Origin of the sequence: Stenotrophomonas sepilia (assembly GCF_003244875.1) — a bacterium.
GTDB classification, from domain to species: Bacteria; Pseudomonadota; Gammaproteobacteria; order Xanthomonadales; family Xanthomonadaceae; genus Stenotrophomonas; species Stenotrophomonas sepilia.
This window is the reverse complement of record NZ_LXXZ01000048.1, coordinates 1-56,762: the sequence shown is the minus strand read 5'-3', so window position 1 is coordinate 56,762 and position 56,762 is coordinate 1. Positions and strand designations below refer to the sequence as shown.

The window sequence follows — 56,762 nt, the reverse complement described above, 5'->3', positions numbered from 1 at the left end:
CTGCGCGGGAATCATCAGGACCAGCGTGAGGAGGCAATCGGTGGTGTATCTGCGGGCGGCGATGCTGCTGCTGGTCCTCCTGTGCTGCGCGTTGCCCGCTGCGGCACAGCCGGTGCCTCCGAGCCCGCGGCAGGTGACGGTGTTCGATGGCCTGCCGTCCAATACCGTCAACCGCATGGCCGAGGACCGTTACGGCTACCTGTGGATCGCCACCAACGATGGCCTGGCCCGCTATGACGGCCGCACCTACCGCGTGTGGCGTTCCGAGGATGGACTGCGTGACAACCGCATCTGGACGGTGCTGGTCGATGCCCGCAACCAGTTGTGGATAGGCACCGAGAACGCCGGCCTGGTGCGCATGTCGGCCGACCGCCGCCAGCTGCACTTCTACGACCGCAGCAGCCAGCCGTTGATGGGTACCAACACGGTCTGGAGCCTGGCCAGCACGCCTGATGGCTCGATCTGGTTCGGTACCCACGAAGGCGGCCTGTACCGCCTGGACAGCCAGGATCGCCTGCAGCGCTTCCTGCCCGAGCCGAACAATCCGCGCAGCCTGCCTTCGTCGTCGGTGCCCTACCTGGCCACGCTGGCCGATGGCAGCCTGTGGATCGGCACCAAGCATGGCGTGGCGCGCTGGACCGGGACCGACTTCGAGCGTGTCGGTACGGACATCATCCCCAGCCTGCTGATCAACGGGCTGACCGCCGAACCGGATGGCAGCCTGTGGATCAGCACGATGGCCGGCGCCACCGTGCGCCGCCCGGATGGCCGCTTCGAAGCCCCCCCGTGGAAGCTGCCGCCGGGCGAGCAGGTGCTGGGCATGATGCTGCGCGACGAGCAGGGCGGGCACTGGCTGGATACACGCACCGGGCTGGGGCGTGCGGTCGATGGCCAGTACCAGACCGTGCCGCTGTACAGCGTGATCGCGCGCGGTCCGGTACGGCCGAACTGGACCGGTGCCTACGAGGACCGCGAAGGTGGCATCTGGTTGGCCAGCACCAATGCCGGGCTGTGGCACCTGCTGCCACGCTGGTGGCAGTTCTCGGTGCTGTCGCGCCTGGAGGACGACCCCAGCTCGCTGCGCAATGCGCTCGTGCTGGGTACCAGCCCCTCCAGCAACGGCGGCGTCTGGACGGTGGGCAGCCATGGCGCGCTGGACCGCTTCGATCCGAAGACCGGCAGGATCGAGCAGCATCGCACCTGGGTCAACGGCATGCACTGGTTGACCTCGGTGCGTGAGGACCGGCGTGGGCAGGTCTGGATTGGATCAACCGATGCGCTGGTGCGCTACGACCCGCAGCGGCGCGAACTGCGTCGTTGGGGCCGTGATGCCGGTGCAGATGCGGCGATGGAAGGGGTCGTCGAAGCGATGATGACCTGCGACGGCGACAGCCTCTGGTTGATGCTGCCCGCAGGCCTGCAGCAGCGCGACCTCGACGGCCACGTGCGGCGCCAGCTGGACAATGGCCAGCGCGGCCTGCAGCAGGGCCAGCTCAACCTTGATGTGGAATGCGGGCCGCAGGACCACATCTGGCTGGCCAGCAGCCGTGGCCTGCTGCAGTGGCTGCCGGAAAGCGAGCGCTTCCAGCCGGTGCCGGGTGCGCCGGCAACGGCGATCCATGCGTTGCATGTGGGCCGTGACGGCCAGGTCTGGTTGTCCGAGGATGGTCGCCTGTCCCGTTACCGCTGGAGCCAGGGACGCCTGGAACGGCAGGCGGTGGTCGGTGCCGAACAGGGCTATCCGGCGATCTCCGCCTCCGGCCTGGTGGTGGATGCGCAGGGCGTGGCTTGGGCGACCAGCGCACGCGGCCTGGTACGCGTCAGTGCCGATGGGCAGAGCGTGCGCCTGTACGGCGTGCATGATGGGCTGCCCAGCCAGGAATTCCGCGAGCACACCTTGATCGCAGCGGCCGATGGCCACCTGGTGGCCGGAACGGCAGCGGGCGCGGTGGTGTTCGACCCGGAGCAGGTACGGCCTTCGGTCCGTCGCGCCCCGCTGGTGATCGAGCGGGTGGAAGTGCGCCGCAACGAGCAGGTGCTGGACATGACCCACGATGCGCCGTTGCAGATCGCCGATGGCGACCGCGACCTGCGCATCGTCGCGCGATTGCTGTCCTTCGCCGACTCGGCGTCCAATACGTACCGCTACCGCCTGGCCGGCTACGACCCCGATTGGGTCGAAGTCGGCCCGGCCGGCGAGCGCCTGTTCTCGCGCCTGGCGCCGGGCAGCTACCGGCTGGAAGTGCAGGCACGCTCGGCCGACCATGTGTGGTCGCGGGTGCAGAGCCTGGAATTCCGCGTGCAGCCGCCGTGGTGGCGCAGCCTGTCCGGCCTGCTGGTGCTGGCGTCGGTCGGGTTGCTGCTGACCAGCTGGTTCGCCTGGTTGTACCGACGCCGCCTGCAGCGGCGCCATGCCTACCAGCTGGCGCTGCACAAGCAGGAGCTTGCCGAGCAGGCCTCGGCGGCCAAGACCCGCTTCCTGGCCAACCTTGGCCATGAGATCCGCACGCCGATGACCGGCGTGCTGGGCATGAGCGAGCTGCTGCTGGCCTCGCCACTGGACCCGCAGCAGCGTGGCTACACGCAGTCGATCCGGCATGCGGGCGAGCACCTGCTGCACCTGGTCAACGATGCGCTGGACCTGGCGCGAATCGAGTCCGGGCGCCTGGAACTGCAGTCGCAGTCGTTTGCGTTGAATGGCCTGTTGCAGGATCTGGCGGCGCTGATGGGCCCGCTGGCTGCACAGAAGGGCCTGCGCTTCGTCCTCGACAATCAGCTGCCGCCGGGCCTGCAGGCGACCGGTGATGCCATGCGCGTGCGGCAGATCCTGCTCAACCTGCTGTCGAACGCAGTGAAATTCACCAGCCGCGGCACTATCACCCTGCACGCACGTTGCGATGGCGAGCTGCGCGCGCTGCACTTCGAGGTGCGCGATACCGGCCCAGGCATCAGCCAGGAACAGCAGCAGCGCCTGTTCCGTCGCTTCGAGCAGGCCGATGGTGCCCGTACCGCCGCGCAGTACGGTGGCAGTGGCCTCGGCCTGGCGATCTGCCGCGAGCTGGCGCATGCGATGCAGGGGCGGATCCAGGTGGAGAGCCAGCTGGGCCGGGGCACCTGTTTCGGCGTGACCTTGCCGTTGCCGCTGGTGGTGAACTGCGATGTCGAGGCATCGGCCGAGGCGAACCGCGACGAAGCGGCGAACATGCCGCCGCTGCGGGTGCTGCTGGTCGAGGACGATGCCACCGTGGCCGACGTGGTGCGTGGCCTGTTGAGCGCACGCGGCCACGAGGTGGTGCATGCCGGCCATGCGCTGGCGGCGCTGCGCGAGGTCAGTGCCGGCGATTTCGACGTCGGCCTGCTGGATCTGGACCTGCCGGGCCTGAGCGGTTTCGAACTGGCCCAGCACCTGCGCAACCAGGGCTACATGCTGCCGTTGCTGGCGGTGACCGCACGCATCGATCCGGACCTGCAGCAGCAGGTGGAAGCAGCCGGCATCGGCGGCTTCCTGCGCAAGCCGGTGACTGGTGAGCTGTTGGTGGAAGCGATCGCCAGGGTCACGGGTAGGTAGGTTCTGCAGGGCCTGTGGACCCACCCCGCCTTCGACAGAATTCTGCGAGCTGTTGAAATGGCGTGGGGTCAGATCGATTTCGATATCTGACAGATGTGTCGACCAAGGTCGACACCTACCAAGAGCCGCCGGAATCCGTCAGAGGTGGGGCGGTGTCGCAGTGCGGGGTGTCAGCCGCATGGATGCGGCTGCCAAGCCTACAGGGACGTACTTGCGGCGTCCCCGCACTGCGACACCGCCCCGCCAACCCACGGAATGCCGCTTTGGCTGTTGCTGTTGCCGGCCAGCAGCCGGCACTACCGCGGGTGCAGGGCCGCAGGCCCTGCCGAACCACCCTCACTCCGCGACGTGCTCGACCTGCCGCGGTTCGGGCTTGGTGTCAGGCAGCTGCCAGAAGATCATCGTCGAGGTCAGGGTGATGGCGCCCACGCACAGGAATGTGGCATGCAGCGCGGCGGTCGCGCTGTTGCTGTCCAGGTGATTGCCGAACGCGGCCAGCAGGCTGCCGGCCGCCGCGGCGCCGAAACCGGCGGCCAGCATCATCACCATCGACAGCAGGCTGTTGCCGGAACTGGCGAATTCGCGGTCAAGGTCGCGCAGCGTCACGGTGTTCATCACGGTGAACTGCAGTGAATTGACCGCGCCGAAGAATGCAAGCTGCACCAGGCGCCAGGCCAGGTGCTGGCCGGGTGTCATCAGGATGAAGCTGGCCATTGCCAGCCCCACCAGCACGGTGTTGGTCATCAGCACGCGGCGGTAGCCGTAACGTTCGACCAGCTTCACTGCCAGTTTCTTTGAGACCATGCCGGCGGCCGCCACCGGTACCATCATCAGGCCGGCGTTCATCGGGCCCAGACCGAGGCCGACCTGCAGCAGCAGCGGGATCAGCATCGGCATGGCGCTGCTGCCGATGCGCGAGAACAGGTTGCCGAGGATTCCGATGCGGTAGCTGGGTACGCGGAACAGGGCCAGCGAGAACAAGGGCGCGGTGGAATTGGCTGCATGCAGCCAGTAGCCCACCAGCGCAGCCAGGCCCGCGACCGTCATCAGCATCACCAGCGCGTGCGGGGTGCCGAGTCCGGAGATGCCGTCCAATGCCAGCGACAGCACCACCATCGCAAAGGCCAGCATGATGTAGCCGCGCAGGTCGAAACGGGTGCGATGGCTGGCGTAGTGGTCGGGCATGATCTTCATCGCGGCGATGAAACCGATCACGCCGATCGGCAGGTTGATCAGGAACACCCAGTGCCATGAGGCGATCTCGACCAGCCAGCCGCCCAGCGTCGGGCCGATCAGCGGGCCGACCAGCGCGGGGATGGCGATGAAGCTCATCGCGCGCAGGAAATCCTCGCGCGGCACCGAGCGCATCACCGCCAGCCGGCCGACCGGCAGCAGCATCGCACCGCCGATGCCCTGCAGCACGCGCGCGCCAACCAGCTGGTGCAGGTGCTGGGCCAACGCGCAGGCCAGCGAGCCGAGGGTGAACAGAATGATCGCCACCAGGAAGGTGCGCCGGGTGCCATAGCGGTCGGCGATCCAGCCCGAGGCGGGAATGAACGTGGCGACCGCCAGCGCATAGCTGAACACCACCGACTGCATCTGCAGCGGGCTCTCGCCCAGGCTGGCCGCCATCGCCGGCAACGCCGTGTTGACGATGGTCGAGTCCAGCATCTGCATGAAAATCGCCAGGGACACCAGCCACAGCAGGGGACGCTGGCGGTTGTAGGTCGATGGCGATGTGGACATGGGGTGCGGCCGGTGCAACGTGGGGGCGGCCATGATCGCGCACTGCGGGTCACGGCGCGATCAACATCGCGCCGTGATGGCATGCGGAATGCTCAGCGTTGGCTGTGCGCGTGCACCGCGTCGACCAGGACCTGCACGTGCGCCGGGTCCATGTCCGGCGACATGCCGTGGCCGAGGTTGAACACATGGCCTTCGCGCGAGCCGCCGTTGCCGGCGGCATAGATGTCGAGCACGCGCGCTGCGGCCGTGGCGATCGCATCCGGCGAGGCGTACAGCGTGGTCGGGTCGAGGTTGCCCTGCAGGGCGACGCGACCACCGGTGCGGCGCATTGCTTCGTCCAGGTCCAGCGTCCAGTCCAGGCCAAGTGCATCGGCGCCTGTCTGCGACAGTGCTTCCAGGTGCAGGCCGGTACCCTTGCCGAACAGGATCAGCGGCGTGCGCTCGCTGCCTTCGCCGCGATCCAGGCCCTGTGCAATCCGCTGCAGGTAACGCAGCGAGAACTCGCGGTACATCGCCGGGGACAGCACGCCACCCCAGGTGTCGAACACCTGCAGCGCCTGCGCACCGGCCGCGCGTTGCGCACCGAGGTAGGCGATCACCGCTTCGGTGGTGACCTCCAGCAGGCGGTGCAGCGCCTGCGGATGGTTCAGCGCCATCGCCTTGATGCGTGCGAAATCCTTGCTGCCGCCGCCTTCCACCATGTAGCAGGCCAGCGTCCAGGGGCTGCCGGAGAAGCCGATCAGCGGCACCTGGCCGTCCAGCTCGCGGCGGATCAGGCGTACCGCATCCATCACGTAGCCCAGGTCCTGCTCCATGTCCGGCACCGCCAGCTTGGCGATGGCCGCTTCATCACGTACCGGGTGGCGGAACTTCGGGCCTTCGCCTTCGACGAAGTACAGCTCCAGGCCCATCGCATCGGGAATGGTGAGGATGTCCGAGAACAGGATGGCTGCGTCCAGCGGGAAGCGGCGCAGCGGCTGCAGGGTGACTTCGCAGGCGATCTCCGGGGTCTTGGCCATGGCCAGGAAGCTACCGGCCTTGGTCCGGGTCGCGCGGTATTCCGGCAGGTAGCGGCCGGCCTGGCGCATCAGCCAGACGGGGGTGCAGTCCACCGGTTCGCGGCGCAGGGCGCGCAGCAGGCGATCGTTGCGGAGAGGGCTGGTCACGATGGGCATTCCTTGGACGGGAGGAGCAGCGGCGTCAGTCGCCGTGCGAAAGGATCTGGAAGCCGCGATGCAGTTCGGCATCGCGGGCCTTCTCGAAGGCGTGGCGGGCGTCGTCGGCCTGCAGGAACAGCTCGCGCCGCAGCTGCGAGCGGCTGCCGACGCGGTCGCTCTCGCGCAGCAGCTCCCAACCGCCGAACAGGTCCGGCTGCAGGCTCAGGCGCAGGAAACGCGGTGCCTGCGCACCGGCGTCGGGATGTTGCAGGTAGACGTGCATGGCGCCGATTGTAGCGGGGCAGGGGTGACCCCTGCCGCAACGTGGCAGTGCCGGCCGCTGGCCGGCAACTTCATGCGTGGACAAGCCGGCCAGCGGCCGGCTCTACCTGGCTGACAGCACCTTCAGCACCGCCGCCTCATCCACGTCCGGCACCACTTCGGCGCGGCCCATGCCGCGCCACAGCACCAGGCGCAGGCGGCCGGCCACATTCTTCTTGTCCAGGCGCATGCGGCCGAGCAGGGCCTGCGGGTCCAGCCCGGCCGGGATCGCCACCGGCAGGCCGAGGCGTTCCAACAGTGCCTGCAGGCGAGCGCGGTCGGCGTCGTCGGCCAGGCCCAGGTCGGTGGACAGCTTTGCCGCCAGCACCATACCGACCGCCACGGCTTCGCCATGGTTCAGCGCATCGCGGCCCGGAGCCGAGTAGCCCTGCTCGGTCTCGATGGCATGGCCGAAGGTGTGGCCGAGATTGAGCAGGGCACGCTCGCCCTTCTCGAACGGATCGCGCTCGACGATGGCGGCCTTGTGCCGGCAGCTGCGCGCGATGGCTTCGGCCAGCGTGGTATCCTCGCCGGCCAGCAGCGCATCGGCATGCTGCTGCAGCCATTCGAAGAACACCGCATCGCCCAGCGCGCCGTACTTCACCACTTCGGCCAGGCCCGCGCGCAGTTCGCGCGGCGGCAGGGTAGCCAGCACGCGGGTATCAGCGATCACCGCACGCGGTGGATGGAACGCGCCGACCAGGTTCTTGCCGGCAGGGATGTCGACCGCGGTCTTGCCGCCCACCGACGAATCGACCATCGCCAACAGGGTGGTCGGCAGCTGCACGCAGTCCACGCCGCGCATCCAGCAGGCGGCGGCAAAACCGGCGAGATCACCGACCACGCCGCCGCCGAGGGCGAACACGCAGGCGTCGCGGGTGGCGCCGAGCGCGGCCAGCGCTTCGATGGCACGGCCGAATTCGGCCAGGGTCTTGGACGCTTCGCCGGCGGCCAGCACGTGCTCGCCGACGATCAGGTCGGGGCGTGCGGCGAGCAGCGTCTGCTTCACCGGCGCCAGATAGCGCGGGGCGACTTCGCTGTCGCTGAGCAGCAGCACATGGCGGCCGCGCACGTGTGAAACCAGTGCAGCGCCATCGGCCAGGGCACCGGCGCCGACGGTAATGGAGTACGGGCGATCGCCGCCAACGGCGACCTGCAGCAGGGCGGGGGAAGTCATGCGGTCATGTCCTGGCGCTGCCATTGCGTGGCCAGCTTGACTACCAGTTGGGCAGTCGCGTCGGCAGCGGTATACGGGTCGGTATCGAGGGTGAGGTCGGCCAGTTCTCGGTACAGCGGGTCGCGCTGTGCGGCCAGATCATGCAGTACCTGCTCGCGGTCCGGGCGCTGCAGCAGCGGCCTGCCCTTGTCGCGGGCCAGGCGCTCCAGCTGCGCGGCCACGCCGACCCGCAGGTAGACCACGAAGCCGCGCCGGGCAATCAATGCGCGGTTGCCGGGGTCCAGCACCGCGCCGCCGCCGGTGGAGACCAATTGGCCGCGGCCTTCCAGCACGCGGGCCAGGGCCTGCCGCTCATGGCTGCGGAAGCCGGCTTCGCCGGTGTGCTCGAAAATGGTCGGGATGCTGGCGCCGGCGGCATCGACGATGGCCTGGTCGACGTCCACGAAGTCCAGCGTGAAGCGCTCGGCCAGGCGGCGGCCGATGCAGGTTTTGCCGGCGCCCATCGGGCCGATCAGGATCAGGTTCGGAGCAGGATTCATGCCCTGTGATGCTAACACCTCCGTGCCCTGGCCTTTACGTCCTTCACGTCAGGGTAGGTGTTCCTGCGGGGTCTCCCGCGCCAGCCGGAGTACAGGCCATGACGGTCGCCAAGGTCATCGAAATCACCGCCTCCTCGCCGAAAAGCGTGGAGGACGCCGTGCGCAGTGGGCTGAAGAAGGTCTCCGAGACGGTCAAGGGCATCCAGGGCGCCTGGGTGAACGAGACCAAGGTGGTCACCAATGGCAGCGGCGAGATCACCGAGTGGCGGGTCAACCTGCGGGTGACCTTCCTGGTGGAATAGGCGCGCTCAGCGCACGTCTTGCACCTGGCGCTGGCCATCCAGTACCACCACGTGGTCGGCGAGGGCGGGCAGGGTGTGCAGTGCCTGTCGACTGACCCGCTCGTAGTACTGCACGAAGCGCTCCAGCTGTGGCCGGCTCATGCCGTGCCGGCCCGGCTGCGCGGCCTGCAGGTTCTGTTCCTGCTGCCAGCGCCAGCGCGGTACCACCGAGAAATCCGGCGGCTGAAGGAACCATAGCCGGTCGCAGCGCTGCCACAGCGCCGGGTAGTCGCGGGCCAGCGCCTGGTTGCACCAGCGCCGCCAGCGGCCATCGGCGTCGGCCTCGCGTTCCAGTGCGTTCAACGGGCTGTCCAGCGCGTCGTCATCCTGCGCGGGCGTGCCCAGGAACCAGCCTTCGAACACCAGCAGGTCCAGCGGTTGTTGCAGGCGCGGCCATTGCGCTTCTGGCAGGCGTTCGTCGGCCAGCTTGTCGAAACGCGGCATCGCGAAGGGCTGGCGTGCGGCCACCGCATCCAGCACTGCGTGGGCCAGCGGCAGGTCATGGGTGGCCGGCGGGCCCCGGGTGATCAGCAGTGGATGCACCTGGCGGGCAAGCCGTTGGCGCTGTGCGCGGGTCAGGTAGACATCATCGATTGACAGCGTGGCCGCGTTCAGGCCGCGCGCCTGGGCGCGGGCCACGACCTGCGCGGCCAGCGTCGATTTGCCGCTCCCCTGCAGGCCGCTGATCGCCAATACTGGAACCGCTGCGCCACTGCCCAGTGCGTCGTCCAGCACCTGTTCGGCCAATGTTTCGGGGAATCCTTTCACCTGGGGCATATACGCAGCAGCGACCATGCAGCCACAATAGCCCAATCCGTGTGAGAAGAACGCAATCATGAGCGACCTGTACGCCGAAGCCCTGTCCACGTTTGCCAGCCTGTTCGAAGAGGCCAGGCAGAGCCGCGAGGTCGAGCCGAACGCCATGACCGTGGCGACCGCCGATACGCACGGCCGTCCCTCGGCGCGCACCGTGCTGCTGAAGGCGTTCGATGAGCGTGGCTTCGTGTTCTACACCCACCTGGGCAGCCACAAGGGCCGGGAGCTGCAGGCCAATCCGCAGGCTGCACTGCTGTTCCTGTGGCGCAGCCTGCGCGAGGCCGGCATCCAGGTGCGCATCGAAGGTCGTGTCGAGCAGGTGGCCGATGCAGAGGCCGATGCCTATTTCGCCAGCCGCCCGCGCATGAGCCAGATCGGTGCCTGGGCCTCGCAGCAGTCGAAGACGCTGGCCACGCGCGAGGAGTTCGACGCGCGCGTGGCCGAGGTCGAAGCCCGCTTCGAGGGCCAGGACGTTCCGCGCCCGGACGGCTGGAGCGGCCTGCGCGTGGTGCCTGACCGCATCGAGTTCTGGTACGGCGCGCAGTTCCGCCTGCACGAGCGCTGGTGCTATGAAGCCGGTGCTGAAGGGCGCTGGAGCAAGCGACTGCTGTACCCGTAAGGCTGACTGATGCAACGCCTGCCGCTGTACCGCGTGGTGGTGTTCGTGCCGTCGGCAGCACTGGACGCAGTGAAGCAGGGCATCCTTGCGGTGGATGCCCTGGCGGCGGGTGACTACGAGCACGGCATGTGGTGGTCGGCGCCGGGGTTCGAGCAGTTCCGCCCGCGGGTGGGTGCATCGCCCGTCCAGGGGCAGGAGGGGCGCACGGAAGTGGTTGACAGCGTGCGCCTGGAGTTCTGCCTGCCTCGGGATCCGCAGCGGTTGCAGCGCATCTTCGAGCAGGGCATCGTGCCGCATCATCCGTGGCGGGTGCCGGTGGTGCAGGTGGAGGAAGTCGAGCTGCTGCTGACGGGTGGGCAGCCGTTGTAGAGCCGAGCCCATGCTCGGCTGATGTTTCCGCACGCGCAGCCGAGCATGGGCCCGGCTCTACAGCCCCTCCGCGCGCAGCCAGCGCCACAGCGTGGTGCGGGATACCCCTAACGCCTGTGCCATGCCCTCACGGTCATTGCGGTGATCCTGCAACAGCGTTTCCAACTGCGCGCGCGGCGGACGCTTGCCGTTGCTTTCCAGCGGCAACATGGTGGCGCTTTCTTTCACCAGTTCGGGCGCGAGCTGCAGCAGACGCGCTGCATCGATCAATCCTTCCCCAGGCTGCCAGTGGATGCGTAGTCGATCCACCAGATTGCGCAGTTCGCGCACGTTTCCCGGCCACTCGGCCGCGCTCAGTACCGCCAGTGCCTCCGCATCCAATGGCGCGTCGATGCCACGCAGCTTGCGGAAGAAGTGCTGTGCCAGCAGCGGGATGTCACTGCGCCGCGCACGCAGCGGGGGCAGGGCGATGCGTAGTGCGGCCAGCCGGTAATACAGGTCGCGACGGAAGCTGCCGGTCGCCGCGCGCTGCTCCAGCGACTGCAGGGTGGCGGCCACCACGCGCAGGTCGACTGCGGTCGGTTCGGTAGCGCCGACACGCAGCACCTCGCGTTCTTCCAGCACGCGCAGCAGGCGGGTCTGCAACGGCAGCGGCAGTTCGCCGATTTCATCCAGGAACAACGTACCGCCATCGGCGGCCTCGACCAGGCCGACGCGACCACCGCGCCGTGCACCCGTGAAGGCGCCATCGCTGTAGCCGAACAGTTCCGCTTCCAGCAGTGATTCGCTGATGGCGCCGCAGTTCAGCGCCACGAAGCGTCCGCGACGGCCACTGGCTGCGTGCAGCTGCCGCGCCACCAGCTCCTTGCCGGTGCCGGTTTCGCCGGTCACCAGTACGGTGCTGTCATGCGGTGCATAGAGCGCGATCTGTGCGCGCACCTGGGCCATCGCTTGGCTGTCGCCGAGCAGTTCATGCGCATCGGCACGCGCTGCCGGGCGCCGGCGCGGGGCGGCGTGGTTGCCGCCGGAGCGGGCCAGGGCCTGGGTCAGCTCCAGCGCATGTTCGAACGCCTGCCGCACCGAGTCAGCCGAATAGAGCAGCACGCCGGGCAGGCCGGCCTGCTCGGCATGGTCGATGGCCATGCCGGTGCCGACGATGACCTCGATGCCGTTGGCGCGCAGGTCGGCGATGCAGTCGCGCGCATCCTCGCGGGTGACGAAGCGGCGGTGCTCGATATCCAGGCCGAAACTCTGCTGGAAGTTGCTGAACGCCGGTACGTCGCTGGCGTGGGTGACCAGGCCGATGCGGCTGGCGATGCGGCGGGCACGGGCCAACGCTTCCATCAGGTCGAAGCCATTGGCCTGGATCGGCACCAGTGGCAGCTCCAGCCGACCGCGCAGCCAGGCCGCGTTGGAGCCGCCGGCGATCACCACGTCGCAGTGCTCGCGGCGCAGCCGTTGGCCGATCACGTCCACCGCTTCCTCGAAGCCGAGGTTGATCTGCTCGATGCGCGCACGGCGGTCGAACTCGGGAATGACGTCGCCGAGCAGGCCGGTCAGGCGCGAAACGCTGACGGTCCAGATCACCGGGCGACCGGGGTCGGCGTCGGCGTGGCGCAGGAGGGAGCGGGGCAGGTACATGGCGGCGCGAGGTCGACGGGATGTTTCATGATACATCCGTTTCAATGTTTCATATGTTTCACTATCGCGTGGCGGTCATCCCCGTGAAATCAACGGCTTGCAGCTTGGCATGGTGCTTGCGGCTACCTATCCGTTCTCCAACCTGGATTGCCGCATGACCGCTTCCGCCCCTTTCTCCGCCGGTGCCCGCTTCCGTGAGGCGCTGGCTGCCGAATCGCCGCTGCAGGTGATCGGCGCCATCAACGCCAACCACGCCCTGCTGGCCAAGCGCGCCGGCTTCCGCGCCATCTATCTGTCCGGCGGCGGTGTTGCCGCGGGCTCGCTGGGCCTGCCGGATCTGGGCATCAACACCCTGGAAGACGTGCTGGTGGACGTGCGCCGCATCACCGATGTCTGCGACCTGCCGCTGATGGTTGACATCGACACCGGCTTCGGTCCGAGCGCGTTCAACATCGCGCGCACCGTGAAGTCGCTGATCAAGGCCGGCGCGGCCGCCTGCCACATCGAAGACCAGGTCGGCGCCAAGCGCTGCGGTCACCGTCCGGGCAAGGAAATCGTCTCGCAGGGTGAAATGGTGGACCGGGTGAAGGCGGCCGCCGATGCCAGGACCGATCCGGACTTCTTCCTGATCGCGCGTACCGACGCCATCCAGGTGGACGGCGTGGACAAGGCCATCGAGCGCGCCATCGCCTGTGTCGAGGCCGGTGCCGACGGCATCTTCGCCGAGGCCGCCTACGATCTGGATACCTACCGCCGCTTCGTCGACGCGGTGAAGGTGCCGGTGCTGGCCAACATCACCGAATTCGGTGCCACCCCGCTGTTCAGCCGCGATGAACTGGCTTCGGCCGGAGTTGCGATCCAGCTGTTCCCGCTGTCGGCGTTCCGCGCGGCCAACAAGGCGGCCGAGAACGTCTACCAGGCGGTGCGCCGCGATGGCCACCAGCGCAACGTGGTGGAAACCATGCAGACCCGCGAAGAACTCTACGACCGCATCGGCTACCACGCCTTCGAGCAGCAGCTCGATGCGCTGTTCGCCGCCAAGAAATAAGCAGTACCCTGCACCATCAAGTTTCGGAGGGAAACATGAACGATACGACCGCAACCCCGACCTTCAAGCCGAAGAAGTCCGTCGCCCTGTCCGGCACCGCCGCCGGCAACACCGCGCTGTGCAGCGTGGGCCGCAGTGGCAACGACCTGCATTACCGTGGCTACGACATCCTGGACCTGGCCAACACCAGCGAGTTCGAGGAAATCGCCTACCTGCTGGTGCACGGCAAGCTGCCGACCCGCGCCGAGCTGGTTTCGTACAAGGCCAAGCTGAAGTCGCTGCGTGGCATCCCGGCCGCGGTGAAGGCCGCGCTGGAAGAACTGCCGCCGTCGGCACACCCGATGGACGTGATGCGCACCGGTGTGTCCGTGCTCGGCTGCGTGGCGCCGGAGAAGGATGACCACAACCATCCGGGCGCGCGCGACATTGCCGACAAGCTGATGGCCTGCCTCGGCTCGATGCTGCTGTACTGGTACCACTGGAGCCACAACGGCCGTGCCATCGACGTGGAAACCGACGATGACTCGATCGGTGGCCACTTCCTGCACCTGCTGCACGGCGAGAAGCCGCAGGACTCGTGGGTGAAGGCGATGCACACCTCGCTGATCCTGTACGCCGAGCACGAGTTCAACGCCTCGACCTTCACCTGTCGTGTCATCGCCGGTACCGGCAGCGACATGTACAGCGCGATCTGCGGTGGCATCGGCGCACTGCGTGGCCCGAAGCACGGCGGCGCCAATGAAGTGGCGTTCGAAGTGCAGAAGCGCTACGACAATCCGGATGAGGCCGAGGAAGACATCAAGGCCCGCGTCGAGCGCAAGGAAGTGGTGATCGGCTTCGGCCATCCGGTCTACACCGTGTCCGATCCGCGCAACAAGGTGATCAAGGACGTGGCCCGCGAGCTGTCCGAAGAACAGTCGAGCATGAAGATGTACGACATCGCCGAGCGCCTGGAATCGGTGATGTGGGACATCAAGAAGATGTTCCCGAACCTGGACTGGTTCAGCGCCGTCAGCTACCACATGATGGGCGTGCCGACCGCGATGTTCACCCCGCTGTTCGTGATCGCGCGTACCGCCGGCTGGAGCGCGCACATCATCGAGCAGCGCATCGACGGCAAGATCATCCGCCCGAGCGCCAACTACATCGGTCCGGAAGACCGCGACTTCGTCGCCATCGACAAGCGCGTCTGATCCACCTGCTGTCCCCATCCGGCCGGCCGCGTGCCGGCCGGATGCTTTCGCCGCCGCACCGCCGGCACCCGGCCCGCCCCAAGCATTCCGCCAGCCCATGAATACCGATTACCGCAAGAACCTCCCCGGCAGCGCGCTGGACTATTTCGACGCGCGCGCCGCCGTCGATGCAATCCAGCCCGGCGCCTACGCCACTCTGCCGTACACCTCGCGCGTGCTGGCCGAGAACCTGGTGCGCCGCTGCGATCCGGCCACGCTTGGCGACTCGCTGAAGCAGCTGATCGAGCGCCGCCGCGACCTCGATTTCCCATGGTTCCCCGCGCGTGTGGTCTGCCACGACATCCTCGGCCAGACCGCACTGGTTGACCTGGCCGGCCTGCGCGATGCGATCGCCGACAAGGGCGGTGACCCGGCCAAGGTCAATCCGGTGGTGCCGGTGCAGCTGATCGTCGACCACTCGCTGGCGGTGGAGTGCGGTGGTTTCGACCCGCAGGCGTTCGAGAAAAACCGCGCGATCGAGGATCGCCGCAACGAAGACCGTTTCCACTTCATCGACTGGACCAAGCAGGCGTTCCAGAACGTGGACGTGATTCCGCCGGGCAACGGCATCATGCACCAGATCAACCTGGAGAAGATGTCGCCGGTGGTCTACGTGCAGGACGGCGTGGCCTTCCCGGATACCTGCGTGGGCACCGACAGCCACACCCCGCACGTGGATGCGCTGGGCGTGATCGCGATCGGTGTGGGCGGCCTGGAAGCCGAGAACGTGATGCTCGGTCGTGCCTCGTGGATGCGGCTGCCGGACATCATCGGCGTCGAGCTGACCGGCAGGCCGCAGCCGGGCATCACCGCCACCGACGTGGTGCTGGCGCTGACCGAATTCCTGCGCAAGGAGCGCGTGGTCGGCGCGTACCTTGAATTCTTCGGCGAGGGGGCGGCGGCACTGACCATCGGTGACCGCGCCACCATCTCCAACATGTGCCCCGAATACGGCGCGACCGCCGCGATGTTCTACATCGACGGGCAGACCATCGATTACCTGCGCCTGACCGGCCGCGAGGAATCGCAGGTGGCGCTGGTGGAGAACTACGCCCGCACCACTGGCCTGTGGGCTGACGACCTGGCCACCGCGCAGTACGAGCGCGTGCTGCGCTTCGACCTGTCCAGCGTGGTGCGCAACATGGCCGGCCCGTCCAACCCGCACAAGCGCGTGGCCACTTCCGAGCTGGCCGAGCGCGGCATCGCCGACGAGGCCAAGCTGGCAGCGGGCAAGGCCGAGCAGGCGCAGGGCCTGATGCCGGATGGCGCGGTGATCATCGCCGCCATCACCAGCTGCACCAACACCTCCAACCCGCGCAACGTGATCGCTGCCGGCCTGCTGGCACGCAAGGCCAACGAGCGCGGCCTGCTGCGCAAGCCGTGGGTGAAGTCCTCGCTGGCGCCCGGCTCGAAGGCGGTGCAGCTGTACCTGGAAGAGGCCGGCCTGCTGCCGGACCTGGAGAAGCTGGGCTTCGGCATCGTCGCCTTCGCCTGCACCACCTGCAACGGCATGAGCGGCGCGCTCGATCCGGCCATCCAGCAGGAGATCATCGACCGGGACCTGTACGCCACGGCCGTGCTGTCGGGCAACCGCAACTTCGATGGCCGCATCCACCCGTATGCGAAGCAGGCGTTCCTGGCGTCGCCGCCGCTGGTGATCGCCTATGCCATCGCCGGCACCGTGCGCTTTGACATCGAGAAGGACGTGCTGGGCGTGGACGCCGACGGCAACGAGGTGCGCCTGAAGGACATCTGGCCGAGCGACGCCGAGATCGACGCCGTGGTCAAGGCATCGGTGAAGCCGGAGCAGTTCCGCCGCGTCTACAACCCGATGTTCAATGTGCGCGTGGAGCACGGCGCCGCGGTCAGCCCCCTGTACGACTGGCGCCCGCAGAGCACCTACATCCGCCGTCCGCCGTACTGGGAGGGCGCACTGGCCGGTGAGCGCACGCTGTCGGGCATGCGCGCGCTGGCGGTGCTGCCGGACAACATCACCACCGACCACCTGTCGCCGTCCAACGCGATCCTGGCCTCCAGTGCCGCCGGTGAATACCTGGCGAAAATGGGCCTGCCCGAAGAGGACTTCAATTCCTACGCGACCCACCGCGGCGACCACCTGACCGCGCAGCGCGCCACCTTCGCCAACCCGAAGCTGTTCAACGAGATGGTGCGCAACGACGACGGCAGCGTGAAGCAGGGTTCGCTGGCGCGCGTGGAGCCGGAAGGCAAGGTGATGCGCATGTGGGAAGCCATCGAGACTTACATGGAGCGCAAGCAGCCACTGATCATCATTGCCGGTGCCGACTACGGCCAGGGCAGCTCGCGTGACTGGGCCGCCAAGGGCGTGCGCCTGGCTGGTGTGGAGGCGATCGTGGCCGAGGGCTTCGAACGGATTCACCGTACCAACCTGATCGGCATGGGCGTGCTGCCGCTGGAGTTCAAGCCGGGCACCACCCGCCTGACCCTGGGCATTGATGGCACCGAAACCTTCGATGTGGTCGGCGAGCGCACCCCGCGCGCCGAGCTGACCCTGGTCATCCACCGCCGCGACGGCCAGGACGTGATCGTGCCGGTCACCTGCCGCCTGGACAGCGACGAGGAAGTGGCGATCTACGAAGCCGGTGGCGTGTTGCAGCGCTTCGCCCAGGACTTCCTGGAAGGCGCCAAGGTGGCGTGATACCGGCCTGAATGCCTGCCCCCGGAGGCCGGGGGCGGGCTTGTCCGACACCTGGGCAGGGCGCACACTGACTTGGCAAAAACTGCCATTGGAGAGTCTCATGGCCACCATGAACATTTCGCTGACCGACCCGCTCAAGCAGTTCGTGGACGAGGAAGTGCGTGAAGGCGGCTATTCCAGTACGTCGGACTACGTGCGTGACCTGATCCGCCAGCGCCAGCGCAGCAAGGCCGAAGAACTGCTCAAGCAGCTGATTGCCGAGGGTCTGGCTTCTGGGCCTGGCGTCCCGGTGACGGCCGACACATTCGAGCGCATGCGTCGTGAACTGACCGAAAGGATGGAGCGTGAGGGCGATTGAATGGCGACCCAGGGCCGAAGCCGACGCAGCCGATGCCGCACTGTGGTTCGCACGGCAGGGTGGGCTGATACTGGGTCGGCGCTTTCTCGCCGAGTTGGAGGCCACGCTTCAACGCATCGCGGTATTTCCAGGCTCGGGTTCCACCCGGCACGCCGACCTCGCAGCACAGCTACCGGTGCCGTTGCGGTTCATGCTGGTTCCGGGCTTCGAACGCTACCTCGTCTATTACCTCGATCTACCGGACCGCGTGGACATCATGCGCGTGTGGTGCGTTGATCGTGGTCTTGACGCACTGATGCAAGACATTTCCTGAAATTCAAACGCGTGGATTCGACCATGACCTTCCTCCCGCAACTCCGTATTCCCGCCACCTACATGCGCGGTGGCACCAGCAAGGGCGTGTTCTTCCGCCTGCAGGACCTGCCCGACGCCGCGCAAGTGCCGGGCGCCGCACGCGACGCGCTTTTGATGCGCGTGATCGGCTCGCCCGATCCGTATGGCAAGCAGACCGACGGCATGGGCGGTGCAACGTCCAGCACCAGCAAGTGCGTGATCATCTCCGCCGCCTCGGTGCCGGACCACGATGTGGACTACCTGTACGGCCAGGTCTCGATCGACACCGCCTTCGTCGACTGGAGCGGCAACTGCGGCAACCTCAGCACCGCGGTGGGTCCGTTTGCGATCGCCAATGGATTGATCGATCCGGCCCGCGTGCCGCGCGATGGCCTGTGCACCGTGCGCATCTGGCAGGCCAACATCGGCAAGACCATCATCGCCCATGTGCCGATGCGCGATGGCGAAGTGCAGGAGATCGGCGATTTCGAGCTGGACGGCGTGACCTTCCCGGCGGCCGAGATCCAACTGGAATTCATCGATCCGTCCGATGACGGCGATGCGGGCGCGATGTTCCCGACCGGCAACCTGGTCGACACCCTGGACGTGCCGGGCGTGGGCAGTTTCGAGGTGACCATGATCACCGCCGGCATTCCGACCATCTTCCTCAATGCGGCCGACCTGGGCTACACCGGCACCGAACTGCAGCCTGCGATCAACGAGGACAAGGGGGCGCTGGAGCGCTTCGAGAAGATCCGCGCCTACGGCGCCTTGCGCATGGGGCTGATCAAGAACCTGGAAGATGCGGCGACCCGCCAGCACACGCCGAAGGTGGCCTTCGTGGCACCGGCGCAGGACTACGTGTCGTCCAGTGGCAAGGCCATTCCGGCCTCGGCGATCGACCTGCATGCGCGTGCGTTGTCGATGGGAAAGCTGCACCACGCGATGATGGGTACCGCTGCCGTGGCGATCGGCACCGCGGCAGCGATTCCGGGCACGCTGGTCAATCGCGCTGCTGGAGGCGGCGAACGCGAAGCGGTGACCTTCGGCCATCCCTCCGGCACGTTGCGCGTGGGTGCGCAGGCCGGTCTCGTTGACGGACAGTGGACGGTTACCAAGGCCATCATGAGCCGCAGCGCCCGTGTGCTGATGGAAGGCAAGGTGCGGGTGCCGGCCGAATAGTGCTCTGGTAGATGCCAACCTTGGTTGGCATGCAAGCGCCAACCAAGGTTGGCGACTACCGGGACACGCGGCCTGACCTGCTTTCCGGCGAGGAGATCGACGATGTCCGACAGCCACACCCCATCCAACGAGCCTGCAGCGTGGGATGCGCTGCTGGTGGGCATCGTCGACTACGTGCGCGACGCGCGCATCGACTCACCGCTGGCGTTCCAGACCGCGCACCACTGCCTGCTCGACACGCTGGGCTGCGGCCTGGAAGCGCTGTCCTTCCCGGCCTGCAGCAAGCTGCTTGGTCCCCTGGTGCCGGGCATCAGCGTGGTCAACGGCGCCCGCGTTCCGGGTACGCATTACGTCCTGGACCCGGTGCAGGCCGCCTTCAACATCGGCGCGATGGTGCGCTGGCTGGATTTCAACGATACCTGGCTGGCGGCCGAATGGGGGCACCCTTCGGACAACCTGGGTGGCATCCTTGCCGTCTGCGATTGGCTGGGGCGCAACGCGCAGGCTCTGCGACGCCCACCGCCGACCGTGCGCGACGTGCTGCTGGCGATGATCAAGGCGCACGAGATCCAGGGCGTGCTGGCGCTGGAGAATTCCTTCAACCGGGTCGGGCTGGACCACGTGTTGCTGGTCAAAGTGGCCACCACCGCCGTGGTTGCGCAGCTGCTCGGCCTGGATCGCGAGCGCATGCTCAATGCGTTGTCGCTGGCCTGGGTCGATGGCCAGTCCCTGCGCACCTACCGGCACGCACCCAACACCGGCTCGCGCAAGAGCTGGGCCGCCGGCGACGCGACCAGCCGTGGCGTGCGCCTGGCGCTGATGGCGGCCAGTGGCGAGATGGGCTACCCCAGCGTGCTCAGCGCGCCGACCTGGGGCTTTGAAGCGGTGTCGATGCATGGCAAGGCACTGACGCTGGGGCGACCGCTGGGCAGCTACGTGATGGAGAACGTGCTGTTCAAGATCAGCTACCCGGCCGAGTTCCATGGCCAGACCGCGGTGGAGGCGGCCATCACGCTGCACCAGCAGTTGCGCGCGATGGGGCGGCGGGTCGAGGACATCGCGCATATCGCGATCCGGACCCAGGAAGCCTGCATCCGCATCATCGACAAGCAGGGCCCGCTGCATAACCCGGCCGACCGCGACCACTGCGTGCAGTACATGGTCGCCATCGCGCTGCTGCACGGGCGGCTGGTGGCCGAGGATTACGAGGACGACGTTGCAGCTGATCCGCGCATCGATGCCCTGCGGGCGAAGATGGCCTGCCATGAGGATCCGCAACTCAGCGCCGACTACCTGGACCCGGACAAGCGCAGCATCGCCAATGGCCTGGGCGTGCGCTTCAGCGACGGTACTGAGCTGCCCGAGGTACTGGTGGAGTACCCGCTCGGCCATGCCCGGCGCCGGGCGGAAGGCATTCCGCTGCTGATGGACAAGTTCCGCCGGCACCTGGCCCACCGCTTCCCGACCGTCCAGCAGCAGCGCATCCTGGCGGCCTCGCTGGACCCGGTGGCGCTGGCGGCAATGCCGGTGACCGACTATGTGGACCTGTACCTGCCGGGGTAGGGCCGCTCTGGTAGAGGCCAACCTTGGTTGGCAAGTGGGGGGGCGCCAACCAAGGTTGGCGGCTACCGGGTCCCGGGCGGGACCGGGTTTCCGACCGCCGGGGCGCCAACGCCTTGACGCGGCCTGCCTATAATGACCACCTCGATCAAGGAGTGACGACATGAGCGGTCCGGCACGGCGGAAGCGGTGGGGATGGGCGGCGGCGGTACTGGCAGGAGGCCTGTTGCTGGGCCTGGCCGGCTGCCGCAACGACAGCGGGCAGTTGCCCAAGGCCAGTGGCGAGGCGATCACCACCAAGGCCGAGCAGGTGAAGGAATTCACCCTGCTGCGCGCCTACCCGGACCAGAAGAATGACGGCCTGTCGCTGGCGCTGGAGTTCTCGCGCCCGCTGGTCGGCACCCAGGATTTCGACACGCTGGTGCGCTTCGAGGAGAAGGTCGGCACCGAGGACAGCAGCTGGACGCTGTCCGATGACGGCCTGACCCTGCGCTACCCGTTCGTCGAGGCCGGCAAGGAGTTCAGCCTGGTGGTCTCGCCGGACCTGCTGGCCGCCGATGGCAGCCGCCTGGGCAAGGAACTGAAGCAGAAGGTGTTCAGCGGCGAGCTGAAGCCGGTGGTTGGCTTCGCCTCGCAGGGCAGCGTGCTGCCTGCCAAGGACAGCCGTGGCCTGCCGGTGGTCTCGGTGAACGTGCCGGAAGTCGACGTCGAATTCCTGCGCGTGCGCGAGAAGGATCTTCCGACCTTCTTCAGCCAGTACCAGCGCGGCGGCCGCCGTGGCAGCTGGGAGCTGAGCAGCGACTACGAGCGCAGCCCGATCAACAAGCTGGCCGAGCCGGTGTACGTCAACCGTTTCATCCTGGGGGGCAAGAAGAACGAGCGGGTGCTGACCTACCTGCCGACCCAGGACATCAAGGAACTGCAGGAGCCGGGCCTGTACTTCGCCCTGCTCAAGCGCACCGGTGACTACGAGGGCGAGTTCGACACCGCGTTCTTCTCGGTCAGCGACATCGGCCTGCATACCCGCGCCTACAAGGACAAGCTGTTCGTCCATACCGCCGGCCTCAAGGACGGCGCGCCGCTGAAGGGCATCGACCTGCGCGTGCTCGACGCCAAGGGTGAGGTGGTGCTGAAGGGCAGCACCGACGGCAACGGCAATGCGCTGCTGAACTACACCCTGGATGCCACCCACGTGCTGGTCGCCAGCAGTGGCAAGGACACCAGCTTCCTGCCGTTCAACCAGCCGGCGCTGGACCTGAGCGAGTTCGCTGTGGTCGGCCGCGACAACGCGTGGTTCGACGTCTACGCCTGGTCCGGCCGCGACCTGTACCGCCCGGGCGAGACCGTGCGCCTGTCCGCGCTGCTGCGCGACAACGACGGCAAGCCGGTCAAGGCACAACCGGTGTTCCTGCGCCTGAAGCAGCCCGACGGCAAGACCTTCCGCGAGACCCGCCTGCAGCCGGGCGACCAGGGCTACATCAATTTCGAGCAGGTGATCCCCGCCGAGGCGCCGACCGGCCGCTGGCAGGTCGAGTTCCGCACCGACCCGGCCAGCAAGGAAGCGATCCAGGGCATGACCCTGCGCATCGAGGAGTTCCTGCCCGAACGCATGAAGCTGGACCTGGACAGCGCGCAGAAGACGCTGAAGCCGGGTGAGGACCTGCGCCTGCAGGCCAATGGTGCCTACCTGTATGGCGCACCGGCCGATGGCAACCGCTTCACCGCACGCATGGCGGTTGCCGCCGAACAGAAGCCCGTGGAAGGCCTGCCGGGCTATTTCTTCGGTGACCCGACCCTGCAGCTGCCGCGCGAGGCCAAGGACGTGATCGATACCACGCTGCCGGCCAATGGCCAGATGCGTGAGGATGTGGCGCTGCCGGAAGAGGCGGCCAAGGCCAAGGCGCCGATCGCCGTGGTGCTGTCCGGCAGCCTGTATGAAACCGGTGGCCGCACGGTCACCCGCACCCTGAAGCGGGTGATGTGGCCGGCCAACGCGCTGGTCGGCGTGCGCCCGCTGTTCAACCAGGACGATGGTGCCGATGCCAACGGCAACGCACGCTTCGAGCTGATGCGCGTGGATGCCGCTGGTACGCCACAGCCGGCCAAGGGCCTGAAGATCACCCTGGTGCGCGAGCTGCGCGACTATCACTGGACCTTCAACGACAACCGCTGGGATTACGATTTCACCCGCCGTTTCGAGAACAAGGAAACCCGCACCGTCGATGCCGGCAACAGCGCGGTCGCCTTTGATTTCCCGGTGGAGTGGGGCGAGTACCGGGTGGACGTGTTCGATCCGTCCACCGGCCTGACCAGCCGCTACCCGTTCCGTGCCGGCTGGAGCTGGGGCGATGACAACCGTGGCCTGGATGCACGCCCGGACAAGGTCAAGCTGGGGCTGGACAAGACCGGCTACAAGGCCGGTGACACCCTGGAAGTGACGGTGACCCCGCCGCACGCCGGCAAGGGCATCCTGATGGTCGAGACCGACCGCATGCTGTATGTGCAGGACATCGAGGCCAAGCCGGGTTCGACCTTCAAGATCCCGGTCACCGCCGACTGGGAACGCCACGACGTCTATATCACTGCGCTGGTGTTCCGTGGCGGCAGTGCGCCGAGCAAGATCACCCCGGCCCGTGCCGTGGGCGTGGTGCATGTGCCGATGGACCGCAAGGGCCGCACCGTGGCCGTCGGCCTGGTCGCGCCCAAGCAGATGCGGCCCGAGCAGGACCTGCCGGTAACCGTCAGTGCGCCGCAGCTGGCCGGCAAGACCGCGCACGTCACCGTTTCGGCGGTGGACGTGGGCATCCTCAACATCACCCGTTTCCCGGTGCCCGACGCCGGTGCACACTTCTTCGCCCAGCGTCGCCTCGGTATCGATGCCTACGACATCTACAGCCGGGTGATCGAGAGCTTCGATGGCGGCAGCGGCAAGCTGAAGTTCGGCGGCGACATGGCGCTGCAGGCATTGCCGCAGGCCAAGCGCCCGACCGCGCGCGTGCAGACCGTGGACCTGTTCTCCGGCCCGGTGCAGCTCGATGCCAAGGGCAATGCCCGCATCCGCCTGAAGGTGCCGGACTTCAACGGCACCCTGCGCGTGTCGGCGCTGGTCTACAGCGATGACCAGTACGGCAAGCGTGACGTGGAAACCATTGTGCGCGCCCCGATCCTGGCCGAAGCCAGCATGCCGCGCGTGCTGGCCCCGGGCGACCGCAGCACGGTGACTCTGGACGTGCAGAACTTCACCGGCAAGCCGGGGCAGTTCAACGTGAAGGTGGAGAGCGAAGGCCCGCTGAACCTGGGTGAGGGCAGCCGCAGCGTGCAGTTGAATGCCGATGCCAAGACCACGCTGAGCTTCCCGTTGTCGGCTCGCGAGGGCCACAGCGTGGCCAAGGTGCGGGTGCGGGTGGACGGCAACGGCTTCAAGGCTGATCGCCGCTACGACCTGCCGGTGCGTGCGGCGTGGCCGCAGGTGCTGCGTTCGCAGGTGCGCACGCTCGATCCGCTGGCCGCAGTCAGCCTCGACAACAGCCTGACCGATGGCCTGATGTCCGAGTCGGTCAATGCCCGCCTGCTGGTCAGCCCGCTGCCGCCGATCCCGTTCGCCAGTGCACTGCAGGGCGCGCTGAACTATCCATATGGCTGCGCCGAGCAGACCACCAGCAAGGGTTACGCCGCGCTGATCCTGGACCAGGCCACCTCGTCGATGCTCGGCGCCGATGGCCTGGATGCCAAGACCCGTCGCGAGCGCATGGAAGGTGCGTTCGGTCGCCTGGCGTCGATGCAGGTGGCCAATGGCAACTTCTCGATGTGGGGTGACGATGGCTACGTGAACCCATGGCTGACCCCGTACATCACCGAGTTCCTGCTTGATGCCAAGGACGCCGGTTTTGCAGTGCCCGACAACGTGCTGCAGAAGGCGCTCAACCGGCTCAGCGAGGATCTGCTGTCCGGCGGCAATCAGTTCTATGGCCAGGAGGATCGCGAGAAGCTGAAGTTCGCCAACCAGGCGTATTCGGGCTACGTGCTGGCTCGGGTCAATCGTGCACCGCTGGGTACCCTGCGCACGCTGTACGACAACGAACGCAGCAAGGCGGTCGGTGGCCTGTCGCTGGTCCACCTGGGCGTGGCGCTGTCGCTGCAGGGTGATGCCAAGCGTGGCCAGGCCGCGCTGGCGGCGGCCTTCGCCAAGTCCAGCAGCGAGCGCCCGTCGTACTTCGGCGACTACGGCAGCGCGATCCGCGATGATGCACTGATGATCGCGCTGACCCACGAGAACAAGCTGGCCAAGCCCGCCTGGGATGCGCGTGCGGTGGATCTTGGCCGTGGCCTGGATGCGCGCCGCAATGCCGGCTGGATGTGGCTGAGCACGCAGGAGCAGGTGGCGATTGCCCGCCTCGGCAAGGCGCTCGCCGCCAACCAGAAGGCACTGGTAGCGGGTGAGCTGGTGATCGGTGGCAGCACCGAAGCGATTGGCGAGCGCAAGCTGTTCGGACGCAACTTCAGCGCCAGCGAGCTGGCCAGTGGCGTGCGCTTCACCCCGCAGGGGCAACCGCCGATGTTCGCCAGCATCGACGTGGCCGGTATCCCGCGCAGTGCACCCGCACCAGACAACAGCGTAGTGGGTATTGAACGCAGCTACTTCGGTACCGATGGCAAGCCTTGGTCGCCGCGCCCGCTGAAGGAAGGCGAAGCGCTGATCGTGCGCGTCACCGTCACCGCCGACACCACGATGCCCGATGCACTGCTGACCGACCTGCTGCCGGCGGGTCTGGAGATCGAGAACTTCAACCTGGGCGATGCCAAGCAGTGGGCCGACGTGGTGGTCGATGGCATCACCATCAGCGACCGGGGTGAGGCCGCCGATACCAAGCACGAGGAGTTCCGCGACGACCGCTACGTGGCTGCGCTGAAGCTCTCGCGTGGCAGCAAGGCCAACGTGTTCTACCTGGTGCGCGCGGTGACCCCGGGTACCTACTCGGTGCCGCCGCCGCTGGTGGAGGACATGTACCGGCCGCAGCTGCGCGGTGTCGGCCGCAGCAACCCGACCACGATCACGGTGGTACAGCCGTGACCGCGCGGACGGGCCGCGACGGCGCGGCCCGTCCTGCTGGCAACCCGCAATGAAGAACACGATGACGACCCGGCTGGCGACCCTGCGCCGCCGGTGGCGGCCGCTGTGGCCGTGGCTGCGCTGGGGCATGGCCGCTGCGCTGGCGCTGCTGCTGGTGCTGGATTTCGCCTTCCCGCCGCCGCTGCCGAAGCAGCGTGATACCAGCACCCTGGTGGTGGCTGCCGACGGCACGCCATTGCGGGCGTTTGCCGATGCCGAGGGCGTGTGGCGGTATCCGGCCTCGGTCGACAGCGTCTCGCCGCTGTACCTGCAAGCGTTGCTGACCTACGAAGACCGCTGGTTCTGGCGCCATCCGGGCATCAACCCGCTGGCGATCCTGCGGGCCAGCGGCCAGCTGCTGCGCGGCGGCCGCATCGTGTCCGGTGGCTCGACCCTGACCATGCAGGTCGCGCGCATTCTCGATCCGCACTCACGCACCCCGTGGGGCAAGCTGAAGCAGATGCTGCGTGCAGTGCAGCTTGAGGTGCACCTGAGCAAGCAGCAGATCCTGGCCCTGTACCTGGAGCGTGCACCCTACGGCGGCACCATCGAAGGCGTGGAAGCGGCCAGCTGGGCCTATCTGGGCAAGCCGGCGGCGCAGCTGTCGCATGCCGAGGCTGCGCTGCTGGCGGTGCTGCCACAGGCGCCCAGCCGGCTGCGCCCGGACCGCCATCCGGAAGCTGCGCAGAAAGCGCGCGACAAGGTGCTGTCACGCATGGCCGAGCTGGGCGCGTGGACACCGGAAGAAGTGGAGGATGCGCGCATCGAGAACGTGGTGGCGCGTTCGCTGCGCCCTCCCTTGCACGCCGCGCTGCTGGCGCAGCGCCTGCACTCGGCGCATCCGGGCCAGGCACGCATCCAGAGCAGCATCGACATCGGCCTGCAGCGCACGCTGGAAGAGCGCGTGGCCAGCTATTTCTCGACGCTGCCCGAGCGTACCTCGGCGGCCCTGCTGGTGGTCGACAACCGGACCCTGCAGGCACGCGCTTATGTCGGCACATTGTCCTTCGGTGACCGCCAGCGGCTGGGTCACGTGGACATGGTGCAGGCCTGGCGTTCGCCAGGCTCCACGCTCAAGCCGTTCCTGTACGCGATGGCGCTGGACGATGGCCTGATCCATTCGGAAAGCCTGCTGGTCGATGCACCGCAGAGTTTCGGCAGCTACCGCCCCGGCAACTTCGACATGGCCTTCAATGGGCCCATCGGTGCCTCTGCCGCATTGCGGCTGTCGCTCAACGTACCGTCGGTGGACCTGCTGCAGCGGGTCGGCGCCGCGCGCTTCGCTGCCCGGCTGTCGCACGCGGGCATCCAGCTGCGCTTCCCGCCGGGCAGTACGCCCAACCTGTCGCTGATCCTGGGCGGCACCGGCGCGCGCCTGGAAGACCTGGTCGGCGCCTTCGCCGCGCTCAACCGGAGCGGTATCGCCGGCCGCGTGCGTTACACCGACGACGAGCCGATGATCGAGCGGCGCCTGGCCTCGCCGGGCGCCAGCTGGATCGTGCGCGAGATGCTCGAATCAAACCCGCGCCCGGGATACAGCGCCGGGACGTTCGATGTCGGTGGCCGCCCGCGCGTGGCGTGGAAGACCGGCACCAGTTACGGGTACCGCGATGCGTGGGCGATCGGCAGTACCCGCCACTACACGGTGGGCGTGTGGGTGGGCCGGCCGGACGGTACTCCGTTGCCGGGCCAGTACGGCGCGGTCACCGCGCTGCCGCTGATGTTCGAAGTGGTGGACAGCCTGCCGCGCCAGCGTGGTGATTCGGCGGCCGCGCCGATGCCGGCCAGTGTCAGCCAGGAAGACATCTGCTGGCCCACTGGCGAACGTGCCGAGGGGCTGCCGGCGGCACTGTGCCAGCGCAGGATGCCAGCCTACCTGCTCGATGGCGCCGCACCGCCGACCTTCCCGGAGCGCGAGGCGCGGCGCTGGCAGCCGGGGCGGCAGCGCTACCTTGCCGACGCGCGCACCGGCTTGCGTGTATCCGCCGATTGCCGCTTGCCGCACGAAGAAGTCGCGCGTGAGATCGCGCGCTGGCCGGCGCTGTTGTCGCCGTGGCTGCCCAAGGCCACACGCGACGCCTCGCAGCTGCCGGCGCTGTCGCCGGACTGCCGTGATGATGGCCGGGAGGCCAGCGTCGCGCTGCACATCGATGGCCTCAATGATGGCGCCGCACTGGCGCGTGCGCCCAACGCCGAACATGGCGTACGCCTGCAGCTGCGCGCGCTGGGCAGCGAGCAGGCGGTGGACTGGTTGCTGGATGGACGCTGGATCGCGCAGACCCGCGGCGCACAGTTGATGCAGCGTGAGTTCGCCGATCCCGGGGCGCATACCCTGACCGCCTTGGCCGCGGACGGCGCGTGGACGCAGGTACGGTTCACTGTCCTCCGGTAGGTGCCGGGCCATGCGCGGCGGGATGGCATTGCTCCGCTTTGGTGGGTGCCAACCTTGGTTGGCACGCGAACGGCAAAGCGCCCACCAAGGTGGGCATCTACCAGAGCATCCGCAGCGCAATCATTCCCCGATCCACCCATCCAGCAGATCGGCGAACTCGTCGGCGTGTTCCTCTTCCTGCGCCAGGATCTCTTCGAGGATGCGCTTGGTGGTGGTATCGCGGTCGCCGATGAAGTTGATCATCTCGCGGTAGCTGTCGATGGCGATGCGTTCGGCCACCAGGTTCTCGCGGACCATGTCGCGCAGGTCGCTGCCTTCCTTGTATTCGGCATGCGAGCGCGCGGTCAGCGTATCCGGGTTGAAGTCGGGCTCGCCGCCGAGCTGCACGATGCGCTCGGCCAGCTTGCCGGCATGCGCCTGTTCCTGCTGTGCATGTTCAAGGAATTCGGCTTTCACCGCGTCGGCCAGCATGCCCTTGGCCATGAAGTAGTGCCGGTAGTAGCGCAACACGCACACGTACTCGGTGGCCAGTGCGTCGTTGAGCAGCTTGATCACCACCTTGCGGTCGGCGCTGTAGCTGTCGGTGATCGCACCATCCTCGATGTTGCGCCGGGCGCGCTCGCGCAGGGCCGTGCGCTCGCTGATGCCGGGAATCTGCGCGGCGGGCCTGGGGGCTTTGGCTGGCTTGCTGGACATGGCTGGCCGTTTCCTCTTGCGGTGGGAGATCAGGTGGGCAGGTGCTCCAGCACGTAGTCGGCCGAAGACACTTCGAATTGACCGGGCTGTTCAACCCAGGCGGCGCGGACCACGCCGTCGACCACGTACAGGGCGAAACGGCGCGAGCGGATGCCCATGCCCGAGGCACTGGCGTCGAGCTCCAGGCCGAGCGCGCGGGTCAGTTCGGCATTGCCGTCGGACAGCATCAGCAGGCCGTCGGGCACGTGCTGATCGGTGGCCCAGGCCTTCATCACGAACGGGTCGTTGACGGCCATGCAGTAGACATCGATGCCGCGCTGGCGGAAGGCCTCGAATTTCTCGACGTAGCCGGGCAGGTGGCGGGCCGAGCACGTCGGCGTGAACGCGCCGGGCACGGCGAACAGCACCACCTTGCGCGCGTCGAACAGCGAATGCGTATCGAGCGTTTCAATGCCCTCGCGGATGCGCTTGAGGGTCACTTCCGGAATGCGGTCGCCGACATGGATGGTCATGGGGGAACTCCTTGCTGGGGCAGCGTAGTGGGCCGGATGGGACAGGGACGTCAAGACATTGGAAAACCGGCGTGCAGGCCCCATCTTCAGGCTTTGCGGAGCGGGCTTCCAGCCATAGCCTGGGGCAGGGCGATGGCAACCGCATTGCGCAGGATCAGTCGGCCTCACCGGCGCCGCACGAGGGGCGGCGTAGCATCGCCGGCGCGTAGAATGAACCCGGGGCGGCGCCACCGGCGCGGCCGAAGCAGATCGAGGTAGCTGGATGGAATTCAAGGATTACTACGCCACCCTGGGGGTGGAACCGAGCGCGGGCGAGGCGGAGATCAAGACCGCCTACCGGCGGCTGGCACGCAAGTACCACCCGGACGTCAGCAAGGAAGCCGGGGCGGAGGACAAGTTCAAGGCGGTCAACGAGGCCTACGAGGCGCTGCGCGATCCGGAAAAGCGTGCAGCCTACGACCAGCTGCGCGCGCAGGGCTATCGCCCGGGCGAGGAGTTCAACGTGCCGCCGAACTACGGCGGCGCCGGTGGTTTCAACTTCGAGGAAGTGTTCGGGGGTGGTGGCGCCAACGGCGGCTTCAGCGACTTCTTCGAAAGCCTGTTCGCGCGCCAGCGCGGCGGTGCCGGTCCTGGCCCGGGGTTCAGCAGCCAGGGCCATGCCCCCAACCGCGACACCCGTGCCAAGCTGTCGGTCCCGCTGGAAGCGGCCTACAGCGGCGACAGCCTGCGCATCACCGTCAACGGCAAGCAGCTGGACGTGCGCGTGCCCAAGGGCATCCGTCCGGGGCAGGTGATCCGCCTGGCGGGGCAGGGCAACCATGGTGGCAACCTGCTGCTGGAAGTGGAGTACGCCGCACACCCGCAGTTCGAGGTCGATGGCCGCAACATCCTCTACACCTTGCCGGTCACGCCGTGGCAGGCCGCGCTGGGTACCAGCATCAGCGTGCCGACCCTGGGCGGCGCGGTGGAACTGAAGATCCCGGCCGACTCCGATGCCGGGCGCAAGCTGCGCCTGCGCGGGCGGGGCCTGCCGGGCAACCCGGAGGGCGACCAGATCGTCGAGATCGAGATCGTGGCCCCGGCCGCGACCGACGAGGCGCAGAAGAAGGCCTACCGGAACCTGGCCAAGGCGTTTGGCGAGACGATCTGAGCACGCCTTCCGGTAGTGCCGGCCGCTGGCCGGCAATGAGCTGTGATTGCCGGCCAGCGGCCGGCACTACCGCGCGCGTCTCAACCCTGCCCGGCGAACACGCGCTCCAGCACTTCGGACAGCTCGTCTTCCGAGAACGGCTTGGTGATGTAGGCCTTGGCGCCCTGGCGCATGCCCCACATGCGGTCGGTGTCCTGGTCCTTGGTGGTCACCAGGATCACCGGGATATGCCGGGTCGCCTCGTCGCGGGCGAGGGTGCGGGTGGCCTGGAAGCCGTTGAGATTGGGCATCACCACGTCCATCAGGACCAGGTCGGGCAGCTCGGCCTTGGCGGTTTCGACCCCGGCCGCGCCATCGGTGGCGGTCAGGATCTGGTGCCCGAGCTTCTCGACGATGCGCTGTATCCCCAACAGCTGCGACGGTGAGTCGTCGACGATCAGAATGCGTGCCATGTTGTTCCCCATGTAATGCCCGCAGTGTAGTGCGGGCTCATTACCGGCGGGAGGGGCGCATCTGCCGTCTGTCGCCTGCCTGCGACGTTCAGTCGATCCGCACCACGGTGCGGCCCAGCGATCCGCCCGCCAGCATCCGCTCGAACACGGCCGGCAGGCCATCAAGGCCGACCTCGGCGGTACAGATGCGGTCCAGGTGCTGCGGTTTCCATTCGTTGCCCAGCCGCGCCCAGACGTCCTCGCGCAGCCCGCGTGGCGCATTGGCCGACGACACGCCCAGCAGCGACACACCACGCAGGATGAACGGCATCACCGTCATCTCCAGGGTCGGGCTGGCCGCCAGGCCGGCACTGACCACGCTGCCGTAGGGCGCGGTCTGCGCCAGCAGGCTGGCGAGCATGGCGCCGCCGGCATTGTCCAGGCCCCCACCGAAACGCGCCGATTGCAGTGGGCCGGTGTCGGCCAGGGCCTCACGCGGCAGCACCTCGGTGGCGCCGATGGCGTGCAGGAAACCGGTCTGGTCGGGTTTGCCGCTGATCGCATGCACCGTGTAGCCGGCGCGGCTGAAGATCGACAGTGCCAGCGCGCCGACGCCGCCACTGGCGCCGGTGACCGCCAGCGGTCCAAGTTCCGGGCTCTGCCGGTTGTCCTGCATGCGCAGCAGCGCCAACGCCGCGGTGAAGCCGGCGGTGCCCAGCACCATCGCCTCGCGTGGGCTCAGCCCGGCCGGTTGGGCGATCACCGCACGCGATTCCAGCCGCACATACTGGCTGTAGCCGCCGTCGCGGGTCTCGCTGAGGCCGCAGCCGGTGGCCAGCACCGCGTCGCCTTCACGCCATTCCGGATCGGTGCTGGCGACCACGGTGCCGGCTACGTCCATGCCCCCCACCAGCGGGAAGCGGCGCAGGATCTTTCCCTTGCCGGTGCCGGCCAGAGCGTCCTTGTAGTTGACCGAGGACCAGCTGGCGCGGATCAGAACCTGGCCGGGGCTGAGGTCTTCGACCTTGAGCTGGGCCAGGCCGCTGCGGTAACCGGCGTCGTCGTTTTCGATGCGGAAGGCGGTGAACGGGGTGGTGGGGGCCATCGGCATTGCCTGACTTCGAGGAAAACGCCACCTTACCCCGTTGCCCCCCTTTCGATCCTGCCAATCCGCCCCATCTTGTATGATCAGTAATGGTTTCACGGCTGGCGCCGCGGGAAGGGCCCGCGCCGCAGCCCACATCTTGATGGAGCGTGCATGGCCTGGAATACACCCGGCGGCAACAAGGGCGGACAAGGCCCCGAGGACAATCGACGCGGGCCGTTCGGGTCGCGCGGCGGTGGCAATGGTGGTGGCTGGGGCGGATTGCCCGGGCCGCTGAAGGACCTGTTCGACGGCGGCATCGTGCGTTGGGTGGTGGCGGCCGTGGTGCTGCTGGTGCTGTTCTCCAGCTTCCAGCTGATCGGTGAACAGCAGCGTGGCGTGGTCCTGCGCTTCGGCCAGTTCTCGCGCATCCTGCAGCCCGGCCCGAACTTCAAGTTGCCGTGGCCGATCGAATCGGTCACCAAGGTCAACGCCACCGAGATCAAGACGTTCTCGATCCAGGTGCCGGTGCTGACCCGGGACGAGAACATCGTCAACGTCTCGCTGAACGTCCAGTACCGCATCGACGACCCGCAGCAGTACCTGTTCGGCACCGTCGATGCCAACCAGGTGTTGGAGCAGTCGGCGCAGAGCGCGGTGCGCGAGGAAGTCGGCCGTGCCGACCTCAACGCGGTACTGAACAACCGTGGCCCGCTGGCCGTGGCTGCCGAGGAGCGCCTGCAGGCACTGCTGAAGGCGTTCAAGACCGGCCTGACCGTGACCGGCCTGACCCTGCAGGACGCCCGTCCGCCGGAAGAAGTGAAGCCGGCCTTCGACGAAGTCAACGGTGCCCAGCAGGTCAAGGAACGCCTGATCAACGAGGCCCAGGCCTACGCTGCCAAGGTCGTGCCGGAAGCCCGGGGCCAGGCCTCGCGCGCCCGTACCACCGCCGAAGGCTACAAGCAGGCCGTGGTGTCCAAGGCCGAGGGTGACGCGCAGCGCTTCAGCCTGTTGCAGGCCCAGTACAAGGACGCCCCGGAAGTGACCCGCAAGCGCCTGTGGCTGGAAACCGTGCAGCAGGTGCTGAGCGAGAACCGCAAGGTGATCGGCGGCGATGGCCGCCAGCTGATCTACGTGCCGATGACCGGCGATACCCGTCCCACCACCTCGGCCCCGGCCGCAGTGGCGAACCCGGACGTGGTGATGCCGTCGCTGCCGGGTGCAGCGGTGGAAGCTTCCCGTGATCCGGGCCGGCCGGTGGGCCGCCCGACCGGGCGACCGAGCGGCCGTGAGGAGGGCAGCCGATGAAGAGTCCTATCTGGATCGCCGTGATCGTGGCGGTGGTGCTGGGCCTGCTCGGCTCGGTGTACGTGGTTCGTGAGGACCAGACCGCCATGGTGCTGAACCTGGGCAAGGTGGTGCGTTCGGACATCAAGCCGGGCCTGCACTTCAAGGTGCCGGTGGTGGAAACGGTGAAGGTCTTCGACCGCCGCTTCCAGGTGCTCGACACTGCGCCTGCGCGCTACTTCACCGCCGAGCAGAAGGATGTCAGCGTCGACTTCTTCGCCATCGGCTACATCTCCAACGTAGGTGACTACTTCCGTGCCACCGGCGGCGACCCGCGTGTGGCCAACGCCCGCCTGGCGCCGATCATCACCGACTCGCTGCGCAACCAGATCAACTCGCGCACCCTGCAGCAGCTGGTGTCCGGCGACCGCAGCGAGCTGATCGCCGAGCAGCTGAAGGGGATCAACGAGGCGGTGGCCGGCCTCGGCATGCAGATGATCGACCTGCGCATCAAGCAGGTGGACCTGCCGACTGACAGCCAGGTGATCAACGACGTGTACGAGCGCATGCGCGCCCAGCGCAAGCAGGAAGCGGCCAAGCTGCGTGCGGAGGGCGAGGAGCAGTCGCTGACCATCCGTGCCCAGGCCGACCGCGACAGCACCGTGCTGATCGCCGAGGCCGAGCGCGATGCACAGCGCCTGCGCGGTGAAGGCGATGCCGAGGCGGCCCGCATCTACGGCAAGGCTGGCTCGGCTGATCCGTCGTTCTATGCGTTCTACCGCAGCCTGGAGGCTTACCGTGGCTCCATGACCGACGGCAATGGCGTGATTGTGCTCGACAAGAACGACCCGTTCCTGCAGTACCTGAAGAACGACCGCTGAGGTCGCAGGGCACTACCCCACGGGGCCCGGCCAGACGCCGGGCCCCGTGCTTTTTCCGGAGTTCCCCATGAAAGATCTGTTCGCCGCCGTCTGCCTGGTCGCGGTGCTGGAAGGCCTCTTCCTGTTCGTGGCGCCGTTCGCCTGGAAGCGCATGGCCGAGCGCCTGCTGGACCTGCCCAGCCCGGCCCTGCGCAGCTTCGGCGGGCTGGTGCTGCTGGCCGGCCTGAGCCTGCTGTGGTGGGCACGGCACTGACCCCGCCCTGTAGCGTCCGAGACCATGCTCGGGCGGCGCCGCGCAGCGGCGGGAAGGCAGCCGAGCATGGGCTCGGCTCTACATGAGACGCCGGCCTGACCGGTGGGTGAAGCCGCCGGTCGGAAAGGTGGCAGCGGACCCCGGAAACCCGGATAATGCACAAAAGCCGGACGGGCCTCCCCGTTCGGCTTTTTCCGTGTCTGGGCCTTCCATCGCCGGCCGCTCCCCGTCTGGAGCCGCCCTCCAGGTGCTGGCCAGCCCCGCCACGGTTTACCCGTCCGCGGCCCCGATGGCCGCAACAAATCGAGGAGCCCGTCATGGGTCAGTCTGTCGTAGTGTTGGGTGCCCAGTGGGGCGATGAAGGCAAGGGCAAGATCGTCGATCTGCTCACTGAGGAAATCGGCGCCGTCGTGCGCTTCCAGGGTGGCCACAATGCCGGCCACACCCTGGTCATCAACGGCAAGAAGACCGTCCTGCACCTGATCCCGTCGGGCATCCTGCGTGACGACGCGCTGTGCCTGATCGGCAACGGCGTGGTGATCTCGCCGGCCGCGCTGCAGAAGGAAATCGCCGAGCTGGAAGCCTCCGGCGTGGAAGTGCGTTCGCGCCTGAAGATTTCCCCGGCCGCGCCGCTGATCATGCCGTACCACATCGCCCTGGACCAGGCGCGCGAGCGCGCTGCCGGTGGCAAGGCGATCGGCACCACCGGCCGTGGCATCGGCCCGGCCTACGAAGACAAGGTGGCGCGTCGCGGCATCCGCATCGCCGACCTGCATTACCCGAAGCAGCTGGAAGAACTGCTGCGCACCGCGCTGGATTACCACAACTTCGTGCTGACCAAGTATCTGAACACCGATGCGGTCGACTTCCAGAAGACCTTCGACGAGGCGCTGGCCTTCGGCGAATACGTGCAGCCGATGAAGTCCGACGTGGCGGGCATCCTGCACGACCTGCGCAAGCAGGGTAAGCGCGTGCTGTTCGAAGGCGCGCAGGGTGCGCTGCTGGACATCGACCACGGCACCTACCCGTATGTCACCAGCTCCAACACCACCGTCGGTGGTGCGCTGGCCGGTTCCGGCGTCGGCGCCGATTCGATCGACTACGTGCTGGGCATCGCCAAGGCCTACGCCACCCGCGTCGGCGGCGGCCCGTTCCCGACCGAACTGGACGACGAAGTCGGCCAGGGCATCCGTGACCGCGGCGCCGAATACGGCGCATCGACCGGCCGCCCGCGTCGTTGCGGCTGGATGGACATCGTCGCGCTGAAGCGCGCCGTGGCCATCAACGGCATCAGCGGCCTGTGCATCACCAAGCTGGACGTGCTCGATGGCATGGAAAAGCTGAAGGTCTGCATCGCCTACGAATACAACGGCAAGCGCACTGAATATGCTCCGCTGGATGCGCAGGGCTGGGAAGAGTGCACCCCGGTATACCTGGAGTTCCCGGGCTGGAGCGAGAACACCCACGGCATCACCCAGTGGGACGAACTGCCGCCGGCGGCACGCGCCTACCTGCGTTCGTTGGAAGAACTGGCCGGCTGCCCGATCAGCATCGTTTCGACCGGCCCGGACCGCGACCACACCATGGTCCTGCAGGATCCGTTTGCCTGAGTGAGAGACCGGTAGCGCTGGGCCCTGCCTGGTGTTGCTGAAGGAAAAGCCCCGCGCAAGCGGGGCTTTTTCGTTTTCGGTACTGTGGCGGCACAGCCGGCAGGGCAGCGCAGCGATGACGGAGACTTCGGCATGAAGGGCGAGACGGTCGCACGGGTGACTCTGTGGCTGCTGTGGAGCCTGTGGACGCTGGCCGGCATCGTGCTGGTGCTGGGCGCGCTCGCCAATTACCTGGCTTCGCGCACGCAGACCCTGCCGCTGGTGCTGCAGCCGGGCGCGACCGCCGAGATCACGGTGTACCGCTTCATCGACGACCCGCTGCGACTGCGTCTGCGTTATGCGGATGACGGCGCCGATCCGGCGGTCGATCCCGAGCTGCGCCTGCGCGCGGAAACCCCAACCGATCGCACCGAGTTCCGCGCGGACAGCCGCTCGGCGGTGACCGATCCGGAGATCCACCGCGCACTGGAATCGGTCGAGCGAGACCGGTTCGCCGCCTCGTACTTCGGCTACGGCCGCAGTGACGCACTGCGGCGAGGCCGTTCCTCGCTGCGGCTGACCGTGCTGGAGGTCGATCCGGCGTTGGCCGGCCGTGCGGCCTCGGTGGACCTGCTGCCGCCGATGGACGTGCTGAAGCTGACCGACCTCGACTACCTCTGGCTGTGGCCGTTCTTCTTCTGGAAGATGGCGGCGCTGTTGCTGATGATTCCAGGAGCTGCGTTGGCCGTCTTTACTGTGGCATTGCGACGCTGGCAGCGCCGGGCATCATCGCTGCCGACTTCAGCAGCGGATAGGGATTGATCGACTCTCCCTTCCACCACTGCTTCTCCGGCCCCAGCACATGCACCTCGAAATGCAGGTGTGGGGCCTCGGCGCTGGCGTTGCCCGTGCTGCCGACGTAGCCGATCACCTCGCCGCGCCTGATCACCTGCTTCTCGGCCAGGCCATCGGCGTAGCGTTGCAGGTGCGCGTAGTAGTAGCACCAGCGCCTGCTGGGCTCGAACTGGTAGATCGTCAGCCCGCCGCGCTCACTGTCGAACAGTTTCTCCACCGTGCCATCGGCCACCGCCAGCACCGGCGTACCTGCATCGGCCATGATGTCGATGGCATCGTGTACGCGGCCCTCGCTGCGTGCATCGGTGAAGGTATCGCGCAGCTGCGAGAACAGGATGCCCTGCACCGGCAGCAGCAGGCCGGACGGGGCATCCGGAGCCTGCGCGGCCGGCGGCGCAGTGGAGGCGGGTGGGGCTGTTGCACCTGGCGCTACCGGTTCCGTCACCGGCGCGGCGGCCACCGTCGATGGCGCTTCCGGCAGCGCTTCGGCCACCGGCTCATCCATATCGCGGTGCAGCCGCCAACCTGCACCCAATCCCAGCAGAACACCGAGCACAATCAGTTGCGGAAGACGCATCGACTCACTCCTGCATCACGACAGGCACCGAGGTGTCTACTGCGTCGGCCACGCGCAGCGCATCCCAGTTGGTCATGCGTACGCAGCCATGCGACTCGGTCTTGCCCACGTGGCCGGGTTCAGGCGTGCCATGCAGGCCGTAATGCGGCTTGGACAGATCGATCCAGACCCGGCCGACCGGATTGTTCGGGCCGGGCGGCAGCGTGGCCTTCTTTTCACCTTTTCGGGCATCCCAGAACAGCTTCGGGTTGTAGTGGAACGGCGGGTCGCGGTATACACCCAGGATCTTCCATTCGCCGATCGGCAACGGGTCGTGCTGGCTGCCGGACGACACCGGCACCTGCGCGATCAGCTTGCCCTGTGCGTCCAGTAGCTGCAGCGTGGAGTCGGATTTGTCGACCACGATCCTGGCGGCCTTCGGCAATGCGGCCGGGGCGATGTTGGGGACCTGGATACGGTTGCCAGCCCTGGTCAGATCCACGCCGGGATTGAGCATCTTCATCAGCTCTGGCGACGCGTGGAAGCGCTCGCCCAGGGCTTCTTCCACACTACCGTAGCCCAGCGATTTCAGCTTGGCCTGGGCGGCGGGTCCTTTCGGTATCGGCTGGAACGGGCCGACGACATCCTCAGCAGTCAGCGTGTAGCTGGCCAGCGGCGTGATCGTATCGGCCTGCAGAGCCTTCCAGGTGGCGTCGTCCAGCTCACCCGTTACGGTCAGCCCGTGCGCCGCCTGGAAGCCTGACACCGCCCGCCGCTGGTTGCTGCCTACCTCACCATCAATCTGGCCCGGAGAGAAGTTCGCACGATCCAGCAGCACCTGGGCATGCAGTGCGGAGCGCACTGCGGTGTCCGGGCCAGCCTTCTCGGCAATGGGGGCGGGCAGGTTGGGCGGCGGCACCTGCGCGAAGGCCGGCGACGCCAGCAGCGAGATTGCGAGCAGGGTGGATCGGGACACAGATGAGCGCATTGGGATCTCCAGCAGGTACGCCGCCACCTTGCCCGCAGACGGTGCGGAACCGCCGTGAAAGGGATCTGATACCCGCATGAGCAGGCATGTCATTGCGGCCGGCTGGCACCGGCAGGTGCCGCTGGGACGGGGACTCACCAAGGTGAACGGTGGCCGACGCCGTCGATGGGCGGCGATCAAGATTGCCTGCCGTGCCGCCGATAAGCCCACATCCCCCCGTTTTGGATACCCCCATGAACTACTTGAGGAACGTCAGGGTTGCCTGGCGTCTTGGGCTGGGCTTTGGCCTGTTGCTGCTGCTGGTTGCCGCCGTAGTGGCCACCGGCGCCACCGCCAGCGTCGTGCAGAAGCGCGCGATGCAGCAGGTGGTCGACGTCAGCGTGGCCAAGGTGCGCCTGTTGTCGCAGATGCTCGACGCCAACAACCAGATGATGGTGGTGCGGCGCGAAATGCTGATCCGCCAGGGCGAAGACCGCGGCAGCGATGAGAAGCGCATTGCCGATCTGGTCAAGCGCTATGAGGCCAGCTGGGCCGCCTACCAGGCGCTGCCAGGCGATGCGGAGGGCAAGGCCATCGCGGAAACCATCGCGGCCAAGCGTGCCATCGCGCGCCCGCTCAACAAGCAGACCAGCGAACTGATGGAGCAGGGCGACTACCCGGGTGCCGTGGCACTGACCCTGGGCCCGGTGCAGGAAGCGGCCAACGGCTGGAACAAGGCACTGTCCGATGGCGTGGATTTCGAAGAGAAGGAAAGCCGTGAGGCAGCCGCCGAGGCCATCCGCCTGGGCGAGCGCAGCCTGCTGCAGCTGCTGGTGCTGGGCGGCGTCGCGCTGCTGGTGGGCATCGGTGCCTCGGTGATGATCGGCCGCAGCCTGACCGGTCCGCTGGCGCGCGCGGTGAACCTGGCCGAGCGCCTGTCCAAGGGACAGCTGGACCAGGAGTTCCGCCTCGGTGGCCGCGACGAGCTGACCCAGCTGGGCGAGGCGATGGCCAGCGTGCGCCAGAGTGTGCAGGCGGCGATCGGCGCGCAGTTGCAGATGGCCGAGCAGCACGAGGCCGGTGCAATCCGCTATCGCATGGACGCCAGTGCGTTCCCCGGTGATTTCGGCCGCATGGTGCAGGCCACCAACAGCCTGGTGGAGTCACACGTGCAGGTGGAACTGCTGATGGCCGAGGTGATGCAGCGTTACGCCATGGGTGACCTCAGCCGCGACCTGCCGGACTACCCGGGCGAGAAGGGCACGCTGACCCGCACCCTGGCAGCGGTGAAGCAGAGCCTGATGGCGATCAACGCGCAGATCGATGAACTGGCCCGCGCCGCACGCGCCGGCGATTTCAGCATGCGTGGCGATGCCGCTGCGTTCCAGTACCAGTTCAAGACGATGGTCGAGCACCTCAACGGCATGATGGCCAGTTCGCAGGCCAGCATCGCCGATGTTTCCGACGTGCTGCGCGCGATCTCGCATGGCGACCTGACCGCACGCATGGAGGGCGAGTACGACGGCGTGTTTGCGCGCATGCGCGACGATGCCAACACCACCACCGCGCAGCTGACCGGCATTGTCCGCGGCATCCAAGTGGCTGCCGACAGCATCAACAACGCGGCCCAGGAACTGGCCGCCGGCAACAACGACCTGTCGCGCCGCACCGAGCAGCAGGCTGCGAATCTGGAAGAAGCGGCCGCGTCGATGGAGGAGCTGACCTCCACCGTACGCCAGAACGCCGAACTGGCGCGTCAGGCCGACAGCGAAGCGCATGCCGCCGGTGCCGCCGTGCGCGAGACCGAGCAGGCGATGGCACAGATGGCATCGGTGATGGGCGAAATCGATCAGTCCTCGGCACGCATCTCGGAAATCTCCACGGTGATCGACGGCATCGCGTTTCAGACCAACATCCTGGCGCTGAATGCGGCAGTGGAAGCTGCGCGCGCAGGCGAGCAGGGCCGTGGCTTTGCCGTGGTCGCCAGCGAAGTGCGCACGCTCGCACAGCGTGCCGGTGTCGCCGCCAAGGAGATCAAGGAACTGATCGAGGACGCCGCTTCCAAGGTGAAGAGTGGCCTGGCGGTGACCGTTGAATCGGAAGCCGCGATCGCACGCGTGGCGCAGGCCAGTTCGCGCACCACCCAGCTGATGAGCGACATCGCAGCGGCCAGCAAGGAGCAGGCCGCCGGCATCGAGCAGGTCAACCAGGTGGTGGTGCAGATGGACCAGGTGACCCAGCAGAACGCCGCGCTTGTGGAAGAAGCCACTGCCGCGAGCCGCGCGCTGGAAGAACAGGCGCATGCACTGACCACGTCAGTGGCGGTATTCCAGCTGGAGCAGGGGCCGCGCATGCCGGTCATGCCGGCGCGGGCGGCGTAAGCGACCTGTAACTGGATACTGGATGGCGCCCTGCCTGCGATGTCCCGCATGCAGGGCGTCGATGCACCCACCGGAACGATGCCGCGGGCTAGCGCCCGCGGGCTGAGCGTTCGATCAGCCAGCCGGCTGCGTACAGCAACAGCAGTGTTGGCGGAACCAGCACTGCATATGCGGTCGACCAAGGCTTGCCACGCAGCAGGCCGCCTGCGCCGATGGCATCGAGTGCGGCAGACTGCAGGGTGATGGGGAGCGCCATCAGGATATAGGTACCCTTCGGGTCCCCCTCCGACTGCGCGCCGTGAACCAGCCATGCGGTCGACAGCAGGTAGACCACGCAAAGCGCAAGACCGGTCCAGCTCAGGAGTCGCCGCATCTTCATCCGCATGCCCCGGTTCAACGGACGTCGAAGCGGGCCTGCAGCGGCAGGCTCACCTTCCGCAGCAGATCCCGGACCACCACCTGCGCAGTCCACGTGCCTTTGGGATCACCGGCCTCGGCGACGAACTTCAGGTGCAGGTTGGTCATGTACAGCAGGTTTGGCGGGCCGGTCAGGGCGGCGGTGAAACAGGGAACATCGCGTTCGTCGATACTGGTGCTGCCGTCCGGGCGCAGCATGCGCAGATCGCAGTGCACCTTGGGTACGCGGTTTTCGTCCAGTTGCGGGTTGGAGAGGAACGTCAGCAGGAACAACTCACCGCCCGGGTGGACTTCGTCGGCCTCGTTGAAGCGGGGAGTGGTCTCCGGCGGGGTCGCCCACTTGGCCCGCCAGTCGGCATCGGAAGTGACCAGCAGCGATGCCGCGAAGCCGCCGCTGGATTTCATGGCATCGGTCTCCGTCAACGCCTTGCCATCCCCATTTATCCAACCATCGCTGGCGGAGCTGTTCAGTGGCAGCATCATGGCCATCATGGCCATCATGGTCAGCGCGCAGGTCCATCGCATCAACGGCTCTCCCGGGTAGCCGCGTCCCGCGGCAGAGCGGGTAGTATTGCCCAACATTGGCCGGCAAAGCAGCAGGACAGCCGGAGCAGGGGTTCCGTTGCCTGCCGATGTGGGTGATGCTTGCCAGCAAAGGAGGTGGCATGGGAATCGGGAGCGAGGAAACGCCGATCTGTTTCCCTGCATCGGCCGCGCCGCAGCACGTGCTGATGCTGCCCGGTCTGGATGGCTCCAGCAGGCTGTCGCCCCCGTTCCTGTCGGCACTCCAGGCTTACGGTCTGTCAACGCAGGCGATCACGCTGCCCGCGCAGGGACCGCAGGATCACGCCACGCTTGCCCAACGGCTGTGGTCGCAGCTGCCCAGTCGTCCCTTCATCCTGCTCGCCGAGTCTTTCTCGGGCCCGTTGGCTGTTGAACTGGCCACGCGCCATCCCACCGGGCTGCGCGGACTGGTGCTTGCAGCGACCTTTGCGCGTCGGCCGGTGCTACTGCCGGCAGCCAGCGCAGCCCTGCTGTCGCCGGCCTGGCCGCTGCCTCCCGTGGCATTGCTGGCGCGCCTGTTGCTGGGGCCGTGGTACACCCGCGGGCACACGTCGATGCTGCGCGAAGCGTTGGCCAGGACTCCGACGAGCACGTTGCGGCAACGCGCCGCAGCGACCCTGCGGGTCGACGTGCGTGCATTGCTGCCGGCAATCCAGGTGCCGACGCTGTGCTTGCACGCGTGCCACGACCGCCTGCTGTGGCCGCCCAGCGTGGCCGAGCTGCAGGCCCTGTTGCCCGATGCCCGCCATGTGTCGTTGGAGGGGCCACATCTGCTGCTGCAGGCGCGTGCCGACGCAGCTGCAGCCGAAGTGGCCGCGTGGATGAGGACGTTGCCGCGTTGAACGATGCGCTCAGCTGCGGGCGCGGGTACGTGCCGCCTTCCTGGCCGCCACCTTGCGCACGGTCTTCTTCGCCGCACGGGTCTTGGCCGCCTTCTTCGCTGCAGCACTGCGCGAGGCGGCTGTACCGGCCTTCTTGACCGCTGTCTTCTTTGCGGCCTTCTTGGTGGCGGTCTTACGAGCCGGTGCCTTCTTTGCCGCCGCCTTCTTCGCAGGCGCCTTCTTCGCGGCCGTCGCCTTGGTCGTGGCCTTCTTTGCGGCTGACTTCCTGGCAGGCGCCTTGCTGGCCGCCTTCTTGCTCGCCGCCTTCTTCGTACCCTTGCGTGCGCTGCCGCTACGTTTGCCGCCACCGTCCTGCTTGTTCACGGTGGCCCAGGCGATGCGCTCGGCAGTCCCTTCACTTGCGCCACGCTCGCGCTCGCTGTCCTCGATGTGCTCGGCCTGGCGCTTCTGTTTCTCGGTATATGCGGATTTGTCACCACGGGGCATGACGGTTCTCCTGTTGTAGTAGTCAGGCCAGCAGGCGCAGCTTGGGTTCACGCGCCCACTGGCGGGTGGCGGCCGCCGCCAGGAAGGCCTTGGCGTCTTCCGCTTCGACGATGCCGGCATCGTTGCCGACGCGCGCCGCCTTCAGCAGCGCCTGGCCGCCTGCGTCGCTGGCGATGGCCTTCAGGTGCGCCCACGCCTGGCTGACGAACTCGATGGCTGCACTCTCTTTCGACAAGGCCTTCGCGGCTTCCGGACTGAGCACCACGGCTACCGCATCGAACACGGCCGATGGTGTGCCCGCCAGTTGCCCATCTGCCGCCTGCATCGCCCCATCACTCAGCGTGGCGCCGCCTACTTTGGGCGCGACCAGCTTCACGTCTGCACCTGCCTTCCGCGCCGCTTTGCTCAGGCTGGCCATCACGCGCGCGTCGGAGCCCTCATCAAACAGGATGCCGATGCTGCGTCCTTGCAGGGTGGGCTTGTTGCGCCCGATCACGCGCACCTCGGGAGCGGCAGGCATGTCCTGCGCCGGCGTGGCGGTCGGCGCGGGGTCGGGCAGTGCAGGCAGTGCGAGCCCATCGGCTACGCGCTGCGCCAGTGATTCGTCGATGTTGCGCAGGTGGCTGACGGTACGCACCCGCACCTTGAGTGTTTCCACCTTGGACAATTCGAACACGAGTGCCGATGCCAGATGCGCCTGTTCCGGCTTCTCAAGGCTACGGAAGAACATGCGGGCCTGGCTGTAGTGGTCGGCGAAGCTCTCCGCGCGGGTGCGGCCCTTGCGGCCATCGTCGGCGCTGGCATGGCTGCGGAAACCTGCGGGCGTCTCGCGCGGCGAGTCCTCCTGCAGCGAGCTGGGATCATAGGCGACGCGGCCCTTGGGCACCTGCATCTGCATGTGGCCGTCGCGCTGGTGATTGGCGAACGGGCACTTCGGGGCATTCACCGGGATCTGATGGAAGTTCGGGCCGCCAAGCCGCAGCAGCTGGGTGTCCAGGTAGGAGAACAGGCGGCCCTGCAGCAGTGGATCGTTGCTGAAGTCGATACCCGGCGGCACGTTGGCCGGGCAGAACGCCACCTGTTCGGTCTCGGCGAAGAAGTTGTCGGGCCAGCGGTCCAGCACCATCCGCCCGATCACCTGCAGCGGCACAAGCGATTCGGGAATGATCTTGGTCGGGTCCAGGTGATCGAACGGGAACGCGTCGGCTTCTTCTTCGGTGAACAGCTGCACCGCCAGTTCCCACTCGGGGAAATCACCGCGCTGGATGGCCTCGAACAGGTCACGGCGATGGAAGTCATTGTCAGCCGATTGCAGTTTCAACGCTTCGTCCCAGACCGTTGACTGGATGCCCAGCTTGGGTCGCCAGTGGAATTTGACGAACGTCGACTCGCCCGCCTCGTTCAGCAGGCGGAAGCTGTGCACCCCGAAGCCTTCGATCATGCGCAGCGAACGCGGAATGGCGCGGTCGCTCATCGCCCACATGATCATGTGCATCGACTCGGGCATCAGCGAAATGAAGTCCCAGAAGGTGTCATGGGCCGAAGCCGCCTGCGGGAACGCACGGTCCGGTTCCATCTTCACCGCATGCACCAGGTCCGGGAATTTCATGGCGTCCTGGATGAAGAACACCGGGATGTTGTTGCCGACCAGATCCCAGTTGCCTTCCTTGGTATAGAACTTGACCGCGAAGCCGCGCACGTCGCGCGGAGTGTCCACCGACCCTGCGCCACCGGCCACGGTCGAGAAGCGGGTGAACACGGGCGTCTTCACGCCTACCTCGGTCAGGATGCGCGCCCGGGTGTGGGTGGCCAGAGACCGGGTCAACTCGAAGTAGCCATGTGCCGCGCTGCCACGTGCGTGCACGATGCGCTCGGGAATGCGTTCGTGATCGAAGTGGGTGATCTTCTCGCGAAGGATGAAGTCTTCCAGCAGCGTGGGTCCTCGAGGTCCCTGCCGCAGGGAGTTCTGGTTGTCTGCCACCGGGATGCCCTGATCGGTGGTCATCGCCGGGTGGCTGCCGCCGGCGCGCGGGTGCAGTTCATCGCCGTTGCCGCGGGGGTGGTTTTCGGTTGCGCGCTTGCCGGTCGGCTTGCTGGCGGCCATGGGGGGGAGGCTCCGGATCATCAAGGGAACCACGACACTGGAACCGAACCCGTTAAACCCAGGTCCGGCAAAGGTGAACGTACGGGCAAAAGCAGGCTCGGGTATGCTTGCCCCATGCGAGTCGAGCCCGCCGACATCGAAGCCCTGTTCGACGCCATCCCGGACGTGCTGTTCTTCATCAAGGACCGCCAGGGGCGGTACACCCACGTCAACCAGACCATGCTGCGACGGCTGGGCCTGCGCGCGCGCAAGGACGTGATCGGGCGCACAGCGGCCGAGATCTACCCGACCGGCCTCAGCGCGGACTATGTCGACCAGGACGCCCGCGTGCTGTCCGGCGAGGTGATCGAGAACCTGATGGAGCTGCACCTGTTCGCCAACCGCGAACCGGGCTGGTGCCTGACCTGCAAGCGCCCGTTGCTGGTCGATGGCGCCATCGAGGGCCTGATCGGCATTTCCCGCGACCTGGGCCAGAAGGACAGCCTGGGCGCCCAGTACGAGCAGCTGCGGCTGGCCCTGGCCCACCTCAACGCGCACTACGCCGAGAACGTGCGCATGCAGACCCTGCTGGACATCACCGGCTTTTCGCTGTCCAAGCTGGAGCGCAGTTTCCGCAAGGTGTTCCAGATGACCCCGCAGCAGGTGCTGACCCGGCTGCGGATCCAGATGGCCATGCACTTGCTGCATGGCGACGACAGCATTGCCTGCATCGGGCAGGCCTGCGGTTTCAGCGACCAGAGCGCCTTCACCCGCAAGTTCAAGGCTGAAACCGGTTTCTCGCCGCGCGCCTATCGCGCCCGGATCGGCGGCAACGTCGGCGAGCCCGCACTGGCCTGAGCCCCCTGCTGCGCTGTGCCTATCCCCGCGGGCCTGGGACAGGGTAAGGTGTCGCCCCTGTAGCCCGCCGCCAGCCCCGCCGATGCCCAATTCGATTCCGACCGCTTCGTCGTCCCGCCTCGGACATTCGCTCAAGCCCCGCCAGCTGATCATGATGGGCCTGGGCAGTGCCATCGGCGCCGGCCTGTTCCTCGGCTCGGGCGTGGGTGTGCAGGCGGCCGGTCCGGCCGTTCTGGTCTCGTATCTGGTCGCTGGCGCGCTGGTGATCATCGTGATGAACGCACTGGGCGAGATGGCGGCGGCCAAACCGACCAGCGGCGCGTTCTCGGTGTACGCCGCCGATGCCATGGGCGCCACCGCTGGCGCCACGGTCGGCTGGTTGTGGTGGGTGCAGCTGGTGATCGTGATCGCCGCCGAGGCGGTCGGTGCGGCCGGGTTGCTTGCCACGGTCTGGCCGGTGGTGCCGGTGCCGATGGCTGCGTTGGCCTTCATGCTGTTCTTCACTGCGATCAACCTGCTCGGGGTGAAGAACTTCGGCGAGTTCGAATTCTGGTTCGCCATCCTGAAAGTGGCGGCGATCCTGGCCTTCATTGCCATCGGCGTGGCACTGCTGATGGGCTGGCTGCCGCAGGTCACCTCACCTGGCCTGAGCAACTTCACCGGACACGGCGGTTTCGCACCGAAGGGCCTGGCCGGGATCGGTGCGGCGCTGCTGGTTGTCGTTTTTGCCTTCGGCGGCACCGAAATCGTCGCCGTTGCGGCGGCCGAAACCGAAGATCCCGAACGCAGCATCGCCCGTGCCATCCGTACCGTGGCCTGGCGCATCCTGGTGTTCTACATCGGCTCGCTGAGCGTGATCATCGCCGTGGTGCCCTGGACCAGCGAAGCACTGAAGTCGCCGTTCGCCGCCGTGCTGGACATAGCGCGCATTCCGGGCGCCGGCACTGCGATCACCCTGATCGCGGTGATCGCGCTGCTGTCGGCACTCAATGCCAACCTCTACGGCGCCTCGCGCATGATGTATTCGCTCGCGCAGCGCCGCGAAGCACCGGCCGTGCTGGGCTGGACCGATCCGCGGCAGGTGCCGGTCATCGCCGTGCTGGCCAGCGTGCTGTTCGGCTTTGCGGCCACGGTGATGGAACTGCTGTTCCCGGACCGGGTGCTGCCGGTGCTGCTGAACATCGTCGGTTCCACCTGCCTGCTGGTGTGGACGCTGTCGCTGGTTTCGCAGCTGGTACTGCGCCGCCGCGCCGATCGCCTGGGTACCCGGCTGCCGTTCCGCATGGCCGGTTTCCCGTGGCTGACCTGCTGCGCGCTGGCGATCCTGGCGCTGATCTTCGGCCTGCTGCTGAGCGAGGCGCACACCCGCCTGCAGTTCCTGTCGATGGTGGCGCTGACCGCCACCATCGCCGCCGGCAGCGCCATCGCCCGGCGCATGCGCGAGGCGTGACTGAAGCTGTAGAGCCGACCCTACGGTCGGCTGCGGTTGCTGTAGTTTCTGTAGAGCCGACCCTGTGGTCGGCTGCTGTTCGCGTAGTCGCCAGCCGAGCGCGGGCTCGGCTCTACAGCCGGCATACATCCGCCGTGCCATCCTGATCGTGTGGGCCGCCAGCGGCCCGTCGACCAGGAGTACCGCATGCTGCGCAGCCGTCCCTTCCTGATGTTCACCGGCCAGGCCGAGGCCGCGCTGGCCCTGTACGCCGAAGCCTTTGCCGATTTCCGCCTGCTGGCCCTGCAACGCCACCCCGAGGGGGCCGGCGCCGGCGTACCCGGACAGGTCCGCCAGGCCATCTTCCTGCTCGGTGGCACCCATTACCTGTGCTTCGACAGCCTGGATGTGCACGACTTCACCTTCAGCCCGTCGATCTCGCTGTTCGTCGAGTGTTCCGGTGCCGAGCAGTTCGAGCGTGCGGCACGCGTGCTGGGCGAGGGCGGCCATTGGTTGATGCCGGTGGGTGATTACGACTTCAGCAACCGCTATGGCTGGGTGCAGGACCGCTTCGGCGTATCGTGGCAGTTGAGCCTGGGACAGATGCCGGACCCGTGATCGGGTAACTGTGGGTGTGGACCCTGGTTCACACGCCCTCATGAAAACGGCCCGCTTGCGCGGGCCGTTTTTCTTTATCGATGCAGTGAGGAATCAAGCCTCGACTTCATCATCCTTGTAGGCATCGACCGGGATGCAGGCGCACATCACGTTCTTGTCACCGTACACGTTGTCGACGCGTGCCACCGGCGGCCAGTACTTGCTCTGCTTCAGGCTGGCTAGCGGGAAGGCGGCCAGTTCGCGCGGGTAGGCGTGGGTCCACTCGCTGGCGGTCACCGCGGTGGCGGTGTGCGGCGCGTTCTTCAGCGGGTTGTCCTCGCGGTCCAGGCGGCCGTCTTCGATCGCGCTGATTTCCTCTCGGATCTGGATCATCGCGTTGATGAAGCGATCCAGCTCGTGCAGCGACTCGCTCTCGGTTGGCTCGACCATCAGCGTGCCCGCGACCGGGAAGCTCAGGGTCGGGGCGTGGAAGCCGAAGTCGATCAGGCGCTTGGCGACGTCCTCGGCACCGATGCCGCTGGTCTTCTCCAGCGGGCGCACGTCCAGGATGCACTCGTGCGCCACCAGGCCGTTACGGCCGGTGTACAGGGTCTTGAAGTGCGGAGCCAGGCGCTTGGCAATGTAGTTGGCGTTGAGCTGCGCGACCTGGGTGGCCTTGCGCAGGCCTTCACGGCCCATCATCGCGATGTACATCCAGCTGATCGGCAGGATCGAAGCACTGCCGAAGCTGGCCGCGCTGACCATGCCGACCGGGCCGTTGTCACCCAGCTTGCCCGGCAGGAACGGGGCCAGGTGCTCCTTGACCGCGCACGGGCCCACGCCCGGGCCACCACCGCCGTGCGGGATGCAGAAGGTCTTGTGCAGGTTCAGGTGCGAAACGTCCGAACCCCACTTGCCCGGCTTGGCCACGCCGACCAGGGCGTTCATGTTGGCGCCGTCGGTGTACACCTGGCCGCCGTGCTTGTGGATGATCTCGCAGATCTCGACCACCTCTTCCTCGAACACGCCGTGCGTGGACGGGTAGGTCATCATGATCGCGGCCAGGCGGTCGCTGTACTTCTCGGCGTTGAGGCGGATGTCCTCGACGTCGACGTTGCCGTTGGCATCGGTCTTGGTCACCACGACCTTCATGCCGCACATCTGCGCCGAGGCCGGGTTGGTGCCGTGTGCCGAGTCCGGGATCAGGCAGATGTCGCGGTGGCCTTCGCCGCGCGAGCGGTGGTAGGCACGGATCGCCAGCAGGCCGGCGTACTCGCCCTGCGCGCCGGAGTTCGGCTGCAGGCTGACCGCGTCGTAGCCGGTGCATTCGACCAGCATCGCTTCCAGCGTGTCGATCAGTTCCTTGTAGCCCAGCGCCTGGTCGGCCGGCACCAGCGGGTGGATCTGCGAGAACTCCGGCCAGGTCACCGGGATCATCTCGGCGGTGGCGTTGAGCTTCATGGTGCACGAGCCCAGCGGGATCATCGTGCGGTCCATCGCCAGGTCCTTGTCGGCCAGCGAACGCAGGTAGCGCAGCAGTTCGTGCTCGCTGTGGTGGGTGTTGAACACCGGGTGGGTCAGGAACGCGGACTGGCGCAGCAGGCCGGCCGGCAGCGCGTCGGCGGTGCTGGCGTCCAGCGCCTCGACGTCAGCCTGCGCGCCGAACACGGTGGCCAGCGCGACCACGTCGGCGCGGGTGGCGGTCTCGTCCAGGCTGATGCCGACCGAGTCGCTGTCGATCGCGCGCAGGTTGTAACCGGCGGCGCGTGCCTTGGCGTGGATCTCATCGGCATGCACGCCGGTGATGTGCAGGGTGTCGAAGAAGTCGCCACCGACCTGCACGCCGGCGTTGCGCAGTGCCGCAGCCAGGATCGAAGCCAGGCGGTGGGTGCGCCGGGCGATGCGGGTCAGGCCTTCCGGACCGTGGTAGACCGCATACATCGAGGCCATCACCGCCAGCAGCACCTGTGCGGTACAGATGTTCGACGTCGCCTTCTCGCGGCGGATGTGCTGCTCACGGGTCTGCAGGGTCAGGCGATAGGCCGGGTTGCCCTGGGCATCGATGGAGACACCGATCAGGCGGCCCGGTATCGAGCGCTTGTAGGCGTCACGGCAGGCCATGAACGCGGCGTGCGGGCCGCCGAAGCCGAACGGCACGCCGAAACGCTGGCTGTTGCCGACCACGATGTCCGCGCCCCATTCGCCCGGTGCGGCCAGCAGGGTCAGCGCCAGCAGGTCGGTGGCCACGGCCACCAAGCCGCCGCGTGCGTGCACGGCCTCGACCAGGGCCTTGTAATCGCCGATCTGGCCGAAGGTGTCCGGGTACTGCAGCAGCAGGCCGAAGGCTTCCGCTTCCAGTGCTTCGGCGGGGGTGCCGACGCGCAGCACGATGCCCATCGGTTCTGCGCGGGTGCGCAGCAGTTCCAGGGTCTGCGGGTGCACGGCGTCGTGCACGAAGAAGGTGTCCGACTTCGACTTGGCCGAACGCTTGGCCAGGGTCATCGCTTCGGCGGCGGCAGTGGCTTCGTCCAGCAGCGAGGCGTTGGCGATCTCCATGCCGGTGAGGTCGGCGCACAGGGTCTGGAAGTTGATCAGCGCTTCCATGCGGCCCTGCGAGATCTCGGCCTGGTACGGGGTGTAAGCGGTGTACCAGGCCGGGTTTTCCAGGATGTTGCGCAGGATCACGTTCGGGGTGTGGGTACCGTAGTAGCCCTGGCCGATGAAGCTGCGCAGCACGGTGTTCTTGTCGGCGATCGCGCGGATCTTCGCCAGTGCCTGCACTTCGGTCATCGACTCCGGCAGCGCCAGCGGCGCCGGCGACTTGATCTTGGCCGGCACGATGGCATCGGTCATCGCATCCAGCGACGCGTGGCCGACGACGTCGAGCATCTGCGCGATCTCGGCATCGTTGGGGCCGATGTGGCGCTCGACGAACGCATTGTGGTGCTCGAGCTCACGCAGGGAAGGGGTGTTCTGGGACATGGCGAAGGATCCGTCAGGAAAGGGCACACGCACGGGCACAAGCCGCCGGTCGGCGGTCTGCGGGGCGCCCCTCTGTCCTTTTGCCTGAGAGTTTGGAAGCGCGGAAAACCGCAGCTTCGTGCCCCTTCGGCGCCGGATCGAACCGGTCTCTCCAGAGTTCTGTTACGGGTGGTATCGGGCCTGAGCGATTACGGGCGTTGCGCCTTCGGCAGCGGTGTTCCGCTTCTCCCACCGTGTTGCCCGCCGATTATAGCCCGTTGCGGGCCCGCTGGCCGTCTACGGGCCTGGCCGCTGCGCCTGAATGGCCGATGGCCCGGACGTGCGTTTTGTGCATCGCTGCATGGCATCAGGCGCAATCCCCACCTATGATGGCCAGATACCCGAATTCATCTGGCGCCCTCCCTGCAGACAGGGACCGGCGCCCGCCGTGCGTGCCGCGCATGGCCCTGCCGGACGCCTTTCCCATGACCGCCGCTGTTGCTCCCTCCACCCGCCGCATGGCCCTGCTGCTTGCCGGCCTGGCCATGTTCGGCCCGTTCTCGATCGACACCATCTTCCCGGCCTTCCCGCAGCTGGCCCAGCGCCTGGCGGTGGACGAGGTGGCGGTGCAGCAGACCATCAGCGTCTACCTGCTGTTCTACGGCCTGATGAGCCTGGCGCACGGTCCGCTGTCCGACGCCTGGGGCCGCAAGCGGGTGATCCTCGGTGGCCTGGTGGTGTTCGTCGGCGCCTCGGTGGGCTGCGCACTGTCCACCGACCTGACCACGCTGCTGGCGTTCCGTGCGCTGCAGGGCCTGTCGGCGGGTGTCGGCATGATCGTCGGCCGCGCGGTGATCCGCGATCTGTACCACGGCCATGACGCGCAGCGGCTGATGAGCCAGGTGTCCATGCTGTTCGGCATCGCCCCGGCCATCGCGCCGATCATCGGTGGCTGGATCCTGCTCAGTGGCGCGGGGTGGCCGCTGATCTTCTGGTTCCTGGTGGTGTTCGGGCTGGTCCTGCTGGCGGCCACTGCACGCTACCTGCCCGAGACCCATCCCGTCGAAGCGCGCGTGCCGTTGTCGCCGCGCGTGCTGCTGCGTGATTACGTGCGCATCGGTTTCAATCCACGCTTCCTGCGCTTGGCGCTGGCCGGCAGCATCGGCTTTGGTGGAATCTTCCTGTACATCTCCTCGGCGCCGGTGTTCGTGATGCAGCACCTGCACCTGGGCGAGGGCGGTTTCGCCTGGTTGTTCATCCCGACCATCGGCGGCATGACCACCGGCTCATTCCTGTCCGGGCGCATGGCCGGGCACACCACGCCCACCCGCCAGGTCTCCATTGGTTTCGGCCTGTGCGCATTGTCAGTGCTGTTGAACGTTGGCTACGTGGTGCTGTCGCCACAGTTCGTGCTGCCATGGGCGGTACTGCCGATCTTCCTGGGTGGCATGGGCATGGCGCTGATCTTCCCGATCCTGGCGCTGGCGGTGCTGGACATGTACCCGCATCAGCGCGGCCTGGCCTCGTCGCTGCAGGCCTTCGTGCAGCTGATGATCAGCACCGTGGTGGCCGGCGTGGTGTCACCACTGCTGAGCGGCAGCCCGCTGCACCTGGCACTGGGCCAGGCGGCGTTCTTCGGCGCCGGTTTCGTGTTCTGGTACTGGGAACACCAGCGCGAGCGCGCGGCGCAGGCAGCCTGCACGGGTCACTGAGCAGCGCGCAGGGGTAGGGTGGGCCGCGATGCCCGAAACACTTGCGGCAGGGAACGGCCGGACTAGGCTGGGCATTCCAGCCAGCCGGTGCGTGGGTGCACGACAGCCAGCCGACCCAATGTCGTTGCATGAGGTTTCGCCATGGCTGCGCAGCAGACCTACCGCCTGTTCGAGGTGGCGCTGAAGGAGCGCCGCGTTCTTTCCCCTTCCCTGGACCGCATGGTGTTCACCGGCGCCGACGTGGCGCGGATGAAGACCGAAGGCCCGGACCAGCGCATCAAGGTATTCTTCCCCTTGCCCGGGCAGGACCTGCCACAGGTGCCCAGCGGCGAGGACTGGTATCCCCGCTACCGGGCGCTGCCGGACGATCAGCGCCCGCCGATGCGCACCTATACCATCCGCCAGCTGCGTGCAGAGCTGGGCGAAGTCGATGTTGATTTCGTGCTGCATGGCGAGACCGGGCCGGCCTCGCGCTGGGCCATCCATGCACGCCCCGGCGACCGTGTGGTGTTGCTGGCTCCCGATGCCGACTGTGCCGACAGCAGCGAAGGTTGGGAATGGAAGCCGCCGGCCGGCGTCGGCCAGGTGCTGCTGGTGGCCGATGAAACCGCGTTACCGGCGGTGGCCGGCATTCTTGAGGAACTGGCGGCCATGGTGGATCCGCCGCGTACGCTGGCGCTGCTGGAAGTGGCGCAGGCCGGCGACGCGGTGCCGCTGAAGGCACCGGCTTCCGCCGAGCTGGTCTGGCTGCCGCGCGGGCGCGCGGCGTACGGGGCGCCTCTGTTGCAGGCGGTGCAGGCGCGGCTGGCAGCGGCCTCGGGCGTGGCTGCCGGCGATGCGCCGGAGGAGATCGACGTCGATACGCAGATCCTCTGGGAACAGGCCGATACCCGCGTGGTCGGGCCGCTGTATGCCTGGGTGGCAGGCGAGGCAGCGGCGGTGATGGCGATCCGTCGTCATCTGGTCCGCGACTGCGGGCTGGATCGCCGCGCGATCAGCTTCATGGGCTACTGGCGGCACGGCAAAGTGCTGGATTGAGGGGGTGTGAAGCGGCGTGGCGGGTGGGGTGCGCTATCCTTGCGCCCCCCTCGCAGCGGTATTGCACCATGTCCACCAGCTCCAAGACCCGCCGCGACCAGCGCCGTCGCCAGGAAAAGCAGGCCGCCAACAAGGCCGCTGCCCAGGCCTCGCCGGTGGAGCCGCATGCCGAACTGCGCGACGCGCAGCGCACCCTGCTGGCCGGTGTCGTGCGCCGCGACGGCGAATGGGTGCTGGGCATGGACGGCCGTATCGCCGGCCACAGTGACTCCGCCGCACAGGTACTGGCGCTGATCATGCAGGCCGGTGAACTGCACGAGCGCAACGGCACGCCGGTGCGCCTGATGTACTCCGATGCGCTGCGCGACGCCGCGCACGCCGAAGCGAAAGAGAAGGGCCAGACCTTCGAGGAATTCAAGGCGGAACTGGCCGCGGCGATGGCGGCGAAGAAGGACAGCTGATCGCGCCGAATCTGTAGAGCCGAGCATGGCTCGGCTCTACAACACGGAGAAGGGGCGGATCCTTGCGGATCCGCCCCTTTTCTCATTTCGCCGCCGGGGCCGCGTTGGCCTGCCAGCCACACATCTGGCCTTCGTTCTGCTGCTTCAGCCACTCGTTGACCGGAGTGAAGTACTCGATCATCGGGCCGGCATCGAGCTTGTCGGTGCCGGTCAGCTCCTTCAGCGTGGCCTGCCACGGCTGGCTGGCACCCTTGCTCAGCATCGCCCAGTATTTCTGGCCGGCTTCCTTGTTGCCGTAGAAGGTGCACTCGTGCAGCGGGCCCTTGTAGCCGGCTGCATCGCACAGGCCCTTGTAGAACTGGAACTGCAGGATGCGGGCCAGGAAGTAGCGGGTGTAGGGGGTGTTGCCCGGCACGTGGTACTTCGCGCCCGGATCGAAGAATTCCTCGCCACGGGGGCTGGCCGGGGCCACGCCCTGGTACTTGGCCTTCAGGTCCCACCACGCCTTGTTGTAGTTGTCGGCGGTGATCGAACCATCGAACACGCCCCAGCGCCAGCGGTCGATCATCAGCCCGAACGGCAGGAACGACACGCCCGACAGCGCCATGCGCATCTGGTTGTTGATGACCGCTTCGCGGCTCTCGGTCGGTGCATCGACCAGGCCGATCGAGCTGAGGTACTTGGGCGTCATCGCCAGCACGATGGTGTCGCCGATCGCCTCATGGAAGCCATCGTTGGCACCGCCCTGGAACAGCGGCGGCAGCGGGTTGTAGGCCAGGTCGTAATAGATATGGCCCAGCTCGTGGTAGATGGTGGTGAAGTTCTCTTCGTTCGGCTTGATGCACATCTTGGTGCGCACATCGCCTTCCATGTTCATGTCCCAGGCGCTGGCGTGGCAGACCACATCGCGGTCGTCGGGCTTGATGAACTGGGTGCGTTCCCAGTACGACTGCGGCAGCGACGGCATGCCCAGCGACACATAGAAGTCCTGTGCGCGTTCGGTCATCTGCTTGGCGGTACGCAGTTCGGCTTCGCGCTGGGCCTTGTACTGGGCCGCCACGTTGGCGTCCTTGCCGGCCTTGGCCAGCGCCGCGCTCAGGTTGGCCTGGTACTGCTTTTCCAGTGCAGCGGTGATGTCCAGGCTGCCGGCACCCGGGTACGGTTCCAGCTGGTCCCACAGGTTCGACCAGTCCTGCTGCCACATGTTGCCCAGCAGGTGCGCGGCAATCAGGCCGTTGCCCACTTCGGCCTTGTCCTTGCCGTAGGTCTTGTCCAGCTTGCCGCGTGCATAGCAGTGCAGCTGCTCGTACATCGGCTTGACCTGTTCCCAGAGCCGGTCGGTTTCCGGGCCGATCTGCTCCGGCGGCATGTCGTAGCCGCTGCGCCACATCTGGCCGGCGTCGGCAAAGCCCATGCCCTTGGCGCCTTCGTTCACCAGGCCGACGAACTTCTGGTAGTCGCCGCGCATGCTCTTGGTGGTGCTGTGCCAGCCCTGCCAGGCGTCGAGCTGCTTGTCATAGTCGCGGCTGCGCGCCAGCACCTGTTCCAGCTCGCCCAGCTGGCGGCAGGAGTTCGGATCATTGGCATCGGTGCAGTACTTGCCGGCACCGTAGCTGCCTTCCATGCGCGTGGCGATCTGGGTCAGCTCGGCCAGCTTGGCCGGGTCGCGCGGTGCAGGCATCGAGGACATCAGCTTCAGCAGGTGGATCGCGCGCTTGCTGTCCTCGCTCATCGGCTTGCCGTCGAACTTGGCGGCCTGTTCGATCCAGCTGTTGAGCTGCGTCAGCGAACGCTCGTTGGCCTTGGCCGCAATGCGTTCCGAATCACCGTTGATGTAGGTGGAGGACAGCCACTGCGCCGAGGTCATCTCCGGGTAAGCGGCCTTGAATTCGGCATTGATGCGGGCCACGAACTGGTCGGCGGTTTCACCGGCCGGAGCGCTGCTGCTGGCGGTATCGGTGCCTGGGGCAGCTTCCTTCTTGCAGGCGGCCAGGGCCAGCGTGGCGGCGGCGATTGCCGAGGCCAGCAGGAGATGACGGTGTTTCACGGGCGGTCCTTGGGTGGTGAACGACGGCCGAAGGCTAGTGGGCCGTCGCTGCCACCGCAAGTGGCGGAAGTCGGCCGGGCGGCGCCCGGCACCCGCAGAGGCCAGAGCACAAGCAACAGCAACCGCCGAAGCAACCGCAACAGCGGGGTATCCGTGGGATGGCGCGGCGGTGTGGGCTTGCAGGACACGCTGTAAACCCATCCATGGGGGCTCGATGGCGCCATCCATGGCGCCAACGGTCCTGCAAGCCCACACCGCCCCACGTCTGACAGATCGTGGCGGCTGTTGGTAGGTGTCGACCTTGGTCGACACATCTGTCAGGTATCGACAATCAAAATGGGGTCAGATCCGTTTTCTTCCGGAAAACGGATCTGACCCCAAGATCGTTCCAACAGATCGCGGAAAACTGTCGAAGGCGGGGTGGGGCCGGTTGCGGGGG

General features: G+C 67.3%; 46 protein-coding genes and 1 riboswitch. Of the genes, 27 read left to right on the top strand and 19 right to left on the bottom strand.

The genetic code is table 11. The features are described 5' to 3' along the window. Positions 1-40: 40 nt before the first annotated feature. On the top strand, positions 41-3,568 hold the full coding sequence (locus A7X97_RS08985; RefSeq protein ID WP_111007834.1) for a hybrid sensor histidine kinase/response regulator: 3,528 nt from the start codon (positions 41-43) through the stop codon (positions 3,566-3,568). Positions 3,569-3,904: 336 nt separating this feature from the next. On the opposite strand, the gene mdtD is transcribed toward A7X97_RS08985, so the two are convergent. The 5 genes from mdtD to A7X97_RS08960 form a co-directional block, all read right to left on the bottom strand. Then, positions 3,905-5,314, bottom strand: a complete 1,410-nt coding sequence (mdtD, locus tag A7X97_RS08980) for a multidrug transporter subunit MdtD (protein ID WP_005418383.1) — start codon at positions 5,312-5,314, stop codon at positions 3,905-3,907. A 92-nt stretch (positions 5,315-5,406) separates the two neighbouring features. Next, positions 5,407-6,489 (bottom strand): uroporphyrinogen decarboxylase, encoded by a 1,083-nt coding sequence (gene hemE / locus A7X97_RS08975; RefSeq protein ID WP_111007833.1) that lies wholly within the window; start codon positions 6,487-6,489, stop codon positions 5,407-5,409. A 25-nt stretch (positions 6,490-6,514) separates the two neighbouring features. After that, positions 6,515-6,754 carry a WGR domain-containing protein gene (locus A7X97_RS08970; protein ID WP_088496808.1) on the bottom strand — a complete coding sequence of 80 codons (240 nt, stop codon included), beginning with the start codon at positions 6,752-6,754 and terminating at the stop codon, positions 6,515-6,517. A 102-nt stretch (positions 6,755-6,856) separates the two neighbouring features. Beyond that, positions 6,857-7,969, bottom strand: a complete 1,113-nt coding sequence (aroB, locus tag A7X97_RS08965; RefSeq protein ID WP_088496809.1) for a 3-dehydroquinate synthase — start codon at positions 7,967-7,969, stop codon at positions 6,857-6,859. Continuing rightward, positions 7,966-8,508 (bottom strand): shikimate kinase, encoded by a 543-nt coding sequence (locus A7X97_RS08960; RefSeq protein ID WP_061478864.1) that lies wholly within the window; start codon positions 8,506-8,508, stop codon positions 7,966-7,968. The genes aroB and A7X97_RS08960 overlap by 4 nt, the downstream gene beginning before the upstream one ends. Positions 8,509-8,606: 98 nt before the next feature. On the opposite strand from A7X97_RS08960, the gene A7X97_RS08955 reads away from it, so the two are divergent. After that, positions 8,607-8,810 carry a dodecin family protein gene (locus tag A7X97_RS08955; protein WP_005410663.1) on the top strand — a complete coding sequence of 68 codons (204 nt, stop codon included), beginning with the start codon at positions 8,607-8,609 and terminating at the stop codon, positions 8,808-8,810. A gap of 6 nt (positions 8,811-8,816) precedes the next feature. Here the strand turns inward: A7X97_RS08955 and A7X97_RS08950 are convergent, their stop codons facing one another. Beyond that, positions 8,817-9,644, bottom strand: a complete 828-nt coding sequence (locus A7X97_RS08950) for a kinase (protein ID WP_088496810.1) — start codon at positions 9,642-9,644, stop codon at positions 8,817-8,819. Positions 9,645-9,684: 40 nt separating this feature from the next. Here A7X97_RS08950 and pdxH point away from each other — a divergent pair, with 40 nt between their 5' ends. Continuing rightward, on the top strand, positions 9,685-10,284 hold the full coding sequence (pdxH, locus tag A7X97_RS08945; RefSeq protein WP_088496811.1) for a pyridoxamine 5'-phosphate oxidase: 600 nt from the start codon (positions 9,685-9,687) through the stop codon (positions 10,282-10,284). 9 nt (positions 10,285-10,293) lie between these two features. After that, complete coding sequence (locus tag A7X97_RS08940) at positions 10,294-10,653, top strand: YqfO family protein (protein WP_088496812.1); 360 nt, start codon at positions 10,294-10,296, stop codon at positions 10,651-10,653. Positions 10,654-10,710: 57 nt separating this feature from the next. Here the strand turns inward: A7X97_RS08940 and prpR are convergent, their stop codons facing one another. Next, entirely contained in the window at positions 10,711-12,294 is a 1,584-nt protein-coding gene (prpR, locus tag A7X97_RS08935) for a propionate catabolism operon regulatory protein PrpR (RefSeq protein ID WP_088496813.1), read from the bottom strand. A 154-nt stretch (positions 12,295-12,448) separates the two neighbouring features. On the opposite strand from prpR, the gene prpB reads away from it, so the two are divergent. The 9 genes from prpB to pbpC all read left to right on the top strand — a co-directional run bounded on the left by prpB (position 12,449) and on the right by pbpC (position 28,186). Continuing rightward, entirely contained in the window at positions 12,449-13,342 is an 894-nt protein-coding gene (gene prpB / locus A7X97_RS08930) for a methylisocitrate lyase (RefSeq protein WP_088496824.1), read from the top strand. A 35-nt stretch (positions 13,343-13,377) separates the two neighbouring features. After that, positions 13,378-14,535 carry a bifunctional 2-methylcitrate synthase/citrate synthase gene (gene prpC, locus A7X97_RS08925; RefSeq protein ID WP_005418357.1) on the top strand — a complete coding sequence of 386 codons (1,158 nt, stop codon included), beginning with the start codon at positions 13,378-13,380 and terminating at the stop codon, positions 14,533-14,535. 97 nt (positions 14,536-14,632) lie between these two features. Then, entirely contained in the window at positions 14,633-17,251 is a 2,619-nt protein-coding gene (gene acnD, locus A7X97_RS08920; protein ID WP_088496814.1) for a Fe/S-dependent 2-methylisocitrate dehydratase AcnD, read from the top strand. Positions 17,252-17,351: 100 nt separating this feature from the next. Next, positions 17,352-17,609: a type II toxin-antitoxin system ParD family antitoxin gene (locus A7X97_RS08915; RefSeq protein WP_019338677.1), complete on the top strand. Its 258-nt coding sequence runs from the start codon at positions 17,352-17,354 to the stop codon at positions 17,607-17,609. After that, positions 17,596-17,922, top strand: coding sequence for a type II toxin-antitoxin system RelE/ParE family toxin (locus A7X97_RS08910; protein ID WP_072168582.1), 327 nt, complete (start codon positions 17,596-17,598; stop codon positions 17,920-17,922). Before A7X97_RS08915 ends, A7X97_RS08910 begins: the two co-directional genes overlap by 14 nt. A gap of 23 nt (positions 17,923-17,945) precedes the next feature. Then, complete coding sequence (gene prpF / locus A7X97_RS08905) at positions 17,946-19,124, top strand: 2-methylaconitate cis-trans isomerase PrpF (protein ID WP_088496825.1); 1,179 nt, start codon at positions 17,946-17,948, stop codon at positions 19,122-19,124. A gap of 102 nt (positions 19,125-19,226) precedes the next feature. After that, on the top strand, positions 19,227-20,687 hold the full coding sequence (locus tag A7X97_RS08900) for a bifunctional 2-methylcitrate dehydratase/aconitate hydratase (RefSeq protein WP_088496815.1): 1,461 nt from the start codon (positions 19,227-19,229) through the stop codon (positions 20,685-20,687). Positions 20,688-20,847: 160 nt separating this feature from the next. Next, positions 20,848-25,755, top strand: coding sequence for an alpha-2-macroglobulin family protein (locus A7X97_RS08895; protein WP_111007832.1), 4,908 nt, complete (start codon positions 20,848-20,850; stop codon positions 25,753-25,755). 49 nt (positions 25,756-25,804) lie between these two features. Beyond that, on the top strand, positions 25,805-28,186 hold the full coding sequence (gene pbpC / locus A7X97_RS08890; protein ID WP_072168585.1) for a penicillin-binding protein 1C: 2,382 nt from the start codon (positions 25,805-25,807) through the stop codon (positions 28,184-28,186). A 120-nt stretch (positions 28,187-28,306) separates the two neighbouring features. On the opposite strand, the gene A7X97_RS08885 is transcribed toward pbpC, so the two are convergent. Then, the gene (locus A7X97_RS08885; protein WP_072168586.1) at positions 28,307-28,882 is read right to left on the bottom strand and encodes a ferritin-like domain-containing protein; all 576 of its coding nucleotides are present in this window, start codon (positions 28,880-28,882) and stop codon (positions 28,307-28,309) included. 29 nt (positions 28,883-28,911) lie between these two features. After that, on the bottom strand, positions 28,912-29,394 hold the full coding sequence (locus A7X97_RS08880) for a peroxiredoxin (protein WP_072168587.1): 483 nt from the start codon (positions 29,392-29,394) through the stop codon (positions 28,912-28,914). A 262-nt stretch (positions 29,395-29,656) separates the two neighbouring features. Between A7X97_RS08880 and A7X97_RS08875 the strand changes: the two genes are divergently transcribed. Then, positions 29,657-30,544, top strand: a complete 888-nt coding sequence (locus tag A7X97_RS08875) for a DnaJ C-terminal domain-containing protein (protein WP_061478849.1) — start codon at positions 29,657-29,659, stop codon at positions 30,542-30,544. Between the two features lie 80 nt (positions 30,545-30,624). On the opposite strand, the gene pilH is transcribed toward A7X97_RS08875, so the two are convergent. After that, a complete protein-coding gene (gene pilH / locus A7X97_RS08870) occupies positions 30,625-30,996 on the bottom strand; it encodes a twitching motility response regulator PilH (protein WP_005410644.1) in 372 nt (123 codons plus the stop codon). An 88-nt stretch (positions 30,997-31,084) separates the two neighbouring features. Beyond that, positions 31,085-32,080: a YhdH/YhfP family quinone oxidoreductase gene (locus A7X97_RS08865; protein WP_088496826.1), complete on the bottom strand. Its 996-nt coding sequence runs from the start codon at positions 32,078-32,080 to the stop codon at positions 31,085-31,087. 153 nt (positions 32,081-32,233) lie between these two features. Here A7X97_RS08865 and hflK point away from each other — a divergent pair, with 153 nt between their 5' ends. The 5 genes from hflK to A7X97_RS08840 all read left to right on the top strand — a co-directional run bounded on the left by hflK (position 32,234) and on the right by A7X97_RS08840 (position 36,891). Further along, a complete protein-coding gene (hflK, locus tag A7X97_RS08860; protein WP_005418335.1) occupies positions 32,234-33,367 on the top strand; it encodes an FtsH protease activity modulator HflK in 1,134 nt (377 codons plus the stop codon). Further along, a complete protein-coding gene (hflC, locus tag A7X97_RS08855) occupies positions 33,364-34,227 on the top strand; it encodes a protease modulator HflC (protein ID WP_019660037.1) in 864 nt (287 codons plus the stop codon). Before hflK ends, hflC begins: the two co-directional genes overlap by 4 nt. A gap of 67 nt (positions 34,228-34,294) precedes the next feature. Beyond that, a complete protein-coding gene (locus A7X97_RS08850) occupies positions 34,295-34,480 on the top strand; it encodes a DUF2065 domain-containing protein (protein ID WP_005410640.1) in 186 nt (61 codons plus the stop codon). A gap of 317 nt (positions 34,481-34,797) precedes the next feature. Then, entirely contained in the window at positions 34,798-36,090 is a 1,293-nt protein-coding gene (locus A7X97_RS08845; protein WP_005418326.1) for an adenylosuccinate synthase, read from the top strand. 132 nt (positions 36,091-36,222) lie between these two features. Beyond that, the gene (locus A7X97_RS08840; protein WP_088496817.1) at positions 36,223-36,891 is read left to right on the top strand and encodes a hypothetical protein; all 669 of its coding nucleotides are present in this window, start codon (positions 36,223-36,225) and stop codon (positions 36,889-36,891) included. On the opposite strand, the gene A7X97_RS08835 is transcribed toward A7X97_RS08840, so the two are convergent. Together A7X97_RS08835 and A7X97_RS08830 are read right to left on the bottom strand one after the other, a co-directional pair. After that, the gene (locus tag A7X97_RS08835; RefSeq protein WP_111007831.1) at positions 36,821-37,501 is read right to left on the bottom strand and encodes a M23 family metallopeptidase; all 681 of its coding nucleotides are present in this window, start codon (positions 37,499-37,501) and stop codon (positions 36,821-36,823) included. The genes A7X97_RS08840 and A7X97_RS08835 overlap by 71 nt on opposite strands. Before the next feature lie 4 nt (positions 37,502-37,505). Beyond that, the gene (locus tag A7X97_RS08830) at positions 37,506-38,468 is read right to left on the bottom strand and encodes a L,D-transpeptidase family protein (protein WP_088496827.1); all 963 of its coding nucleotides are present in this window, start codon (positions 38,466-38,468) and stop codon (positions 37,506-37,508) included. Positions 38,469-38,701: 233 nt separating this feature from the next. Between A7X97_RS08830 and A7X97_RS08825 the strand changes: the two genes are divergently transcribed. Then, positions 38,702-40,828 (top strand): methyl-accepting chemotaxis protein, encoded by a 2,127-nt coding sequence (locus A7X97_RS08825; protein WP_005418317.1) that lies wholly within the window; start codon positions 38,702-38,704, stop codon positions 40,826-40,828. 88 nt (positions 40,829-40,916) lie between these two features. On the opposite strand, the gene A7X97_RS08820 is transcribed toward A7X97_RS08825, so the two are convergent. Both A7X97_RS08820 and A7X97_RS08815 read right to left on the bottom strand, forming a co-directional pair. After that, on the bottom strand, positions 40,917-41,207 hold the full coding sequence (locus A7X97_RS08820; protein ID WP_088496818.1) for a hypothetical protein: 291 nt from the start codon (positions 41,205-41,207) through the stop codon (positions 40,917-40,919). Positions 41,208-41,221: 14 nt separating this feature from the next. Then, the gene (locus A7X97_RS08815; RefSeq protein ID WP_111007830.1) at positions 41,222-41,770 is read right to left on the bottom strand and encodes a hypothetical protein; all 549 of its coding nucleotides are present in this window, start codon (positions 41,768-41,770) and stop codon (positions 41,222-41,224) included. A 140-nt stretch (positions 41,771-41,910) separates the two neighbouring features. On the opposite strand from A7X97_RS08815, the gene A7X97_RS08810 reads away from it, so the two are divergent. Then, complete coding sequence (locus tag A7X97_RS08810) at positions 41,911-42,651, top strand: alpha/beta fold hydrolase (protein WP_072168594.1); 741 nt, start codon at positions 41,911-41,913, stop codon at positions 42,649-42,651. Between the two features lie 9 nt (positions 42,652-42,660). Here A7X97_RS08810 and A7X97_RS08805 read toward each other — a convergent pair whose 3' ends face one another. Together A7X97_RS08805 and A7X97_RS08800 are read right to left on the bottom strand one after the other, a co-directional pair. Next, positions 42,661-43,137: a hypothetical protein gene (locus A7X97_RS08805; protein WP_072168595.1), complete on the bottom strand. Its 477-nt coding sequence runs from the start codon at positions 43,135-43,137 to the stop codon at positions 42,661-42,663. Positions 43,138-43,159: 22 nt separating this feature from the next. Further along, a complete protein-coding gene (locus tag A7X97_RS08800) occupies positions 43,160-45,241 on the bottom strand; it encodes a catalase (protein ID WP_088496820.1) in 2,082 nt (693 codons plus the stop codon). Between the two features lie 114 nt (positions 45,242-45,355). Between A7X97_RS08800 and A7X97_RS08795 the strand changes: the two genes are divergently transcribed. From A7X97_RS08795 to A7X97_RS08785, 3 genes are all read left to right on the top strand, one after another. Then, positions 45,356-46,078 carry a helix-turn-helix transcriptional regulator gene (locus A7X97_RS08795; protein ID WP_005418296.1) on the top strand — a complete coding sequence of 241 codons (723 nt, stop codon included), beginning with the start codon at positions 45,356-45,358 and terminating at the stop codon, positions 46,076-46,078. A gap of 82 nt (positions 46,079-46,160) precedes the next feature. Continuing rightward, on the top strand, positions 46,161-47,528 hold the full coding sequence (locus tag A7X97_RS08790) for an amino acid permease (protein WP_088496821.1): 1,368 nt from the start codon (positions 46,161-46,163) through the stop codon (positions 47,526-47,528). A gap of 186 nt (positions 47,529-47,714) precedes the next feature. After that, a complete protein-coding gene (locus A7X97_RS08785; protein WP_005418291.1) occupies positions 47,715-48,125 on the top strand; it encodes a VOC family protein in 411 nt (136 codons plus the stop codon). A gap of 93 nt (positions 48,126-48,218) precedes the next feature. Here A7X97_RS08785 and gcvP read toward each other — a convergent pair whose 3' ends face one another. Further along, on the bottom strand, positions 48,219-51,086 hold the full coding sequence (gene gcvP / locus A7X97_RS08780; RefSeq protein ID WP_088496822.1) for an aminomethyl-transferring glycine dehydrogenase: 2,868 nt from the start codon (positions 51,084-51,086) through the stop codon (positions 48,219-48,221). Positions 51,087-51,148: 62 nt separating this feature from the next. Beyond that, positions 51,149-51,251, bottom strand: a riboswitch (glycine riboswitch). Positions 51,252-51,550: 299 nt separating this feature from the next. On the opposite strand from gcvP, the gene A7X97_RS08775 reads away from it, so the two are divergent. The 3 genes from A7X97_RS08775 (at position 51,551) to A7X97_RS08765 (ending at position 54,276) form a co-directional block, all read left to right on the top strand. Then, positions 51,551-52,777, top strand: a complete 1,227-nt coding sequence (locus A7X97_RS08775; protein ID WP_072168607.1) for a multidrug effflux MFS transporter — start codon at positions 51,551-51,553, stop codon at positions 52,775-52,777. A 141-nt stretch (positions 52,778-52,918) separates the two neighbouring features. Then, entirely contained in the window at positions 52,919-53,815 is an 897-nt protein-coding gene (locus A7X97_RS08770; protein ID WP_072168601.1) for a siderophore-interacting protein, read from the top strand. 68 nt (positions 53,816-53,883) lie between these two features. Next, positions 53,884-54,276 carry a hypothetical protein gene (locus A7X97_RS08765; protein ID WP_005418286.1) on the top strand — a complete coding sequence of 131 codons (393 nt, stop codon included), beginning with the start codon at positions 53,884-53,886 and terminating at the stop codon, positions 54,274-54,276. 82 nt (positions 54,277-54,358) lie between these two features. On the opposite strand, the gene A7X97_RS08760 is transcribed toward A7X97_RS08765, so the two are convergent. After that, a complete protein-coding gene (locus A7X97_RS08760) occupies positions 54,359-56,323 on the bottom strand; it encodes a M2 family metallopeptidase (protein WP_088496823.1) in 1,965 nt (654 codons plus the stop codon). Positions 56,324-56,762: the final 439 nt, after the last annotated feature.

What these genes read in the sequence shown, in the direction of transcription:
- pbpC (WP_072168585.1), top strand. Translation starts at nt 25,805, where the DNA reads ATGAAGAACACGATGACGACCCGGCTGGCGACCCTGCGCCGCCGGTGG.
- A7X97_RS08970 (WP_088496808.1), bottom strand. Translation starts at nt 6,754, where the DNA reads ATGCACGTCTACCTGCAACATCCCGACGCCGGTGCGCAGGCACCGCGT.
- hflC (WP_019660037.1), top strand. Translation starts at nt 33,364, where the DNA reads ATGAAGAGTCCTATCTGGATCGCCGTGATCGTGGCGGTGGTGCTGGGC.
- acnD (WP_088496814.1), top strand. Translation starts at nt 14,633, where the DNA reads ATGAATACCGATTACCGCAAGAACCTCCCCGGCAGCGCGCTGGACTAT.
- A7X97_RS08805 (WP_072168595.1), bottom strand. Translation starts at nt 43,137, where the DNA reads ATGCCCCGTGGTGACAAATCCGCATATACCGAGAAACAGAAGCGCCAG.
- gcvP (WP_088496822.1), bottom strand. Translation starts at nt 51,086, where the DNA reads ATGTCCCAGAACACCCCTTCCCTGCGTGAGCTCGAGCACCACAATGCG.
- A7X97_RS08875 (WP_061478849.1), top strand. Translation starts at nt 29,657, where the DNA reads ATGGAATTCAAGGATTACTACGCCACCCTGGGGGTGGAACCGAGCGCG.
- A7X97_RS08835 (WP_111007831.1), bottom strand. Translation starts at nt 37,501, where the DNA reads ATGCGTCTTCCGCAACTGATTGTGCTCGGTGTTCTGCTGGGATTGGGT.
- A7X97_RS08815 (WP_111007830.1), bottom strand. Translation starts at nt 41,770, where the DNA reads ATGCGATGGACCTGCGCGCTGACCATGATGGCCATGATGGCCATGATG.
- A7X97_RS08960 (WP_061478864.1), bottom strand. Translation starts at nt 8,508, where the DNA reads ATGAATCCTGCTCCGAACCTGATCCTGATCGGCCCGATGGGCGCCGGC.
- mdtD (WP_005418383.1), bottom strand. Translation starts at nt 5,314, where the DNA reads ATGTCCACATCGCCATCGACCTACAACCGCCAGCGTCCCCTGCTGTGG.
- A7X97_RS08955 (WP_005410663.1), top strand. Translation starts at nt 8,607, where the DNA reads ATGACGGTCGCCAAGGTCATCGAAATCACCGCCTCCTCGCCGAAAAGC.
- aroB (WP_088496809.1), bottom strand. Translation starts at nt 7,969, where the DNA reads ATGACTTCCCCCGCCCTGCTGCAGGTCGCCGTTGGCGGCGATCGCCCG.
- A7X97_RS08825 (WP_005418317.1), top strand. Translation starts at nt 38,702, where the DNA reads ATGAACTACTTGAGGAACGTCAGGGTTGCCTGGCGTCTTGGGCTGGGC.
- A7X97_RS08895 (WP_111007832.1), top strand. Translation starts at nt 20,848, where the DNA reads ATGAGCGGTCCGGCACGGCGGAAGCGGTGGGGATGGGCGGCGGCGGTA.
- A7X97_RS08800 (WP_088496820.1), bottom strand. Translation starts at nt 45,241, where the DNA reads ATGGCCGCCAGCAAGCCGACCGGCAAGCGCGCAACCGAAAACCACCCC.
- hflK (WP_005418335.1), top strand. Translation starts at nt 32,234, where the DNA reads ATGGCCTGGAATACACCCGGCGGCAACAAGGGCGGACAAGGCCCCGAG.
- prpF (WP_088496825.1), top strand. Translation starts at nt 17,946, where the DNA reads ATGACCTTCCTCCCGCAACTCCGTATTCCCGCCACCTACATGCGCGGT.
- A7X97_RS08865 (WP_088496826.1), bottom strand. Translation starts at nt 32,080, where the DNA reads ATGGCCCCCACCACCCCGTTCACCGCCTTCCGCATCGAAAACGACGAC.
- prpR (WP_088496813.1), bottom strand. Translation starts at nt 12,294, where the DNA reads ATGTACCTGCCCCGCTCCCTCCTGCGCCACGCCGACGCCGACCCCGGT.
- pilH (WP_005410644.1), bottom strand. Translation starts at nt 30,996, where the DNA reads ATGGCACGCATTCTGATCGTCGACGACTCACCGTCGCAGCTGTTGGGG.
- hemE (WP_111007833.1), bottom strand. Translation starts at nt 6,489, where the DNA reads ATGCCCATCGTGACCAGCCCTCTCCGCAACGATCGCCTGCTGCGCGCC.
- A7X97_RS08775 (WP_072168607.1), top strand. Translation starts at nt 51,551, where the DNA reads ATGACCGCCGCTGTTGCTCCCTCCACCCGCCGCATGGCCCTGCTGCTT.
- prpC (WP_005418357.1), top strand. Translation starts at nt 13,378, where the DNA reads ATGAACGATACGACCGCAACCCCGACCTTCAAGCCGAAGAAGTCCGTC.
- A7X97_RS08880 (WP_072168587.1), bottom strand. Translation starts at nt 29,394, where the DNA reads ATGACCATCCATGTCGGCGACCGCATTCCGGAAGTGACCCTCAAGCGC.
- A7X97_RS08915 (WP_019338677.1), top strand. Translation starts at nt 17,352, where the DNA reads ATGGCCACCATGAACATTTCGCTGACCGACCCGCTCAAGCAGTTCGTG.
- A7X97_RS08830 (WP_088496827.1), bottom strand. Translation starts at nt 38,468, where the DNA reads ATGCGCTCATCTGTGTCCCGATCCACCCTGCTCGCAATCTCGCTGCTG.
- A7X97_RS08885 (WP_072168586.1), bottom strand. Translation starts at nt 28,882, where the DNA reads ATGTCCAGCAAGCCAGCCAAAGCCCCCAGGCCCGCCGCGCAGATTCCC.
- A7X97_RS08840 (WP_088496817.1), top strand. Translation starts at nt 36,223, where the DNA reads ATGAAGGGCGAGACGGTCGCACGGGTGACTCTGTGGCTGCTGTGGAGC.
- pdxH (WP_088496811.1), top strand. Translation starts at nt 9,685, where the DNA reads ATGAGCGACCTGTACGCCGAAGCCCTGTCCACGTTTGCCAGCCTGTTC.
- A7X97_RS08940 (WP_088496812.1), top strand. Translation starts at nt 10,294, where the DNA reads ATGCAACGCCTGCCGCTGTACCGCGTGGTGGTGTTCGTGCCGTCGGCA.
- A7X97_RS08900 (WP_088496815.1), top strand. Translation starts at nt 19,227, where the DNA reads ATGTCCGACAGCCACACCCCATCCAACGAGCCTGCAGCGTGGGATGCG.
- A7X97_RS08820 (WP_088496818.1), bottom strand. Translation starts at nt 41,207, where the DNA reads ATGAAGATGCGGCGACTCCTGAGCTGGACCGGTCTTGCGCTTTGCGTG.
- A7X97_RS08765 (WP_005418286.1), top strand. Translation starts at nt 53,884, where the DNA reads ATGTCCACCAGCTCCAAGACCCGCCGCGACCAGCGCCGTCGCCAGGAA.
- prpB (WP_088496824.1), top strand. Translation starts at nt 12,449, where the DNA reads ATGACCGCTTCCGCCCCTTTCTCCGCCGGTGCCCGCTTCCGTGAGGCG.
- A7X97_RS08795 (WP_005418296.1), top strand. Translation starts at nt 45,356, where the DNA reads ATGCGAGTCGAGCCCGCCGACATCGAAGCCCTGTTCGACGCCATCCCG.
- A7X97_RS08850 (WP_005410640.1), top strand. Translation starts at nt 34,295, where the DNA reads ATGAAAGATCTGTTCGCCGCCGTCTGCCTGGTCGCGGTGCTGGAAGGC.
- A7X97_RS08950 (WP_088496810.1), bottom strand. Translation starts at nt 9,644, where the DNA reads ATGGTCGCTGCTGCGTATATGCCCCAGGTGAAAGGATTCCCCGAAACA.
- A7X97_RS08810 (WP_072168594.1), top strand. Translation starts at nt 41,911, where the DNA reads ATGGGAATCGGGAGCGAGGAAACGCCGATCTGTTTCCCTGCATCGGCC.
- A7X97_RS08785 (WP_005418291.1), top strand. Translation starts at nt 47,715, where the DNA reads ATGCTGCGCAGCCGTCCCTTCCTGATGTTCACCGGCCAGGCCGAGGCC.
- A7X97_RS08770 (WP_072168601.1), top strand. Translation starts at nt 52,919, where the DNA reads ATGGCTGCGCAGCAGACCTACCGCCTGTTCGAGGTGGCGCTGAAGGAG.
- A7X97_RS08790 (WP_088496821.1), top strand. Translation starts at nt 46,161, where the DNA reads ATGCCCAATTCGATTCCGACCGCTTCGTCGTCCCGCCTCGGACATTCG.
- A7X97_RS08845 (WP_005418326.1), top strand. Translation starts at nt 34,798, where the DNA reads ATGGGTCAGTCTGTCGTAGTGTTGGGTGCCCAGTGGGGCGATGAAGGC.